Origin of the sequence: Streptomyces sp. NPDC088812 (assembly GCF_044750285.1) — a bacterium.
Classification (GTDB): Bacteria; Actinomycetota; Actinomycetes; order Streptomycetales; family Streptomycetaceae; genus Streptomyces.
On record NZ_JBIVJP010000024.1, the window covers coordinates 1 to 56,802 of the forward strand.

Sequence of the window (56,802 nt, forward strand, 5' to 3'; positions counted from 1 at the left end):
GGAGACGGGGCAGCCCGCCGGGAGACGGGGGCAGCCCGCCGGGAGACGGGTCAGCCCGGCGGGAGACGGGTCAGCCCGGCGGGAGACGGGTCAGCCCGGCGGGAGACGGGTCAGCCCGGCGGGAGACGGGTCAGCCCGGCGGGAGACGGGTCAGCCGGGGGTGCCGGCCGCTCCCGGTGTCACCAGCCCCGACTCGTAGGCGATGATGACCAGTTGGGCCCGGTCCCGGGCGCCCAGCTTGCCCATGATGCGGCTGACGTGGGTCTTGGCGGTGAGCGGGCTGAGCCCGAGGGTCTCGGCGATCTCGGTGTTGGTGAGGCCGCGCGCGACCAGGGCGAGGACCTCGCGCTCCCGTGCCGACAGGCGCTCCGGTCCGCCGTGGGCGGCCGGTACGGCGGGGCTGCGCAGGAAGCGGGCGATCAGCCGGGCCGTCGGCCCCGGTGACAGCAGCGCCTCGCCGGCCGCGACGGTACGGATCGCGTCGAGGAGGTCGGCGGGCCGGGTGTCCTTCACCAGGAACCCGGAGGCGCCCGCGTGCAGCGCCTCGACGAGGTCCTCGTCGGTGTCGTAGGTGGTCAGCACCAGCACCTTCACCCCGGCGAGGTCCTCGTCGGCGGCGATCAGCCGGGTCGCCCCGATGCCGTCGAGGTCGGGCATGCGCAGGTCCATCACGACCAGGTCGGCGCGCTCGCGGCGGGCCAGCTCGACGGCCTCCCGCCCGGTGCCGGCCTGTCCGACGACCTCCATGTCCGGCGCCGACTCCACCAGCATCGCGAACGCGGCCCGCACCAGCGTCTGGTCGTCGGCGAGCAGTACCCGGATCGCACTCATCGGTTCTCCCCCATGGGCAGTACGGCACTCACCTCGAAGCCCTCCCCCGGTCGTGGTCCCGCCTTAAGGGTGCCGCCCACGCTGCGGGCCCGCTCCCGCATCCCGACCAGCCCGAAGCCGGGCGCCCCGGATCCGGCGCCGGCGCCGTCGTCGGTGACGGTCACCCGCAGGGCGCCCCCGTCGCCGTGGACGCTCACCCGTACGTCCAGACCGTCCCGGCCGCCGTGGCGGACGGCGTTGGTGAGGGCCTCCTGCACGATCCGGTAGGCGGCCGCGCCGATCGCGGGCGGTACCTCGCCGTGCCGTACCGTCAGCGCGACGCTCGCGCCGGCCGCCCGGGCGGTGTCGGCGAGGCCGGGCAGGCCGTGCAGTCCGGGGAGCGGGCCCCGGGTCTCGGGCGCGCCGGGGTCGCGCAGCACCTCCAGCGTCGTGCGGAGTTCGCCGCGGGCGCTGCGGCAGGTGCCGGCGATGTCGTCGAGGGCCTTGGCGACGGCCGCGCGGTCGAGCCGGCCGGGGTCGGCGGCGAGGACGTGGGCGGCGACGGAGGTCTGGACCCCGATGAGGGTGATGCTGTGCGCGAGCAGGTCGTGCAGGTCACGGGCGATGCGCAGGCGCTCCTCGGCGACACGGCGGCGGGCCTCCTCCTCGCGGGTGCGCTCGGCGCGTTCGGCGCGGTCCAGGGCCGCGGCGGCGTTCTCGCGGTGGACCCGGGTGTAGCCGCCGAACAGCAGCACCGAGACGATCCATCCGGAGATGCGCAGGATCTCGGCGAACTGGTGCGGACTGACGAGGGCGTTGACGACGAGCGTGATCCCGACGACGGAGGTGCCGGTGAGCAGGGTGCGGCGGGCGCCGCCGGTCACGGCGACGGTGTACAGGGCGATCATGCCGACCGGCACGGCCGCGCTGTGCGTGTAGTCGAGCGCGTGGTACGGGGCGACGCACGCCACCACCGCGAGCAGCACGGCCATCGGACGCCGGCGCCGCCACACGAGGGGGACCTGCGCGGACAGCAGCAGCGCCCAGCCGGCCGCGTCCGGGGGCCGCCCGTCCTCGACGAACAGCCCCAGCACGGCGGCCACGGCGGCGGATCCGGCGGCGAGCCACACATCGGCGCGCCCTTCCGTCACCCAGCGTCTCACCGCTCCCCCTCTCCCCGGGGCCATCCTGCCCGAGCGGGCGCCCCTCCGGCGGAGAAGGGCGCCCTCCGGATCAGCCGGCGACCGCTTCACGCTCACGCGTCCGGTCCGGTTCCGGTGCCCGCGAGAGCCGCCCCGGCCACCACACCCTGCGCCCCAGCGCCACGCTCGCGCTGGTCACCAGGTAGGTGCGGACGACGAAGGTGTCCAGCAGCACCCCGACGGCGATGACGAAGCCCAGTTCGACGAGTTGGACGAGCCCCATGTTCGTCAGCACGGCGAAGGTCGCGGCGAGGACCAGTCCGGCGGAGGCGATGACCCCGCCGGTGGTGCGCAGCGCGGTGAGCGCGGCGGCGGACGGTTCGGCGCCCCGCAGCGACTCCTCCCGCATGCGGTGCATGAGGAAGATGCCGTAGTCCACGCCGAGGGCGACGAGGAACACGAAGGAGAGCAGTCCCAGGCCCGGGTCGGTGCCCTCGAAGCCGAACACGGGGCCGAACAGCAGTCCGCCGAGGCCGAGCGCGGCACCCCACACCGCGACCACGGCGGCGGTGAGGAGGAGCGGCGCGACGAGGGAGCGCAGCAGCGCGGCCAGGATCAGCAGCACCGCCACCAGGACGAGCGGGACGACGACGAGCCGGTCGCGGGCGTTGGTGTCCTTCAGGTCGAGCTGCTGGGCGCTGGTCCCGCCGACGTAGGAGCCGTCGAGGCGGTCCCGCAGCCGTTCGATGGTCGCGGTCTCGGCGGCCGACTGGGGTGGCGCGGACGCGGTCACGGTGAGCTCGGTCCAGCCTCCCCCGGTCCGTCCCCGGCGCACGTCGTCGACCCCTTCGACGCCCCGGACCGCGGCGAGCGTGGCGTCGGCGCGGCCGGTCGGGGTGAGCACGTCGATGGGCTGGGCGGAGCCCTCCGGGTAGGCCCGCGCGAGGGTCCGCATCGCGGCGACCGACTCGGGCCGGTCGACGAAGGCGTCCTCCTGCTTGGCCGTGCCGGGCAGGTTCAGGGCGCCCAGGGCGAGCGCGCCGAGCAGGACCGCTCCCCCGGCGAGCACGGTGAGCGGGCGCCGGCCCGCGGAGGTGCCCATCGCGGCGAACAGCGACCGGCGGGCCCGGGGCGTGCTGCCGTAGGCGGGGACCAGCGGCCAGAACACCCGGCGGCCCAGCAGGACGAGGACGGCGGGCAGCAGGGTCAGCATCGCCGCCAGCGCGCACAGGACGCCGACGGTGCCGAGCGGGCCCATCCCCCGGTGGGAGTTGAGGTCGGCGGCGAGCAGGCACAGCAGTCCGGCGGCCACGGTGCCCGACGAGGCGAGCACGGCGGGCCCGCAGCCGCGCAGGGCGGCCCGCATGGCGTCGTACGGCCGCTCGGTCCGGCGCAGTTCCTCGCGGTAGCGGGAGACGAGCAGCAGGGCGTAGTCGGTGCCGGCGCCGAAGACGAGGATGGTCATGATGCCGGAGCTCTGGCCGGACACCGAGGTGCCGAAGGCCTGGTTCAGGCCGTAGGCGACGCCCATGGACAGGTAGTCGGCGACACCGGCGACGGCGAGCGGCACCAGCCACAGCACGGGGCTGCGGTAGATCAGGATCAGCAGGACGGCGACGACGCCGACGGTGGTGTAGAGCAGGGGCCCGCCGAGCGAGTCGTAGACCTTGCTCGCGTCGGTGGAGAGCGCGCCCGCGCCGCCCACCTCGACCGTCATCCCGGCCTCGGGGCGGGCGACGTCGCGGACGGCGTCGACGAAGGCGTCCCGCTTCTTCTCGTCGGTGCCGGGCTCGTTGCTGGCGAGGGGGTACATGAGGGTCGTGCCGTCCTCGGACGGGATCCCCTCGGGCGTCCCGGTCAGCGCGTGCTCCCCCGCGACCCGCGCGACCTGTTCCGCGGCGGTGCTCCGGTCGGCGGCGGTGAGTCCGCCGTCGCGGTGGTAGACGAGCACCAGCTCGGTGGTCTCGCCGCCCGGCAGCCGCTGCTGGAGCTCGGCCGCCTCGGTGGAGTCGGCGCTCGCGGGCAGGTAGTCGGTGATCCGGTCGTGCTGGACGTCGGCGAGTCGCGCGGCGAACGGGGCGGCGATCGCCAGCACGCCCACCCACAGTGCGAGCACCACCCAGGGGATGGCGCGTGTGCCCTTCGTTGTCCCGGCCCCCATGAGTCGGGCCCTCCCTTCGGCGCGGATGTCCGGTTGCGGTTTCCAGACTTCCGGTCCCGGCGGGGCGGATCGTCGCGCGTGAAGGCGAGTTCGGGGGTACTGCGGCGGGCGGCCTGCCCGGTGGACTACTCCCCGGGGAGTATCAGGACGGGGTCCGTGCCGTGGCCAGCAGACGGGCCACGTCGTCCGGGCGGAGTGTCAGCGCGGCGCCCACGGTGCCCAGGACCTCGCGCTCGGCGACGGTGTACGGACCGTCGGCGAGCGCGATCCGGGCGCCCTGGAGCAGGATCGATGCGCGGCCGGCCGGGGCGAGGTGCGGGGCGAGCGGGTCGAGGGCCTCGTGGAGCTCTATGGCCAGGCCGGGGGCGCAGGGCGGGCCGTAGGAGCGGCCGGTGTCGGCGGCGAGGGCGTCGACGAGGGCGGCGAGCTGTTCGCGCGTGCACTCCGGGAAGCCGGCCGCGCGCACCGCCACGGCCGCCGTCTCCAGGGACGTACGGGTGCAGGTGCCGCCCGCGGAGAGAACCGCGAGGGCGACGGTGTGGACGGCGTCGCGGAGCATGGCGGAGAAGCGGACGGTGGTGGGGTGGTCGAGGACGTCGGTGCCGAAGTGGCGCAGACAGGAGACGCATTCGACGATCGGGCCGCTGGCGCCGCGCGGCAGCACGGGCAGGCCCAGCAGGGTGAGGCGGCGCCGGCCGGTCAGCCGCTGGTAGTTGCGGTCGCCGCCGCAGCCGGGGCAGAAGAACTCGCCGTCCCCGACGGGCGTCCACGCGGTGCGGGTGCCCAGGATGCGGGCAAGCCCGCCGGCCCGGCCGTCTCGTCCCCGTCCTGGCAGCACGTCGCACCTCCGTCACCGCACGGCAACATCGCCGTGCGTCTGCGTGATGTTAGCCACATCACGCGGGCGGAGTCAGCACCCAGGACGAGACCTTTCCGTGACCTCCACGAAGGGGTGGCCGATATACGACGGGCCCCGGCCGCCGTCTCCGGCGGCCGGGGCCTCAAACTCCCCGTCAGGGTGATCAGCGGCTCGCGCGGTTGACGGCCGAGACGACCGCCTTCAGCGACGCCCGCGTCGTGTTCGCGTCGATGCCGATGCCCCACAGGACCTTGTCGCCGATCGCGCACTCGATGTAGGAGGCGGCCAGCGCCGAGGCGCCCTCGCTCAGCGTGTGCTCCTGGTAGTCCAGCAGGCGTACGTCGACGCCGACGGACTCCAGGGCGCTGAAGAAGGCCGAGATCGGACCGTTGCCCGAGCCGGTCAGGAGGGTGTCCTCGCCGTCGACGGTGGCCTCGACGGTGAGGGTGTCCACGCCGTCCGAGCCGGTGGTCGACTGGCCGGTCCTGACCTGGATGCGGCCCCACGGGTTCTCGGGGTTGGGCAGGTACTCGTCCTGGAAGACCGCCCAGATGTCCTTCGGCGTGACCTCGCCGCCCTCGGCGTCCGTCTTCGCCTGGATGAGCCGGGAGAACTCGATCTGCATCCGGCGGGGCAGGTCCAGCTTGTGGTCGTTCTTCAGGACGTACGCGATACCGCCCTTGCCGGACTGCGAGTTGACGCGGATGACGGCCTCGTAGGAGCGGCCGACGTCCTTGGGGTCGATCGGCAGGTACGGCACCGCCCACTCGATGTCGTCGACGGTGACACCCTTGGCCTCGGCCTCGGCCTCCATGGCGTCGAAGCCCTTCTTGATGGCGTCCTGGTGGGAGCCGGAGAAGGACGTGTAGACCAGGTCGCCCACGTACGGGTGGCGCGGGTGGACCTCCATCTGGTTGCAGTACTCCCACGTACGACGGATCTCGTCGATGTCGGAGAAGTCGATCTGCGGGTCGACGCCCTGGGAGAACAGGTTCATGCCCAGGGTGACCAGGTCGACATTGCCGGTGCGCTCGCCCTGCCCGAACAGACAGCCCTCGACACGGTCGGCGCCGGCCATCAGCGCCAGCTCGGCGGCGGCGACGGCGGTGCCGCGGTCGTTGTGGGGGTGGACGGAGAGGCAGACGTACTCGCGGCGGGAGAGGTTGCGGCCCATCCACTCGAAGCGGTCGGCGTGCGTCGACGGGGTCGAACGCTCCACGGTGGCGGGCAGGTTGAGGATGATCTCGCGGCCCGGGCCGGGCTGGTAGACGTCCATCACCGCCTCGCAGACCTCCAGCGCGAAGTCCAGCTCGGTGTCGGTGAAGATCTCGGGGCTGTACTGGTAGCCGAACTCGGTCTCGGGGCCCAGCAGCTTCTCGGCGTACTCCATGACCAGCCGCGTGCCGTCGACGGCGATCTGCTTGATGTCGTCCTTGGAGCCGCGGAAGACGACCCGGCGGAAGACCGGCGCGGTGGCGTTGTACAGGTGGACGGTGGCCCGCCTGGCGCCCTTCAGGGACTCCACGGTCCGCTCGATCAGGTCCTCGCGGGCCTGGGTCAGCACCGAGATGGTGACGTCGTCCGGGATCGCGCCCTCTTCCTCGATGATGGAGCGCACGAAGTCGAAGTCGGTCTGGCCGGAGGCCGGGAAGCCGACCTCGATCTCCTTGTAGCCCATCGCGACCAGCTGGTCGAACATCCGGCGCTTGCGCTCGGGCGACATGGGGTCGATCAGGGCCTGGTTGCCGTCGCGCAGGTCGGTGGAGAGCCAGCGGGGAGCGGCGGTGATCCGGTTGTTCGGCCAGGTGCGATCGGGGATGTCGACCTGCTCGTACTGTCCGTACTTGTGGATCGGCATCTGGCTGGGCTGCTGGCGGTTCGCCATGGTGCGGTGGCTCCTCAGGATGTCCGGAAGGACGGCCGACAACGCAACGCCAAGCTCCGCGGGGAGGGAGTCGGCCTCGACTACAGGCCCTCGCCGCGGCAGCTAAGGAGAAGCAGCCCGAAACGCATAGTGCTCCGCACTCTAGCCGAGCCGCATCAGGCACGCGGGCCTGGTCCAGTATGCGGGACCGGGGGGACGAACAGGGCAAAACGTGCGCCATACCACTCGTCGACGTCGTCCGGGGCCCCATGTCGCCGTTTTTCACCAATCATGGTTGCCACCGGTGACAGGACGGTCACACAGTGCAAGGGTGCCCGGCATGACGACCCACGGGGGCTTCGAGCCCGTCTTCTGCACCGTCGTACCGCCCCACGTCCTCGACCGGCTGGCCCACCATGACGACCCCGCGCTCTCCGGTCCCGCCCGGCGCACCCTGGTGCGCGACAGCGAGCTGCGCTCCCGCCGCCGGGTGACCACCGAGTTCCGGCTGGCCGCCGCCCCGGCCGTGAAGGCGCCGTCGGACCAGCCGCTGCGCACGGTCTACGACGCCGAGCACGGCACCGACCTGCCCGGCACCGAGGTCCGCGGCGAGGGCGAGGACCCCGGCCGGGACGCCACGGTCAACCGCGCCTACTCCGGGCTCGGCGCCACCTTCGAGCTCTTCCTCAAGGCCTACGGCCGCCACTCCATCGACGGCGACGGCCTGCCCCTGGACGCGACCGTCCACTACGACGAGGACTACAACAACGCCTTCTGGAACGGCGAGCAGATGGTGTTCGGCGACGGCGACGGCGAGATCTTCGTCGACTTCACCAACGCCGTCGACGTGATCGGCCACGAGCTGGCCCACGGCGTCACCCAGTACACGGCGAACCTGACCTACTACGGGCAGCCCGGCGCCCTCAACGAGTCGATGTCCGACGTGTTCGGCTCGCTCATCAAGCAGTACACGCTCGGCCAGACCGCCGGGGAGGCCGACTGGCTGATCGGCGCCGGACTCCTCGCCCCGAACGTCACCGGCCAGGCCCTGCGCTCCATGAAGGCCCCGGGCACCGCCTACGACGACGACGTCCTCGGCAAGGACCCGCAGCCCGCCACCATGGACGACTACGTCCGCACCGGCCGCGACAACGGCGGCGTCCACATCAACTCCGGAATCCCCAACCACGCCTTCTACCTGGCCGCCACCGCCCTCGGCGGCTTCGCCTGGGAGAAGGCGGGCCAGGTCTGGTACGACGTGCTGACCGGCGGCGAGCTGCGGGAGCGGGCCCTGTTCACCGACTTCGCCAAGCTGACCGACAAGGCCGCCCGGGAGCGCTTCGGCGACGGGAGCGGGGAGCTGCGGGCCGTGCAGAAGGCCTGGGAACAGGTCGGGGTGCGGATCCTGTGACCGGTGTTCCGGTGGGCGGCGGGGCCGTTCCGTACTAGACAGGACCCATGCGTATTCAGGTGAGGCGTACGGGCGGGTTCGCGGGCGTCGAGCGCCGGGCCGAGGTGGACACCGCGGGCCGGCCCGACGCCGCCGAGTGGCACGCCCTGGCGGAACAGGCGGTCGCCGGCGGCCGGAGCGTGCCCCCCGCCGGCGTCCCGGACGGCTTCAGCTACCAGATCACCGTGGACGGCAGAACGGTGTACACCGCCGACCCCCGGCTCACCCAGGAACAGCGGAGACTGATCTCCCGGGTACTGAAGGAGGGGGCGTGAGCGGCGGCCGGCCGGGACGGGTGGGCGACAACCGCGCTCAGAAGCCCAGCTTGCGCAACTGCTTGGGGTCCCGCTGCCAGTCCTTCGCGACCTTCACGTGCAGGTCCAGGAAGACGGGCGTGCCCAGCAGCGCCTCGATCTGCTTGCGGGACTTGATGCCCACGTCCTTCAGCCGGCGCCCCTTCGGGCCGATGATGATGCCCTTCTGACTGGGGCGCTCGATGTAGATGTTCGCGTGGATGTCGAGCAGCGGCTTGTCCGCCGGACGGTCCTCGCGCGGCAGCATCTCCTCCACGACCACCGCGATGGAGTGCGGCAGCTCGTCGCGCACGCCCTCCAGTGCCGCCTCGCGGATCAGCTCGGCCACCATCACCTGTTCGGGCTCGTCGGTGAGATCGCCCTCGGGGTACAGCGGCGGGCTCTTCGGCAGCATCGGGATCAGCAGGTCCGCCAGCAGCTCGACCTGCCGGTCACCGACCGCCGAGACGGGCACGATCTCCGCCCACTCGATGCCCAGCTCCTTGCCGAGCTGGTCGATCGCGATGAGCTGCTCGGCCAGCGCCTTGCCGTCCACCAGGTCGGTCTTGGTGACGACCGCGACCTTCGGCGTCCGCTTGATCCCGGCCAGCTCCTTGGCGATGAAGCGGTCGCCGGGGCCGAGCTTCTGGTCGGCGGGCAGACAGAAGCCGATCACGTCGACCTCGGCCCAGGTGGTGCGGACGACGTCGTTCAGCCGCTCGCCCAGCAGCGTGCGCGGCTTGTGCAGGCCCGGGGTGTCCACCAGGATCAGCTGGGCGTCGGGCCGGTGCACGATGCCCCGCACGGTGTGCCGGGTCGTCTGCGGGCGGTTGGAGGTGATCGCCACCTTCTTTCCGACCAGAGCGTTCGTGAGGGTGGACTTGCCCGCGTTGGGACGGCCCACGAAACAGGCGAAACCGGCCCGGTGGGCGGCCTCGGCCGGCTGTTCGGATGACTGGGTACGAACGCTCATGCCGCCCATTCTCCCTGATCCCCGAAGCCCCGCGGCACCACCGCCCGAGCCCGTCACCGGGCGTGAGGTGACGGAAACCCGTACGCAACGAAACATCACGGAAACACACCCGTACACATCCGGAAACGCGGTGCCGTGACTCTCGGACGAGCCCCCACACCGTTGGAGACGACCGTGACCCTCGCCGCACCGATCGACACCGGCGACACCGCCTGGCTGCTCGCCGCCACCGCCCTCGTCCTGCTGATGACACCGGGCCTCGCCCTGTTCTACGGCGGCATGGTGCGCACGAAGAGCGTCCTCAACATGCTGATGATGAGCTTCGTGTCGATCGCGCTGGTGACGGTGGTGTGGCTGGCGGCCGGCTACTCCCTCGCCTTCGGCGACGACGCGGGCGGCGGCCTCGTCGGCACCCTGGAACACGCCGGAATGACCGGGATCGGCCCGGACAGCGTCCAGGGGACCGTGCCCACCCTGCTCTTCGCCACCTTCCAGCTCACCTTCGCGATCCTCACGGCCGCCCTGGTCAGCGGCGCGATCGCGGACCGGGCGAAGTTCGGGGCCTGGCTGGTCTTCGTCCCCGTCTGGGCGCTCCTCGTATACGTTCCCGTGACCCACTGGGTGTGGGGCCCGGGCGGCTGGATCGCGAGCCGGCTCGGCGCCCTCGACTTCGCCGGCGGCCTCCCCGTGGAGATCACCTCGGGTGCCTCCGGTCTGGCGCTGTGCCTGGTCCTCGGCCCGCGCCTGGGGTTCAAGAAGGACGCGATGCGCCCGCACAACCTCCCCATGGTCATGCTGGGCGCGGGCCTGCTCTGGTTCGGCTGGTTCGGCTTCAACGCGGGCTCGGCCCTCGGCGCGAACGGCCTCGCGGCCGCCGCGTTCCTCAACACCCTCGCGGCGGGCTGCACCGGCCTGCTCGGCTGGCTCTTCGTCGAGCAGAAGCGCGACGGGCACCCCACCACCCTGGGCGCGGCCTCCGGCGCCGTCGCCGGCCTGGTGGCGATCACGCCGTCCTGCGGCTCCGTCTCCCTGCTCGGCGCCCTGGTCGTCGGCCTCGCCGCCGGCGCCGTCTGCTCGTACGCGGTGAGCTGGAAGTTCAAGCTGAACTACGACGACTCCCTGGACGTCGTCGGCGTCCACCTGGTCGGCGGGATCATCGGCACCCTCCTCATCGGCGTCTTCGCGGTGGAGTCGATGACCGGCGGCCCGGAGGGCCTGCTGTACGGCGGCGGGCTCGCCCAGCTCGGCAAGCAGCTGGTGGCCGTCGCCGTCGTCGGGGCGTACGCCTTCCTCGTGACGTACGGCATCGGCAAGCTGCTCGACAAGGCGATCGGGTTCCGCGCGGACGAGGAGCAGGAGCACACCGGCCTGGACCTTACGGTGCACGCCGAGACGGCATACGATCACGGCGTCCTGGGCCACGGTGCCCCGGTCGGCGCCCACTCCCTCCCCTCCGCCCAGAAGGCACAGACGCAGGCATGAAGCTCATCACCGCGATCGTCAAGCCGTACCGCCTCGACGAGGTCAAGACCGCCCTCCAGGAGATGGGCGTGCAGGGTCTGACCGTCACCGAGGCCAGCGGCTACGGCCGGCAGCGCGGCCACACCGAGGTGTACCGCGGCGCCGAGTACCAGGTCGACCTGGTGCCGAAGGTCCGCATCGAGGTCGTCGTCGAGGACGCGGACGCCGACGCCGTGATCGACGCGATCGTCCGCGCCGCGCAGACGGGGAAGATCGGCGACGGGAAGGTGTGGGCCCTGCCGGTCGAGACGGTCGTGCGGGTGCGCACCGGCGAGCGCGGGCCCGACGCGCTCTGAGCGGACGCGCTCAGAGCCGACGCGCTCCGGGCGGACGCGCTCCGGGCCGCGGTCGCCTCAGCCCGCGGTCGTCCTCAGCCCGCGGTCACGGTCAGCCGGACGGTGCCGTCGGGCCCGGCCACCAGCACGGGGGTGCCCGGACCGCCCAGGTCCGCGACGGCGGCCCGGTCCGCGTCGGACGCGGTGCCGGAGTCCGTCACGACCGCCGCCGCCTCCAGCGCCTTCGCCCCCGACGCCACCGCCATCGCCACCGCCGTCTGCACCGCGCTCAGCTTCAGCGACGGCAGGTCGACGGTCCCGGCGACATACGTACGGCCGGTCTCGTCCCGTACGGCGGCCCCCTCGGGCACACCGTTGCGGGCCCGTGCCGAGCGGGCCAGGGTGACGATCTTGCGGTCCTCGGGGTCGAGCTCGTGGGTGTCGGTCATGCACCGAGCATACGAAAGCGGCCCGGCCGCCGTCCGGCCACGGGGTGCTCCACGCCCCGCCGCCCGGTCAGGGGCGGTCGAGACGGAGGCGCTCGGCGCGCGGCAGACCGGCGACGACCAGGTCGTAGGAGTCCTCGATCAGCTCGCGGACGAGGCGGTCCGGGAGGCCGCCGTCCACGGTCACGGTGTTCCAGTGCCGCTTGTTCATGTGATAGCCGGGGACGATGAGACCGGGGTGCTCGGCGCGCAGCCGGACCGCGTCCTCGGGGTCGCACTTGAGGTTGACGGTCAGGGGCCGCGCGTCGAGGCTCGTCAGGGCGAAGAGCCTGCCCCGCACCTTGAAGACCGAGATCTCCGGCCGGAAGGGGAAGTCCTCCTCGGCCGCGGTGAAGGCCAGGCAGCAGGCGCGCAGCTCCCCGGGGGTCACTCCGGTTTCTCCCCGTCGCCGGCCGCCACCGGGGCCACCGGCTCCACCAGCACCGTCACGATCTTGTTGCGGCGGCCGGCCGCGGCCTCCGCCGTCAGCCGCAGCTCGCGTCCGTCGGGCAGTTCGACGACGCTCGACGCCCCGGCGATCGGCACCCGGCCCAGCGCCTTGGCGAGCAGGCCGCCGACGGTCTCCACGTCCTCGTCGTCGTACTCCTCCAGGCCGTACAGCTCGCCGAGGTCGGTGATGTCGAGGCGGGCGGTGACCCGGTGGCGGTCCTCGCCGAGCTTCTCGACGGGCGGGAGTTCACGGTCGTACTCGTCGGTGATCTCGCCGACGATCTCCTCGAGGATGTCCTCGATGGTGACGATGCCGGCGGTGCCGCCGTACTCGTCGATGACGACGGCGACGTGGTTGCGGTCCCGCTGCATCTCGCGCAGCAGATCGCCGGCGTTCTTGGTGTCGGGCACGAACGCGGCGGGCCGCATCGCCGTCGAGACCAGCTCGCTCTCCGCGTGGCGGCTGATGTGCGTCTTGCGGACGAGGTCCTTCAGGTAGACGATCCCGACGATGTCGTCCTCGCTCTCCCCGGTGACGGGTATGCGGGAGAAGCCGGAGCGCAGGGCGAGGGTGAGGGCCTGGCGGATGGTCTTGTAGCGCTCGATGACGATCAGGTCGGTGCGCGGGACCATCACCTCGCGGACGAGGGTGTCGCCCAGCTCGAACACGGAGTGGACCATGCGCCGCTCGTCGTCCTCGATCAGCGACTCCTTCTCGGCGAGGTCGACCAGCGCGCGCAGCTCCGCCTCGGAGGCGAAGGGGCCGCGCCGGAAGCCCTTGCCGGGCGTGAGCGCGTTGCCGATGAGGATGAGCAGGGACGGGATCGGGCCCATGATCCGCGCGAGCGGCAGCAGGACGTACGCGGCGGCCGTCGCCGTGTTCAGCGGGTGCTGGCGGCCGATGGTGCGCGGGGAGACGCCGACCGCGACGTAGCTGACGAGGACCATCACGCCGATCGCGGCCAGCAGGGCGCCGGCGGTGCCGTCGATCTCCCGCAGGCAGGCGTAGGTGACCAGCGCGGCCGCCGCCATCTCGCAGGCCACGCGGACCAGCAGCGCCATGTTGAGGTAGCGGGTGGGGTCGGCGGCGACCTGGGCGAGCCTGGCGCTGCCGCGGCGGCCGGAGCGGACGGCCTCCTCGGCGCGGAAGCTGGAGACGCGCGCGAGGCCCGCCTCCGCACAGGCGGCGAGCCACGCGACGACGACCAGGGCGATCGCCCCGGCCACGAGGGTCGCGCTCATGACACGGTCGGGGCCGGGGACGGGCCGGTCAGGCCCTTCTCCTCGCGCCAGCCGTCCACGATGGCCGCCTGGAGACCGAACATCTCGGCCTTCTCGTCGGGCTCCTCGTGGTCGTAGCCCAGCAGGTGCAGCACGCCGTGGACGGTGAGCAGCTGGAGCTCCTCGTCCATGGAGTGCTTGGTCGGGGCCTCGGCTCCCTGCCGGGCGGCGACCTCCGGGCACAGCACGATGTCGCCCAGCAGGCCCTGCGGGGGCTCGTCGTCGTCCTTCGACGGCGGACGCAGTTCGTCCATCGGGAAGGACATGACGTCCGTCGGCCCCGGCAGGTCCATCCACTGGATGTGCAGCTGCTCCATGGCGTCGGCGTCCACGACGATCACCGAGAGCTCGGAGAGCGGGTGGATGCGCATCCGTGTCAGCGCGTAGCGGGCGACGTCGAGGATCGCCTGCTCGTCGACCTCGGTTCCGGACTCGTTGTTGACGTCGATCGACATGGTCGTGCTCGGTCTACTTCCCCTTGTGCCCGGACTGCCTGCCCCGGCCGCCCTTGTGGGTGCCGTTCTCGGTGCCGTGCGTGCTGTCGTACATCTCGTACGCGTCGACGATACGGCCCACCAGCTTGTGCCGGACGACGTCCTGGGACGACAGGCGCGAGAAATGCACGTCCTCCAGGCCCTCCAGGATGTCCTGGACCTGACGCAGACCGGATTTGGTGCCGCCTGGCAGGTCGACCTGGGTCACGTCACCCGTGATCACGATCTTGGAGTCGAAGCCGAGGCGGGTGAGGAACATCTTCATCTGCTCGGGGCTCGTGTTCTGAGCCTCGTCCAGGATGATGAAAGCATCATTAAGGGTTCTTCCCCGCATGTAGGCGAGGGGCGCGACCTCGATGGTGCCCGCCGCCATCAGGCGCGGGATCGAGTCCGGGTCCAGCATGTCGTGCAGCGCGTCGTACAGCGGGCGCAGATAGGGGTCGATCTTCTCGTAGAGGGTGCCGGGCAGGAAGCCCAGCCGCTCCCCCGCCTCGACCGCCGGACGAGTCAGGATGATGCGGTTGACCTGCTTGGACTGGAGGGCCTGGACCGCCTTGGCCATGGCCAGGTAGGTCTTGCCCGTGCCCGCGGGGCCGATGCCGAAGACGATCGTGTGCTTGTCGATCGCGTCGACGTACCGCTTCTGGTTCAGGGTCTTGGGGCGGATGGTGCGGCCACGCGAGGACAGGATGTTCTGCGTCAGTACCTCGGCCGGGGTCTCCTGGCCGTCGCTCGTCCCGTTCTCGCTCGCCCGCAGCATGGCGATCGAGCGTTCCACTGCGTCCTCCGTCATCGGCTGCCCGGTGCGGAGCACCAGCATCATCTCGTCGAACAGGCGCTGGATCATGGCGACTTCCCGTGGGTCGCCGACCGCGCTGACCTCATTGCCCCGGACGTGGATGTCGGCCGCCGGGAAAGCCGTCTCGATCACGCGCAGGAGGGAGTCGCCGGACCCCAGCACGGTCACCATGGGGTGCTGGGCGGGAACGGTGAACTGTGCTCTCGCCTTGCCCTGCGCGGGCGTGTGAGCTGTGGGTGTCTGAGTCATAGGCCAGCCCGAAGGCCTCTACGTCCTCCCGGATGCGTCTCGCCTGCCACGAGGGCGGCCTGGCGAGTTCAAGGGTACGCCAGGGGGCTGACAACGCCGTAGGGCTTTTCGTACGGACAGCTTCTATGCCGAGTTCTCCGCCGAGTTCTCCGCCGAGTGCTGTGCCGCGTTCTGTGTCGAGCGGCGGAAGCCGATCGCGAGTGCTACGCCGAGCGGCGGAAGCCGATCGTCGGGACCGCCCGGCGCAGCGGCCAGGGTGCCGTCTCCTCGTGCGGGAGCAGGGCCTCCAGGAACGCGTACCGGCGCAGCGCTCCGGGGTCCTGGCCCTCGACCGACTGCACCCTGCGCCACCAGGCGGCGATCTCGGACCAGCCGGGGGCCGAAAGGGAGCCGCCGAACTCCTGGACGGAGAGGGCGGCGGTGAGTCCGGCGAAGGCGAGGCGGTCGGCGAGCGGCCATCCCGCGAGGGTGCCGGTGACGAAGCCGGCCACGAAGACGTCGCCCGCGCCGGTGGGGTCCAGGGCCTCCACGGCGATCGCCGGGACCTCGGCGGTCTCGCCCGTCCGTCGGTCCACCGCGTAGGCGCCGTCCGCGCCGAGCGTGACGACCGCGAGCGGTACGTGCTCGGTGAGCGCGTGGGCCGCGGCGCGCGGGCAGCTCGCGCCGGTGTAGCGCATGGCCTCCTCGGCGTTCGGCAGGAAGGCCTCGCAGTGTTCCAGGTCGGCGAGGCCCGCGAGGTCCCAGGCGCCGGTGTCGTCCCAGCCGACGTCGGCGAAGACCCGGGTGCCGCGGCTCGCGGCCTGGGCGATCCAGGGAGCGCGCTCGCCGGGGGTGAGGGAGGCGACGGCGGCCCGGGCGAACGGCGGGTGCGCGGGAGCGGGTTCCTCGGGGGGCGGCTCGTGGCCGTGGGAGACCATCGTGCGCTCCCCCTCGTAGGCCATGGAGACGGTGACCGGGGAGTGCCAGCCGGGGACGGTGCGCGAGGCCGCCAGGTCGATGCCCTCGCCCTGTTCCAGGGCGTCCCAGCAGTACTCGCCGTAGTGGTCGTCGCCGAACGCGGCCGCGAGGGAGGTGCGCAGGCCCAGGCGGGCCAGGGCGGTGGCCATGTTGGCGACGCCGCCGGGGCTCGACCCCATGCCGCGGGCCCAGGACTCGGTCCCGCGCACCGGGGCGGAGTCGAGCCCGGTGAAGACGATGTCGAGGAAGACGGTGCCGGTCAGGTAGACGTCCCGGGGCGGGTCGCCGGGGGCGCGCAGGGCGGCCAGGGGGTCGACCCGGGCGGCCCGGCGGGTCCGGTGGTGGTGGTGGTGGTGTCCCTCTCCGGTGGACGTGGTGGACGCGGTCACGGTGCGCTCCCTGGCGTGGTGGGGATCTGGCCAGTGTGCACCACGCCGGTGACGACACGCCGTGCGTCACACGGACGGGGAGCCGCATGGGGGACGTTTCCGGGGGTGTGCCGGGAAGCGCCGGTGCCGAAGCCCGCGGCGGCCGGGCGGAGGGCGCCGAGGCCGGGCCACGGCGGCACGGGAGCGGTCCGACGACGGCGGTCGCCGTGCCCGAGCCGATCAGCAAGAGGGAGTGGCGCGGCCGCGGTGGGAGCCGGGGAGCGTGACGGAGGGTCACCAGCGGGGGACGGCGGGGGTGACCCAGGCGGGGTCGGCGACGCGCATCGCGGCCGTGTCGTCGCGCTCGCGCAGCGAGCCGTCGTCGTCGAGCCAGCGCTGGTGCAGGACCCGCAGCTTCTCGCGGTCCAGTTCGACGCCGAGACCGGGTGTGTCCGTGACGGCGACCTTGCCGCCGGTGAAGGTGAGGCGCTCGGTCAGGACGTCCTCCGACTGCCAGGGGTAGTGGGAGTCGCAGGCGTGGTGGAGGCCGGGCACGGTGGCGGCGACGTGGGTCATCGCGGCCAGGCTGATCCCCAGGTGGGTGTTGGAGTGCATGGAGACGCCGACGCCGAAGGTGCGGCAGACCGCGGCGAGCTGCTGCGTGTTGCGCAGTCCGCCCCAGTAGTGGTGGTCGGAGAGGACGACCTGCACGGCGCCCCGGGTGAACGCCTCCTGGATCTCGGCGAAGGTCGTCACGCACATGTTGGTGGCGAGCGGCACGCCGGTCGCCGCGGCGACCTCGGCCATGGCGGGGATGCCGAGTGCGGGGTCCTCCAGGTACTCCAGGACGTCGCCCAGCTCCCGCGCCACCTTCAGCGAGGTCTCCACGGACCAGGCGCCGTTGGGGTCGAGGCGCAGCGGGTGCCCGGGGAAGGCCTCGGCGAGGGCGCGGACGGCGGCGATCTCCTCCTCGGGCGGGAAGACGCCGCCCTTGAGCTTGAAGGAGGTGAAGCCGTGGCGCTCGGTGAAGCGGCGGGCCTGCTCGACGACACCGGCCGGGTCGAGTGCGGGGCCCCAGTCGTCCTGCTCGCAGGCCACGCCCTCTGGGTGGCCTGCCCACTTGTAGAAGAGGTACGCGCTGTACTCGACGGCGTCGCGGACCTTGCCGCCGAGCAGCGCGTGCACGGGCAGGCCGAGGGCCTTGCCGAGGGCGTCGAGGCAGGCGACCTCGAAGCCGGAGACGACGGAGAGCCGCAGCTTGTCGGCCGTCTGGACGCCGCGCAGACCGCCCACGTCCACCTGGCCGAGGACCCGGGCCCGGTCGACGGCCAGCTCGTCCGCGACGGTGAACAGGCCGTTGAGGTCGCTGACCTGGCGCCCCTTCAGTCGCTCGGCGAACGGCCGGGCCAGCTCCAGGTACTTGGTGTCGCCGTACGTCTCGCCGACGCCGGTGACGCCGTCGGCCGTCTCCACCTCCACGATCAGTCGGGGGGTGTACGGCTGGTGCACGCCCTGGGTGTTCAGCAGCGGCGGGTCGGCGACGAGGATCGGCGTGAGGCGGACGGCGGTGACGGTGAGGTTCACAGGGCGGCTCCTACGAGGGCGGGTCCGGCGGTGAGCGGGTTCTTCAGGTACGACGAGCGGGACTGTCTCCCCACGTAGACACCATCCACATACGAAGATGGAGGTTAGGCAGGCGCACCGCACCCGTCAATGGGCTCGAGGCGGCGGATTACGATCGGCGCATGTCGGAGACGGTAGGCGGGGGCGGCGTCCGCGAGGTGAAGTCGGCCGCGCGCACGGTCGAGCTGCTGGAACTGCTCGCGGCGCGGGGCGACCGCCCGGCACGGTTGCAGGAACTGGCCGACGCGCTGGGCGTGCCGCGCAGCTCGATGTACGCGCTGCTGAAGACCCTGATCGGCCGGGGCTGGGTACGGACGGACGCCACCGGCTCGCTCTACGGCATCGGCATCCACGCCCTGCTGACCGGCACCGGCTACCTCGACTCCGACCCGCGGGTCCGGCTGGTGCGACCGTACCTCGACGAGGCGTCCGAGGAGCTGGGCGAGACGCTCCACCTGGGGCGGCTGGACGGGCGGGACGTGGCGTACCTGGCGACGCGCGAGTCCCACGCGTACCTGCGCACCATCAGCCGCGTCGGCCGGCGGCTGCCCGCCCACGTGGGCGCCCTCGGCAAGGCGCTGCTGGCCGAACGCCCCGACGGGGAGCTGCCCGAGGGGCCGTACGAGGCGCTCACCCCACGCTCGCACACCGACCGCGCCGCACTGGCGGCGGACCTCGCGGAGATCCGGGCGCGCGGCTACGCGGTCGACCGCGAGGAGGGCGTCACCGGCATCGTCGGCTTCGGGTTCGCACTGCGCTACGAGGTGCCCGCGCAGGACGCGGTCAGCTGCTCGGTGCCGGTGGCCCGGCTGACGCCGGAGCACGAGGAGCGGATCGTCGCGGTGATGCGGGAGATCAGAGCGAAGATCGAGGCCGTGGCGCCGGGGGCGGGCGGGGCCGTCAACTGGCGTTAGCCGCCGCGCGTTTACCCGCCCTTCCGCGCCGCAAACCATGAAGTGATCCAGATCACGGGACCCGCGCTTCTGCTCGCACTACGTGCTTGATACAAATTGCCCGCGCGTTCCTGTCCGTCGACGGTCGGCGCCCTCCCCCTTTTTTCTTTTCTCGAGCCGCTCCTTTCGCACGCCCTGGAACGCCCGTGTTCTCCCCCCGCACCACCCCCTGGCCCCTCGTCGCCCTCTTCACGGCCGGGTACCTCGCTCCCTATCTGCTGCCCACGGTCGTCGGCCGGCTGAACGCCGGACTGCCGCTGTCCGCCACGCAGGCCGGTGCCGTCGGCAGTGCGCTGCTGCTCGGTTCGGCCTCCGCCGGCTTCGCCCTGGCCTCCCGCGTCGAACGGATCGGGGCGCGGACGCTTGCCCGGGCCGGACTGACGCTCGCCGTCCTCGGGTACGGCGGGGCCGCGCTCGCCGGGAGCGTCCCGGCCGTCGTCGCGGGCGCCGTCCTCGGCGGCTTCGGCTCCGGTACGGCCACCACGGTCGCCGCCACCCGCATCGCCGCCCAGCCCGACCCGCACCGCGCCTCCTCGCTCGGCCTGCTGTCCGTCTCCGCGCTCGCGGGCGTCGTCTATCTGACGGTCCCGCACCTCGGCGGAGGCCACGGGCAGCCGCTGGCCGCGATCGCGCTCACCGCGCTCGCGGTGTGGCCGCTGACCGGACGGCTCCCGCGGGCCACGGCAGCCGTCCCGGCCCGGACCGGCACCGCCGGCGCCCGCCGCCTGCCCCACCTGCGCTCCGGGCTGGTCCTGGTCGCGGCGATGCCCTGCTGGTCCCTGGTGCAGAACGCCCTGTGGGGCGTCAGCGGGCGGATCGGCCTGACGCAGGCCCACCTCGGCGAGGCCACCGTGGGCGCCGTGTTCGCCGTGGCGCTCGGCGCCGGACTGCTGGGCGTCCTCGGCGCGGGCGCGCTGGGGCCCCGGCTGGGGCGGGCCGTGCCCATCGGCGGCGGGACCGCGCTGATCGCCGGGTGCGTCGCGGTGAGCGCGTCGGCGACGGGACCGGCGAGCTTCGCCGCCGGCGAGATCGCCTGGAACGCGCTGTACCCCGTCGTCCTGTCGTACCTCATCGGCCTGGCCGCCTCGCTCGACCCCCGGGGGCGCTGGGCGGTGCTGGTCGGCTCGGCCGCCTCACTGGGGACGGCGGCGGGCCCGCTCACCGGCAGCCTGCTGTCGGCCCGGGCCGGGTTCCCGGTGATGGGGCTCGTGCTGGGCGCCGGGCTGCTGGTCGTGGCCGTGCCGCTGACCGCGGTGGCCCTGCACACCGCGGGCCGCCCCCTCCTGCCGGGCACGGTCCGCCGCCGGGGCGGCACCCCGGCCGCGGTGGTCGCCGCGTCCACCGGCACCCCCCACGGCGCGGTCCCCCAGATCGGCGCCCCCGAACAGCAGGTCGTCGACATCGCGGTACCGGCCCCCGCCCGGCCCGCCCGCGACGCCTACGACACGGCCGGTCCGCGCCGGGCCGGGGGCGGCCCGGGGCACGGGGTCTGAGCGGCGTTCGCCCGGTACCGGACCAGTGGCCGGCCCCGGACGGCGGTGCCGTGCCGGGGCCGGGCCTGAGCGGTCGGGGTCAGTGGCTCCGGCGGGGTGCCCGGGCGCGGCGGCGGAGGTACCAGCCCGCCGCCGTGAGCAGGGCCGCCGCGGCGGCCGCCGTACCGGTCGTGGCGCCGGTCGAGGCGAGGCTGCCGCCGGTGGCGGCCGTGGCGGAGGTGCCGCCCGTCGTGCCGGTGCCACCGGAGGCGGCCGTGCCCCCGTTATGTGGCGGACCCAGCCGGCCCATGGCGCCACACCACCGCCGCCATACACGCGGCACGCGCCGTCCCTCGACTCCGGTGACGATGCCGCCGCCCAGGGCCACCTGGCCGCCTTCGGTGATGCCCTGTACAACATCGCCAACGCCACGACCGGCCCCCACCAGGCGGAACTACGAGCAGCGGCAATGGCCTGCAACCGCGCCCACCGCTCCTCCACCCGCGCCGACCACCAGGCCGCCACCGCCCTGCGCAAGGCCGCCAAGGAACTCGTCTACGCCTCCAGCGAGCCGGGCGGACTCGCCATCACCCTGCTCTTCGCCACCGTGCGGCTGGCCCGCGCCGCCGCCAAGTGGCACGAGCAGCGCGGCCACGAACAGCAGGCCGCCGCGGCCGAAGAAGCCTTCCGTCACCTCCAGGCGGGCTACCAGCAGGCCGCCACACCCGTCTTGGCTGACGTGACCCGCCGCGCACCACGAGCCGCAACCGCCCGCCGCTTCGAGCAAGACGTGCGCGCGGCCCTCCCCCACCACTCCGACCGGATCCTCGCCGACCCCACTTGGACCGCCCTGACCACAACCCTCGTCCACGCCGAGACCGCCGGCCACAACCCCCGACGCCTCCTGGCCGAAGTGGGCACCCAACGGGAACTCGACAGCGCCGAGCACCCCGCTCGAGGCCCTCAACTGGCGCATCACGGCTCAGCCGAACCGACGGACGCAAGCGGCTCACATGCGAAGCGCCACCAGCGGCACCTCGGCCATGTCCGCCACGCCACACCCTCCGGCCACACCAGTGGCCATGAGGCCCGAAGAACGCAGTCGACACCGCTGCCCCCGGCCAGCGCAGAGCTGCTCACGTTGATTCCCCACTCGGCCGGTGGTCTACATCCCTGCTATCGCTCGCCGACCGGCGAACAACGCTTCACGAGCAGTTCCACTCCTCGCTGGGCAATGCATGCCACAGGTCGAGCCAGTCGTGGAGCAGGAAGAGGGGGCGGGTCAGGACGATGTCGCCGGCCCGCTGGGAGCGGATCGCCAGGCCGAGGTCGGCGAAGACCGGATCGCCGGCGACGCTGTACGCCAGGCTGCCGGGCCGTGTTGTGCGGTGGACGAGCCAGTCCTCCACGTGGGAAGGCGCGCAGCCGGTCAGCGGGGCCGCATCCAGTCTCACCTGGGGGCCGGTGAGGGCGTCTGCGGCGACGCACCCCAGGCGGTCGTCATGGAAGAGGGCCCTGATCCCGATCTCAGTGAAGTCGGCGTAGTTGAGCTGCTGGTTTTCGCCGTGGTGGGAGTAGGACGAGACGGCCGGTCCTTCGCCGAGGACGCGGGTGATCTCCTCCAAGGTCATCCCGAAGTGCAGGGGGCCGACTCCTACGTACGGCGTGAACGTCCACTCGGCGCGCTCCTCCCCCCGGGCGATCCGCCACGGGCCGCAGTACCCCGCCTCGCTCCCCGGGGCGGCCACGGGCGGCTCGGGTGCCGGCTCGTGCGGGGCGGCCGGAATGGGCGCGGTCCGGTCCTCACGCCGGCGGCCGAGTCGTTTCGAAGCCGCGGTGTCCTCGGGTTGCTCTTCCAGCCAGCGGATCGCCTGCTCCTGCTCCTGGCCGCCGAATGGGTCCTCCGCCAGCTCGCCTGCCCGGTCCAGGGCCGCGCGTTGCTCCTTCTCCGCAGTGACGAGACCAGTGACATCCTCCCCCCAGGCAGCCAGCCGTTCCCGGGCGATCCACCGGTAGTAAGAGTCCGCGCTCACGGCCAGGACCTCGCGAACGGCGGGCGCGTACCGGGGTACGGACGAGGCGAGGGCGGGGTCGGCCAAGAGCAGGGCGGTGGCCGCGAGCGCGGCCTCCTTCACCAGTGGATCGTCGGCGTCGCAGAAGTCCGCGATGCGGTCGTGGAGTGTTGGCCTTGCCGTTCGGGCGGCGGCCAGATTCTGCGCCGTGCCGACGCCGTCCTCGATGTCCAGGCGGGCGATGTCGGCGAACGAAGCCAGCCAGTTCAGCAGTTCGGCGCGAAGCGACCGCCGACCGGCCCTGCGCTCCCACCGGTCTTCGGCGAGGGTGCGCGGATCGTCGAGAAGACCGGCCAGGACCAAGGCCGCCGGAGCGGTCGCCGGAAACACCTGCTCCTGATGGAGGAGCAGCCGATACAGATCGCCTACCGCCCGTACCCGGCGGGCCGGGTCGGCGGCGAGCACAGCGCCGAGGATGTCCGGTGTGTCAGGCACACCGTGCCGGCCCGTACAGACGTGCGGCAGCTCTTCCCAGGCGGTGCCGGCGAGCTCTGCCTGTGCTCTGGGTGGCAGGGAGCCGGCGGGAGCACCAGAAAGGTCTGGGGTCATCTCGTTGATCACGGCCGCAGTGTTCCAGCCGACTCCGACATCAGCGCCGCCGATACGTGCCACAGACCGCAGATGGCTCACGCTCGAGCAACACTCTGATGCCCTCGCTGCTCGTGGCAGCAAGGGCATCAGGGCGTCAGGCGGCGCGAGCTGTGGGTAACTGCGAGACCCACGTCGTGAGCCCGGTCAGGTGCTCGGGCTGCAGCCCGTGGTGTGGGTCGGGCTGAATGAGGAGGGTCGCCGTTCCCTTCGCACTGCGCTCCGCCGCCCATTCATGGTCGAGGCCGGTGAAGTCGTCGTCGATCCAGACGGCGGGGGCGTCGCCGAGCCAGGCGTCGACGTGGTCGCGCTTCCACAGGTAGCCGTTGGGGTGGCTGGTGGTGATCTGCGGACGCGGGAGATCGACGTACGACAGGGTCGGAAGGCCGAGAAGCGGGCCGATGAGGGTGGTGGCGTCCTGCCGCCAGCTGGTGCACCAGACGGGGGTGACCAAGCCGGTGCGGATCACGTCCATGAGAAGGCGGCCGTGGTTGGGGTGGAGCCAGACGGTGACCGGGTTGTCGGCGCTCCGGCCGGTGGGGACGACGTCGTGGCGGGCGTGGGTGGCCGGGGTCGAGCCGTCCGCGTTGGGGAAGGGTATGAGGACGCCGTCGATGTCGAGGAGCAGGTAGGGCGGGCGCATCGGTTCCTCCGGGGGAAGCCGGGACGAATGGCTGGTCAGAGCTTGCGGGCGCGGATGAGCAGGGTGGTGGGCCAGTGGCCCATGCGGGGGTCGTTGAACTCCTGGGCCGAAGTGAGACAGAAGCCCGCCCGGCTGAGGTGCCTCTCCCAACGGTCGGTATCGAACTCCCATCGGGCGATGGGGAGCCGAGTGCGGTCGGGCAGGGTGACGAAGTCGCGGCGGGGCCGGTCGTCGCCGGCGGGGCTGCGGCCGCCGCGCTGCGGGTGGGGGACGGAGAAGGCCAGCACTCGCCCGGGCGTGAGGCGATGGGCGACGGCCGGGAGCAGGAGCTCGGGGGCGACGAGGCCGACAGCGCCGAAGACGGAGTAGATCGCGTCGAACTGCTCGTCGGCGGCTTGCAGGTAGTGCAGGGCGTGGCCGGCGACGAAGGTGAGGTTGTTCAGCCGTCCGTAGTGGGAGCGGGCGCGGCGGACCTGGAGGCCGACCAGGTCGACGCCGGTGACGTGGGCGCCGTGGCGGGTGGCGAGGTGGGCGGCGTTGTGGCCGGGGCCGCAGCCGAGTTCCAGAAGTCGCTTGCCGCGCAGGTCAGGCCCGAGGACGTCAGCTCCGGGCCCTTGGCCGGGTCTCGCGGTCCACTCCATCCGGGCGGGTACGGACAGGGGTTCGGCGAGTCCGGCGGCGGTGCGCTGGGCGGCGTGGGCGTGCCATGGGGATGCCTGGGCGAGCACGTCAGATCTCCAGGAGGTGGAGGACGTCGGTGAGGTGGCGGCGGACGGCCTTGATGTAGGCGGGGTCGGTGGCCGGGTCGTCGATCCAGCGGACGGCCTGCTCCATGAACCACTCGACGGCCCACATGCGGTGCCAGCCCAGGGCCCAGTTCTCGGCGGTGAGCCCGCCGCGCGGGGCAAGGGCGTCGGGGGTGCCGCCGGCGGTGACGTACTGCTCCAGGAAGACGCGCAGGCGCACGGGATGCGGGGGTTCGATGGTGCCGTGCCAGCTGGCGAGGTCGAGCAGGCCGGGGCCGGTGAAGGCGCGGGCGAAGTCGAGCAGCCGCCAGCCGCGCTCGCCGATGTGGAGGCTGGTGGGGTGGAACTCGGAGTGCACCCAGCCGAACGGTTCCAGCGTCGCTCCGGCCGAGCGGGCCTCGGCGGCCTTGGCGATACGGTCGAGCGCGTCCTCGACGTCGTCGGCGTCCTGCCACCGGTCGGCCTTGCGCAGCCGTTCGAGGTGCTCCAGCGCCCGGGCCGGAAGTGCGCGCAGGCGCTCCTGGCCGAGGACGGGCAAGGGCGGAGCCGTACGGGTGCCGTGCAGGACCACGGCCGCAGCGACGCCGTCGAGGCCGTCGGCCTCGCGGACGGACGGTCCGAGGTCCTCCATGAGCATGCCGAGCCAGCCGTCCAGGACGGCGGATGCGTGGACCTGGGGGACGGGGACGCCGAGGGTGTGGGCCAGGCGGAGGGCCCGGTCCTCGCCGTCGAAGGGCTTCTTGGCGTACTTGAAGATGGCCGTGGAGCCGTCGGGGAAGGTCACGCGCTCCACGCCGGACATGGACCACACGCGCACCTCCTCCCGTACGGAGGTGGTCTGGCCGGCCACGGTGAGCAGGTTGTCGAGGAGTTCGGCGCTGGGGTTCGTGGTCACGTGGGGCTCCGGGGAGGGGTGGTGACGTCCGGGGCGGGCGAGGGATGCCGGCCCGCCCCGGAGCCTGATCGGGTGGTGGGTTACGCGGCGGGGTTCACGCGGTGGGCGTAGACCTGCTCGATCCAGCCCGCCTTGAACGCGGCGAGGTCGTCGCGGAAGTTCGCCATCGAGGCACCGTAGGGCGCGACCACGCCGCCGGACTGGTCCGGCACGGACTGGCACCCATGCACGAGCCGGCCGCCGAGCGCCGCGTGGGCCTTGATGGACTCGATCCGGCGGTGCTCGTTGAACCAGCCGCCGTGGTAGACCTCGTCGAGCATCCCGCCCATCTCGTCGTCCAGGTCGAAGACGACGGACGTGGCAGCGGGGAAGAACCAGCACGGACCGACGTTGGAGATGCGCCCGTCCAGCTCGACCTTGTTGAGCGCCATGAGCGTGGCCGCCTCGCGGAGCATCCGCAGGTGCTCGGCGGTGATCTGCGGCAGACCGAGGCCGGCCAGATGCTCCTGGCGGAAGAGGTACGCGTACACCTCGTACGCGGTGGCCACGACGCGGGCCGCGTCGGACGTGGACTCGCTCTGCTGCTTGATGAAGTCGAGCGCGAGCTGCTCGACCGCGCTCTCGGTCGTCTCGTCCACGTTCAGGAGCTGGGACTTGACCAGCTCCCAATCGGCGACGAGCCAGGTGTTCGACTCGAAGCGGAAGAAGTACTCGGCCGGGTCGATGGTGATGCGCCGGCCGTCGACCTGGATGCCGGGCAGGCGGCTCCAGCGCGGGTCGAACGCCTCGGGCAGCTCGACCGTGATGGCCGTGGTGTCGATGGTGGTCACCGGTGTCTCCGTCTCTGATCGGCCGGGTCCGGGCACAGGAATGCCCGAGCCCGGTGTGGGCGTACGGCTTCGGGGTGCCGCCCGGACCAAGGGGGAGCCTGGATTACGGTCACGCCGTTCCGGGCGGCTACTTATAAGTGAACCGGTGGTCACGCTCAGTGGGTACGGTGGAACGCAGTTAAAGCGGTATACGCGGTTTACAGCTCCAGGGCGGAGGCGATCGTGATGGCGCAGCGAGAACCCAACTCCCGTCTGCGCGACGCCATCGCGGCGGTCGACTGCACCTACGAGGCCCTCGCCAGAGACGTGCGGCGCATCGCCGCCGAGAACGGCGAGATCCTCCAGACCAACAAGTCGGCCATCTCGCACTGGGTGAACAGCACCCGTGCCCCGTCCGGCCGGGTAGGCCAGTACCTGGCCGAGGCGCTGTCCCGCCGAGCGGGGCGCGTGATCACCCCGAACGAGGTCGGCCTCCACGTTGGTGATGCCGATGCGCCGGCGGAGTCCGACCCCGTCCTCGCGGTCACCGACCTGGGCCGGGCCGACGTCGAGCGCCGCCGCTTCCTCGCCATCGCGGCCTTCACCACCGCCGGCGTCGCCATGCCGCTCGGATACGACCACGAAGCCACCGCCCGCATGCTCCGCGCCCGCACCGGCACGTCACTGGTCGGCGCGGAGGACGTGGACGTCGTACGCCAGATCACCGCGGCCTTCAGCGCCGCCGACGAACGACTCGGCGGCGGGCACGGCCTGACCACCGTCACCGCGTACCTCGCCGACACAGCCGCCCCCATGCTGCGAGGACGCTTCTCCAGCGAAGCCTTACGCCGGGCCGCCTTCGGCGCCGTCGCAGAACTCGCCTACCTCGCAGGGTGGAAGCACCACGACCTCGGCCAGGAAGGCGCCGCCCAGCGCTACTACCAGGTCGGCTACCAGCTCGCCTGCGAAGCCGACCCCCACGGCCACGCCGCCTGGATGATGCGCGCCCTCGCCCACCAAGCCCTCAGCCTCAAGCAGCCCCACCACTGCGTCGACCTCGTCGAAGGCGCCCTACGCACGGGTCTCGGCCACGTCGACGGCCAGACCGAGGCCCTCCTCCACATCACCCACGCCCGCGCCTACGCCGCAGTCAACGAGAACTCCCTGGCCGCGCGCGCCCTGCTCGCCGCCGAGGACGCCCTCCTCCGCGACGACGGCCCCCAGCCCAGCTACTCCCGCGTCAGTGGCCCCGCCGCCGGCACGGTGGCCAGCCACACCGCCCGCACCCTGACCGACCTCGCAGACCACATTGGCACCGAGCGGCAGCACCGGGACGCCCTCACCCGCTGGGACCCTGTGAAGTACAAGCGCGTCCACGCCCTCACCCACGCCGACCTCGGCGACAGCCTCGCCGCCCAGGCCCGCGCCGACGAAGCCGTCGCGGCTTGGTCTCAGGCCCTGGTCCTCATGGAGGGCATGACCTCCGACCGCACCCGCAAGGCGCTCACCTCGCTCCGCTCCACCCTCGCGGTCTACCAACGGCGCAAGGTACCCGGCGCCGCCGATCTCGCCCGCCGCGCTCGCGAGGCCCTCGCCTAACATGCCCAACAACCCGCCCGACGAAGGGAACACCGTGGCCCAGCAGACCGACGACCGCTCCCAAGCCCTCAAGCCGGCGCTCGAATCGATGACCCTGCTGGTCGCGGCCGTCATCGTCCACGACAAGGCCGCAAACCGCGTGGTCCTTCTCCAACGCAGCGAGAACGCGAAGTTCGCCCAGGGCATGTGGGACCTCCCTGTCGGCAAGAGCGAACAGGGCGAGCCCATCACCGAGACCGCCGTCCGCGAGCTCTACGAGGAGACCGGCCTCACGGTGAAACCCGAGTCCCTCAAGGTCGCCCACATCATCCACGGCGCCTGGGGCGTGGAGGCCCCCAACGGCTTCCTCACGGTCGTCTTCGCCGCTGAGGAATGGACCGGCGAACCCGAGAACCGCGAACCGCGCAAGCACTCCCAGGTCCGCTGGGTCGACGCCGACTCCATCCCCGAGAACTTTGTGGACACGACTTCGAGCGCCCTCCAGCGGTATCTCGATGGCGGGCCAGAGGTTTCACTTGACGGCTGGGGGTAGGAGCGCGCGCCACCTCTGCCAGGTTCGAGCGTCTACAAGCACGGCCCAACTTCCCTGCTGACCAATGAGATCCGACACGGATGTCAGTGCACTGCGCCAGTATCTCGGCATGAACTTTGACTGGGAGCGCGCAGCCGAGATTCAGCGGCTGGTAGTTGGCGGTGCACTCCTGGCCGCGATCGTGGTGTCGATCTACCGCGTCCTCGCGTGGGTCGCCCGCCGGATCCAGCCGCTGCAGGTGCGCTGGACGGCCTGGAACGCCAGAGTCGCGGAAAGGGACCTGACGCCAACAGTCGAGGCGCTCCAGCGTCTTGGCCTCGCGGACCTGCCAATTCAATCATTCCGGGAGGCAGGTCAGAAGACGGCCGGAAGCGTCAAGCTGCGCTACTGGCTACTGACCTTCCCGATTGGTCTCGGTGCAGGGGACCTCCTGATGGCAGTGATCAAAACGATCGAGACACGGCAGGTTCAGCCGAGCCTTCGACCATCCGCGCTCGTTCTCGCTGCTGTCACCCTGCCTCTTCTGATGTGGGCGGCTCGGCGCAACAAAGCCATAGCGGGCTACAGATTGATGCTCTCGATCATGGCTGCCATCGAGGCATGTGATGCCGTGGCACGCTCAGACACGGGCGACAGGCCCCAGGCCCTCCGGCATCTTGACGACACGTGCTCCACAGTTCGGCGCTCACTTCTGCGCGTACACCGGATCACGAACAGCGTCGGCCGCGGGTCTCCACGGCAGCGGAACGCAAAGAACCACGCCGCGCTCGTCGTGGCCAAGCTTCAACTGGCCGAGGCACAGGTCGACGCCAAGGGCGATGGAGCGCTCCGCACCCTGGCCGCACTTCTGGCGAAGATCGGGAACACCTTCGCTGCAGGAAGGGTCACCACGCTCCTCCCCGAGCAGAGCCTGCGCGGCACCACCCCAGTGACCAATCGGGAAGGGCTTCGGCTGGTGGCTGTAGTCGTCACCGCCGCCGGCGCACTGTGTCTTGGGGTGCTGTTGGGGCTTCCAGCGGGTGTCGATGTCGTGCTTGCTGGTACTGCTGCCGTGCTGGCCTCAGTGGTGGCATACGGGCCCCGAGCCGCAGTGGCCAAGACAAGCGAAATCATGAGCATCCTGCGGCAGTAGTGACGCCACCCCAGTCCTGGGTATCCGCCCCACCAGAGCCGGCTCGCCCCACCCTGCTTACAGCCGAGCAGTCCGCACCCAGTCCGCAGGACACCCGATCACGACCGTCGTACCCCATCGCCAGCCGTCAGTAAAAGGCCAGGCCAGCGAGCCACAGGGAAGATCCCCGCAGGTCACCGACCTGGCCGATTACTAGGGGGCAAGAAGCTCCCCCAGGTCACCAAGGCGCACGACGTGAGCGCGGAGAGCGTGCTGTCGCTGCGGCCCACGGTCGTGCTCGCCGACACCGACACCAGGCCGAAGGAGGCCGTGCAGCAGATCCGGGACGCCGGGGTCCCGGTCGTCGTCCTCGACCCGGCGACGAAGCTGTCCGACGTCACCACCCGCACCACCCGGATCGCCGAGGCACTCGGCGTGCCGGAGGCGGGCCGGGCGCTCAACCGGCGGATGAGCGACGACCTGGCGGCGGCCCGCGCGGCCGTGCCGCAGGGCAGCCGGCCCAAGGTCGCGTTCCTGTACATGCGCGGCAGCGCGGCCGTCTACCTCATCGGCGGCAAGGGCTCCGGCGCCGACTCCCTGCTCGCGGCGGCCGGCGCGGTGGACGCGGGCACGGCGGCCGGCCTGGACAAGCCGTTCACCCCGATCACCACCGAGGCGCTGGCCCAGGCGCAGCCCGACGTCATCCTGATGATGACCAAGGGCCTGGAGTCGGTCGGCGGCATCGACGGCCTCCTCCGGATCCCCGGCATCGCCCAGACCCCGGCCGGCCTGAACCGCCGGGTCGTCGACCTGGAGGACGGCGTGCTCCTCGGCTACGGCCCGCGCACACCGCTCGTCATCGACCTGCTGGTGGACCGGATCCATCAGGGGGTCGGCTAGAGAAGGCGGTCGGCCTGCGGAGGGGTCGGCCAGAAGACGTAGGCGTCCACCTCGGCCAGGTAGCGGGCCCGCAGCTCCTCGTCGTCCTCCAGGAAGGAGGCGGTGAAGGAGTTGCGGGCGAGTTCGCGCAACCGGTCCTCGCCCAGGCCCAGGGTGCGCCGCACGGCGTCGAAGTTGTCGCCGGCGTAGCCGCCGAAGTAGGCCGGGTCGTCGGAGTTCACCGTGCACAGCAGCCCGGCGTCGAGCATGGCCGGCAGCGGGTGGTCGGCGAGGGTGTCGACGGTGCGCAGCCGGACGTTGGACAGCGGGCACAGCGTCAGCGGGATCCGCTCCCGCACCAGCCGCTCCACCAGCGCCGGGTCCTCCATGCACCGCAGCCCGTGGTCGACGCGCTCCACACCGAGCACGTCGAGGGCCTCGGTGATGTACTCCGGCGGCCCCTCCTCCCCCGCGTGCGCCACCCGCCGCAGGCCCAGCGCCGCGGCGGCCTCGTACACCTCGCGGAACTTCACCGGCGGGTGCCCGACCTCGGCGGAGTCCAGGCCGACGCCGGTGATCCGGTCCAGGTACGGCCGGGCCGCCTCCAGCGTCTCCAGCGCCGACTCGGCGGACTCGTCGCGCAGGAAGCACAGGATCAGCCGGGTGGAGACGCCGTGCCGCTCCTCGCTGCTGCCGAGCGCCCGCCACAGCCCCTCGACGACGGTGCCCATCCCCACGCCCCGGGAGAGGTGGGCCTGCGGGTCGAAGAAGATCTCGGCGTGCCGCACGCCCTGCGCGGCGGCCCGGGCGAGGTAGGCGTCGGCCAGGTCCTCGAAGTCCCGCTCGGTGCGCAGCACCGCCATCAGCTCGTAGTACAGGTTCAGGAAGGACTGGAGGTCCTCGAACCGGTACGCCTCGCGGAGCTCGTCCGTGTCGGCGTACGGCAGGGCGACGCCGTTGCGGGCCGCGAGCGCGAACGCCAGCTCCGGCTCCAGGGTGCCTTCGATGTGCAGGTGCAGTTCAGCTTTGGGGAGGGGCATCAAAGCATGGTACGGGGGTTTTACCGCCGTTTCGGAACCGGCACCCGGAGGAGGTCGTGCGCCACCGTCAGCTGGCCCTCGAAGCCGGCCGCCCGCGCCTGCCGCTCGAACGCCTCGGGGTCGGAGTAGCGCTGACTGAAGTGGGTGAGCACCAGATGCCGTACGCCGGCGTCCCGCGCGACCCCCGCCGCCTGGCCGGCCGTCAGGTGGCCGTGCTCGATGGCGAGTTCCCGGTCCTCGTCCAGGAAGGTCGACTCGATGACGAGCATGTCGCAGCCGTCGGCGAGCGTGTGCACCCCGTCACACATGCGCGTGTCCATGACGAACGCGAAGCGCTGTCCGCGCCGCACCTCGCTGACGTCCTCCAGCGACACCCCGCCGATCGCGCCCTCCCGCTGGATCCGGCCGACGTCCGGGCCCTTGATGCCGTGCGCGGCGAGCAGGTGGGGCAGCATACGGCGGCCGTCGGGCTCGACGAGCCGGTAGCCGTACGACTCGACGGGGTGGGAGAGCCTGCGGGCCTCCAGGGTGTAGGCGCCCGTGACGGCGAGGGGCCCGTCCGTGTCGACGGGCGCCTCGGTGACGCCGACCGTCTCACGGTAGGCGGTCGCGTACCGCAGCCGGTCGAAGAAGCGCTGGCCGGAGCGCGGGTAGTGCGCGGTGACCGGGTGCGGCACCTTGTCGAGGTTGACGCGCTGGATGACCCCGGCGAGGCCGAGGCAGTGGTCGCCGTGGAAGTGCGTGACGCAGATCCGGTTCAGGTCGTGGGCGGCCACCCCGGCGCGCAGCATCTGGCGCTGGGTGCCCTCGCCGGGGTCGAAGAGGAGGCCCTCGCCGTCCCAGCGCAGCAGGTAGCCGTTGTGGTTGCGGTGCCGGGTCGGAACCTGGCTGGCGGTCCCCAGGACCACCAGTTCACGGACGGACATCGCGGCCTATCCGGGAGGCCAGTGCAGGCCCCGGCCGCCGAGGACGTGCGCGTGGGCGTGCCAGACGGTCTGCCCGGCGCCGCTGCCGGTGTTGAAGACGACGCGGTAGCTCTCCAGGTTCTCCTGGTCGGCGACCGCCTGCGTCTCGCGCAGGACGTCCGCGGCGAGCTGCGGCGCCTCGGCGGCGAGGGCGGCGGCGTCCTTGTGGTGCGCCTTGGGGATCACCAGGACGTGCGTGGGCGCCTGCGGGTTGATGTCCCGGAAGGCGAGGGTGGTCTCGGTCTCGCGCACGATCGTCGCCGGGACGTGCTTCTCGACGATCTTGCAGAACAGGCAGTCGTCCTGCGGCTCACCTGACATGCGGCCTCCTCCGGGTGATGATCGCGTACGGGGGCATGCTATCGCCGTCGCCCGGGGGGCAGGGGGCGTGCACGCGGTGTGGGCGACCGGTCGACGCATGCCCCTGTCGCCCCGGGCGGGCGGGTGTTGTGCACTGCCGGCCGTGCGGGGCCGGGCGCGCAGTTCCCCGCACCCCCTCACGGGGTGCACCCGGCCTCGGGCACCGGTCGACGCATGCCCCTGTCGCCCCGGGCGGGCGGGTGTTGTGCACTGCGGGCCGTGCGGGGCCGGGCGCGCAGTTCCCCGCACCCCCTCACGGGGTGCACCCGGCCTCGGGCACCGGTCGACGCATGCCTCCTGGGCCCCGGGCGGGCGGGTGTTGTGCGCTGCGGGCCGTGCGGGGGGCGGGCGCGCAGTTCCCCGCGCCCCTTCGCGGGGTGCACCCGGCCTCGGGCACCGGTCGACGCATGCCTCCTGGGCCCCGGGCGGGCGGGTGTTGTGCGCTGCGGGCCGTGCGGGGCCGGGCGCGCAGTTCCCCGCGCCCCTTCGCGGGGTGCACCCGGCCTCGGGCACCGGTCGACGCATGCCCCTGTCGCCCCGGGCGGGCGGCCGTTGTGCACTGCCGGCCGTGCGGGGCCGGGCGCGCAGTTCCCCGCGCCCCTTCGCGGGGTGCACCCGGCCTCGGGCACCGGTCGACGCGTGCCTCCTGGGCCCCGGGCGGGCGGGTGTTGTGCGCTGCGGGCCGTGGGGGGCGGGCGCGCAGTTCCCCGCGCCCCTTTGCGGGGGGCACTCGGCCTGGGGCACCGGTGGGTCTTGGAGCGGGGGCGGGCTCAGGGCAGTGTGGGGGGTGTTTTGGCCGGGGTCTGTTCCAGGGCGGCCAGGGCGAGGCGGATCGCCTCGTCGAGTTGGGGGTCGCGGCCCGCCGCGTGGTCCTGCGGGCGGATCACCACCTCCACGTCGGGGTCGACGCCGTGGTTCTCCACGCCCCACCCCTGGCCCTCCAGCCAGATCGCGTACTTGGGCTGGGTGACCAGGGTGCCGTCCACCAGGCGGTAGCGGCTGTCGATGCCGATGGTGCCGCCCCAGGTCCGGGTGCCGACCACCGGCCCGATACCGAGCGCCTTGACCGCCGCGTTGACGATGTCCCCGTCCGAGCCGGAGAACTCGTCGGCGACGGCGACGACGGGCCCCCGGGGCGCGTCCTCGGGATAGCTGGACGGCCGCATCCCGCGCGGCACGTCCCAGCCGACGATGCGCCGCGCCAGCTTCTCCACCACCAGCTGGGAGGTATGCCCGCCCCGGTTCTCCCGCACATCCACGACGAGCCCCTCGCGGGCCACCTCGACGCGCAGGTCGCGGTGGATCTGCGCCCAGCCGGGCGCCTGCATGTCGGGCACGTGGAGATAGCCGAGCCGCCCGCCGGACTTCTCGTGCACGTACGCCCGGCGGTCCGCGACCCAGGCGTGGTAGCGCAGCGGCTCCTCGTCGTCGACCGGGACGACGACGGCGTGCCGCGGCTCGCCCCCGCCGGACGGCGAGATCGTCAGCTCGACGGCCCGGCCCGCCGTACCCACGAGCAGCGGTCCGGGCCCGGTGACCGGGTCCACCGGATGCCCGGCGACGGCGACGATCGCGTCACCGGCGCGCACGGCGACCCCGGGCGCCGCCAGCGGCGAGCGGGCGTCGGGGTCGGAGGTCTCCGCGGGCAGGACGCGGTCGATGCGCCAGCCGCCGTCCTCGTGGCGGGAGACGTCGGCGCCGAGCAGACCCTGGCCGGCACCGTGGCCGCGGCCGCCGGCCGGGACGACGTAGGCGTGCGAGGTGCCGAGTTCGCCGTGCACCTCCCACAACAGGTCGACCAGGTCGTCGTGGGTGGCGATCCGGTCCAGGACGGGCCGGTAGCGGTCCAGGACGCCGTCCCAGTCGACGCCGCCGAGGTCGGGCCGCCAGAAGTTGTCCCGCATGATGCGGCCGGTCTCGTCGTACATCTGGCGCCACTCGGCGGCCGGGTCGACCGTCTGGCGGACACGGCCGAGGTCGACGGTGACGTTGGTGTCGCTGTCCTCGTCCCCGGAGGAGCGCCGGTCGGCGGGAACGACCCTGAGCTTGCCGTCGGACCGCAGCAGCAGCCGCTTGCCGTCGCCGCTGACCTCGAAGCCGTCGACGTCGGTGGCGAGGTGTTCCAGGCGGTGCTGGGCGAGGTCGTAGCGCTCCAGCTCGGTGTGCGGGTCGGGGGCGTCCGGCGTGGCGCGGGAGGCGCCGAGGACCCCGCGCACCGGATGGCGCAGCCACAGCACGCCGTCCTTCGCGGCGCGCAGCCCGGAGCAGCGGCCCGCCTCCACCGGGAACGGGATGATCCGGTCGGCGAGCCCCTCGAGGTCGACACGGGTCGCCGGGGTGCCCTCGCTGTCGGGGGTCTCCTCCTTGTCGGGCGTCTCGAAGGGCCGGCCGTGCCGCTGCGGGCCGAACGGCGAGGGCGTGGTGGCGGCCAGGGTGATCAGGTGCGGCCGGGCGCCCGCGACGAAGGAGAGGTCGAAGGCGTGCTGGTCGTAGACGGGGTCGAAGGCGCGCGTGGACAGGAACGCCAGGTGCTTGCCGTCGAGGGTGAAGGCGGGCGCGTAGTCGCGGAAGCGCAGCGGGGTCGCCTCGGTGACCGACAGGTCGGTGGTGTGGGCGAGCTTGATCTGGCTGAGCGGGCGCGGGCCCGGGTGCGACCAGGCCAGCCAGCCGGAGTCGGGGGAGAAGACCAGGTCGCCGACGTCACCGTCCTCGCTGCGGTCGACCTCGCGGACCTCGCCGCTCTCCCGCTCGACGAGCAGCAGCCGCCCGTCGTGCGCGGCGACGGCGGCACGGCTGCCGTCCGGGGCCATGGCGAGCTCCAGGACCCGGCCGAGCCGTCCGGCGGCCAGCCGGCGCGGCGCCGCCCCCGGGGCCGGCCCGGTGGCGGGGGCGAACTCCAGGGCGTCCTCGCCCTCGGCGTCCGTCACCCACACCACCCACTCCTCGCCGTCCGCGCGGAAGGCCCGCGGCAGCCGGGCCCGCACCCCGGGTTCCGCGGCGAGCGCGCGGGCGGGCCCGGAGCGGTGGGTGACCCAGTGGACGGCGCCGCGCACCTCGACGGCGCTGCCGCGCGCCGTGTGGTCGGGTGCGGCGGAACCCAGCCAGCGGGCGGCGCTCACCGGGTACGGCCGCCGGTCGGTGCGCTGCCCGCCGAGCCGCACGTCGAGCCGGCGTGGCTCGGCGCCGTCGAGGTCGTCGAGGACCCACAGCTCACCGGCGCGGACGTAGACGACGCGCCGGCCGTCACCGGCGGCGTGCCGGGCGTAGAAGCCGTCGAGAGGGGTGTGCCGCCGCAGGTCCGATCCGTCGGCGAGGGAGGAGTACAGCGCCCCGGTGCCCTCGTGGTCGGAGAGGAACGCGATCCTCCCCCGCTCCCGGCTCCCGTCGAGCGGGGGGACCCCCGTCCCCACCCACACCGGGTCCTCGATGTTCCCGTCGAGGTCGTCGTGCAGCCGTACGAACTCGCCGGCGCCCTCCCCGTCGCGGGCGCCCTCCCCGTCGCGGGCGTCCCGTTCGATCCACAACCTGCCCGCCGTACCGCCCCGGTAGCGCTTCCAGTGGGCGGCCTCGCGGCCCATGGACACGGTCAGCAGCACGGTGCGCGGGCCGTGGGCGACGGCGCCGACGGGCCCGTACGGCAGGGTGGCCGCCGGTCCGCCGTCGAGCGGGACGGCGCGCGCCCAGGTGCGGCGCGAGCTCGCCTGGTCGTGCGAACTGAGCACCAGGACCCGGCCGTCGGGGGTCCAGCCGCGCACCTGGGTGCGCCAACTCCCCCAGTACGTCAGCCGGGTGGCGGGTCCGCCGTCCACCGGCGCGACGTGCACCTCGGGGGCGCCGTCGCGGGTGGAGGTCCAGGCGACGGTGGTGCCGTCGGGCGAGATGCGGGGCAGGGAGACCGGCACGTTGTCGGCGCTGACGCGCCAGGCGCGGCCGCCGTCGAGGGGCGCGAGCCACACGTCGTCCTCGGCGGTGAAGGCCACCGACTCGCCGTGCAGGTGCGGGAAACGGAAGTACGCAGCAGGCGTCGCGGACTGTGTCACCCGATCACTCTAGGCAAGGGCGGGTGCCGCCGACAGGGGTACGGATCGTTCCCGCGCCGCTCACGCCACCGCGTGGCCTGTCGTCGCGTCACTTCTCCGTGTCGGGGCCGCAGTCGCCGCCGCCGTCCTGGCACCAGAGGGTGCGCGTGACGGTCACGGTGACCGTGGGCCGCCCCGGCTGCGCGGGCTGCGCGGGCTGCGCCGAGGCCGGCGGGTCGACGGGCGAGGGCGTCGCGGAGGCGCAGTCGCCCAGCCCGGCGACCCGGAACAGCTGCTTGTCCCCCACGACCGCCCGCAGGTCCCCGCGCACGCAGGAGCCGTCGACCGCGCGCGTGACCTGCCCGTCGACCGTGATGTCCCGCCCGTCGCCGGTCTCGCCCTCACAGTCGACGGAGGCGACCGTCTCCGCACCCGAGCCGCCCGTCCCGCCGTCGCCGTACTCGGCGGTGCACGTCAGCCACCGCACGTCCACGTCCCGCCGTTCGATCTCGGCCGTCGCCGTCTCGTCGGTCGTGTACGCCACGCTCGTGGCGCTCAGTCCGCCCGGCTCGCACGCCACGACCCCGCCCACGGCCACGACCGCGAGCCCCGCGACGGCCACCGCGCGCAGCCGGTACGGCCTGCCGTGCCACCGCGTGTACGGCAGGCCGTGCGGCCGGAGCCGGATCCGTCCGGAAACCCCCATGCGGGGCAGCCTGCCACCGTCACGGCGGCCGCGGTAGGGCACATACCGCCACTCGTCACCCGCCCCTACCGTGCTCCCATGCCGGTACAGGTGGCAACCCGACCGGTGCAGCGGACAACCCGACGGGTGCAGCGGACATCCCGGCTTGTACGACGGACACACCGGCCGATACGACGGACGCCTCGGAGCCGGCGGGCGTGTAGCCCGGGGGTCCCCCGGGTGCCCCCGTGCGGTGCCCCTGGGGGTGGGAGCTGCGTGTTGCCCGTCGGCCGCGGGCCGTCGGTGGCTGGTCGCGCAGTTCCCCGCGCCCCTAGGGGGTTTGGCGCCCGCGGCGTGCCGGTGCGGCGGACAACCCGGCCGGTGCGGCGGATGGTTCACCGCGTCTTTGAAGCAGCCCCGTCCACCAGAGCGGGCGCCGCCCGCCGGATGGGCGGCGCCCGCCGGATGGGCGGCGCCCGCCGGATGGGCGGCGCCCGTCAGGACCAGCGGCCGGTCCGGCCCAGGACCAGGGCGGCGGCGGCCGTACCGGCGGTCGACGTCCGCAGCACGCTCCGCCCCAGCCGGTACGCCTTCGCGCCGGCCTCCTCGAAGAGGGCCAGCTCGTCCGGGGAGACGCCCCCTTCGGGGCCCACGACGAGGACGATCTCGCCCTCGGCGGGGAGCGGGACGGTGGCGAGGGGCTCGCTGCGGTAGTCGCGGTCCTCGTGGAGCACGGCGGCGAAGTCGGCCCGCGCCAGAAGGGCCGCGACCTGCCGGGTGGTCGCCGCGTCGGCGACCTCGGGGAAGCGGACCCGGCGGGACTGCTTGCCGGCCTCGCGCGCCGTCGCCCGCCACTTGGCGAGCGCCTTCAGCCCGCGTTCGCCCTTCCACTGCGTGATGCAGCGGGAGGCCGCCCACGGCACGATCGCGTCGACGCCGGTCTCGGTCATCGTCTCGACGGCCAGTTCGCCCCGGTCGCCCTTGGGCAGTGCCTGCACGACGGTGATCCGCGGCGACTGGGGCGGCTCCTCCACCACCTCGGTCAGAGCGACCGTCAGCCGGTCCTTGCCCTCGGCGGCGAGGACCTCGCCGCGCGCCCAGCGGCCGGCCCCGTCGGTGAGGACGACCTCCTCGCCGGGCCGCAGCCGCTTCACCGACACGGCGTGCCGGCCCTCGGGCCCGTCCAGCACGAACTCGGCCGGTGCGGACGGCAGTTCCTCGACGACGAAGACGGGCGCGGTCATCGTCCGCCGCTCCCGTCGGCCGCGCCGGCCGCCATCGCCGCCCGTGCCGCGTCCAGTTCGGCCGCCAGCACCTCCACCAGCTGCCCGGCGGGCAGCTCGCGGGCCATGCGGTGGCCCTGCCCCGCCCACAGCGCCATGCCCTGCGCGTCGCCCGCCTTGGCGGCCGCCTTGCGCAGCGGCGACGTGAGGTGGTGGACCTCCGGGTAGGCGGCGGGCGCGTAGGGGCCGTGCTCGCGCAGGAAGCGGTTGACCAGACCGCGGGCCGGGCGGCCGGAGAAGGCGCGGGTCAGCGCGGTGCGGACGAACAGGGGGTTCGTCAGCGCCTGCTTGTGCACGGCGGCGGCGCCGGACTCGGGGGTGGCGAGGAAGGCCGTGCCCAGCTGGGCGGCGCTCGCGCCGGCCGCGAGGACCGCGGCGATCTGGCTGCCCCGCATGATGCCGCCGGCCGCGACCAGCGGCAGCCGCACGGCCTCGCGGACCTGGGCGGTCAGCGACAGCAGGCCGACGCCGGAGCCGTCGTTCTCCGGGGCGTCGCGGTGGGTGCCCTGATGGCCGCCCGCCTCCACGCCCTGCACGATCACCGCGTCCGCGCCCGCCCGTTCCACGGCCACGGCCTCCTCGGCGGTGGTCGCGGTGACCAGCGTGAACGTTCCGGCGCGGCGCAGTGAGGCCAGCACCTCCGGGGTGGGTACGCCGAAGTGGAACGACACCACCGGCACCGGGTTGTCCAGCAGCACCGCGATCTTCGCGTCGTAGCCGTCGTCCCGGCCGCTGTCCGGGTCGCCCAGTTCCGTCGCGTACCAGGAGGACTCGCCGGCCAGCTGGTGGGCGTAGACCTCGACGGCGCCGGTCTCCGCGTAGGGGGGCTGCGGCATGAAGACGTTCATGCCGAAGGGGCGGGCGGTCAGCCCCCGCATCTGCTTGATCTCCTGGTACATGCCGTCGGCGGTCTTGTACCCGGCGGCCAGGAACCCGAGCCCGCCGGCCTCGGACACGGCGGCGGCGAGCTGCGGAACGGAGACGCCGCCCGCCATGGGCGCCTGCACGATCGGGTAGGGAAAGAGATCGGTCAGTGCGGAGGACATGACGGCATGTTGTCACGTCCCCCGGACAAGTCCGAATCGGCCTTCCCCACGGCACCTCTTCGGCAGGGGCCGACCGTTCCAGCCCGTCTGTCTGGGGGTCCCCCCGCTCGAGCGAAGCCGAGAGTGGGGGAGGGAAGGGGCGGCGGGGGCGGAACACCCCCGCCGCCCACCCCCGTCACCGCCCGTTGAACGCGTCCTTCAGCCGCGAGAACAGCCCCTGCTGCCCCGGCTGGAACTGCCCCTGCGGCCGCTCCTCACCCCGCAGCTTGGACAGCTCGCGCAGCAGCCGCTCCTGCTCCGGGTCCAGCTTCGTCGGCGTCTGCACCTCGACGTGCACGATGAGGTCCCCGCGGCCGCCGCCGCGCAGATGCGTGACGCCGCGCCCGTGCAACGGGATCGACTGGCCGGACTGGGTACCGGGCCGGATGTCGACCTCCTCCAGGCCGTCCAGCGTCTCCAGCGGCACCTTCGTGCCGAGGGCCGCCGCGGTCATCGGGATCGTCACCGTGCAGTGCAGGTCGTCGCCGCGCCGCTGGAAGGTGTGGTGCGGCAGCTCGTGGATCTCGACGTACAGGTCACCGGCGGGACCGCCGCCCGGGCCGACCTCGCCCTCGCCCGCGAGCTGGATGCGGGTGCCGTTGTCGACACCGGCCGGGATCTTGACCGTGAGGGTGCGCCGCGACCGGACGCGGCCGTCGCCGGCGCACTCCGGGCAGGGGGTGGGGACCACGGTGCCGAAGCCCTGGCACTGCGGGCAGGGACGCGAGGTCATGACCTGGCCCAGGAAGGACCGCGTCACCTGCGACACCTCACCGCGCCCGCGGCACATGTCGCACGTCTGGGCGGTGGTGCCCGGCGCGGCGCCCTCGCCGTTGCAGGTGGAGCAGACGATCGCCGTGTCGACCTGGATGTCCTTGGTCGTGCCGAAGGCCGCCTCGTCGAGCTCGACCTCCAGCCGGATCATCGCGTCCTGGCCCCGGCGGGTGCGCGAGCGCGGGCCGCGCTGGGACGCCGTGCCGAAGAACGCGTCCATGATGTCGGAGAAGTTGCCGAAGCCACCGGCGCCGAAGCCGCCCGCGCCCCCGCCCGCCTGCGAGAGGGGGTCGCCGCCGAGGTCGTAGACCTGCTTCTTCTGCGGGTCCGACAGCACCTCGTAGGCGGCGTTGATCTCCTTGAACCGCTCCTGGGTCTTCGGATCGGGGTTGACGTCCGGGTGCAGCTCGCGTGCGAGCCGCCGGAAGGCCTTCTTGATCTCTTCCTGCGACGCGTCGCGGCGCACGCCGAGAACGGCGTAGTAGTCCGTGGCCACTTACGACTCCGCCAGGATCTGTCCGACGTACCGTGCCACTGCGCGTACCGCTCCCATCGTTCCCGGGTAATCCATGCGGGTCGGTCCGACCACGCCGAGCTTGGCGACTGCCTCGCCGCCCGAACCGTAGCCGACCGACACCACGGAAGTGGAGTTGAGTCCCTCGTAGGCGTTCTCGTGGCCGATGCGCACGGTCATGCCCGAATCACCCGCCTCGCCCAGGAGTTTGAGGAGCACGACCTGCTCCTCCAGGGCCTCCAGGACGGGCCGGATGGTGAGGGGAAAGTCATGTCCGAAGCGGGTGAGATTGGCGGTGCCGCCGATCATCAGCCGCTCCTCGTTCTCCTCGACGAGGGTCTCCAGCAGGGTGGAGAGCACCGTCGAGACCGTGCCGCGGTCCTCCGCCTCGAAGGCGTCGGGCAGGTCCTCCACCAGCCGCGGCACGTCCGCGAAGCGGCGGCCCGCGACCCGGCTGTTCAGCCGCGCCCGCAGGTCCGCCAGCGAGGACTCGCCGAACGGTGCCGGGCAGTCCACCATCCGCTGCTCGACCCGGCCGGTGTCCGTGATGAGCACGAGCATCAGCCGGGCGGGCGCGAGCGACAGCAGTTCCACGTGCCGCACGGTGGACCGGGTCAGGGAGGGGTACTGCACGACGGCGACCTGTCGGGTGAGCTGCGCGAGCAGCCGTACCGTGCGGGCCACGACGTCGTCGAGGTCGACGGCGCCGTCGAGGAAGTTCTGGATGGCCCGCCGCTCGGGGGCCGTCATCGGCTTGACGCCGGCCAGCTTGTCGACGAACAGCCGGTAGCCCTTGTCGGTGGGGATGCGCCCGGCACTGGTGTGCGGCTGGGCGATGAACCCCTCGTCCTCCAGGGCCGCCATGTCGTTGCGGACCGTCGCCGGGGAGACGCCGAGGTTGTGCCGCTCGGTGAGCGCCTTGGAACCGACCGGCTCCTCGGTGCCCACGTAGTCCTGGACGATGGCCCGCAGTACCTGGAGCCTTCGTTCACTCAGCATCGCGCGCGCACCTCCAGTCGATCGTCCCCTGGCGCTCTGCCTGGCACTCTTCACTTCCGAGTGCCAGCGTTCCCCGGCCCAGTGTACGGCGGTGGGGTACACCCGCGGCAAGGTCGGTTCCGTGGCGGCTCTCACGGGCGGGCCGTCACCGCTAGCGTCGCGGTATGACGGTGACTTGGGAAGAGCTGGGGTGGGAGCGGGTCGCGGCCGGGGTCGGGCGGTGCCGGCTGCCGGGCTGGGACTGCACGGCGGGGCTGGTCGTCGGGGCCGGGGCGGCCCTGGTGGTCGACGCGGGGTCGAGCCTCGCGGAGGGGGCGCGGCTGCGGATGCGGGCGGAGGAACTGGCCGGCCGGCGTGTGACCCATCTCGCGCTCACCCATCCCCACTTCGACCACGTCTTCGGGGCGGCGGCGTTCGCGGGCGCGGAGGTGTACGCGGCGGTGGGCGCGGAGACGGTGCTGACCCGGCGGGGGCGCGGGGCCGAGGAACTCCGGGCGGACGCGGTGCGCCACGGGCTCGACGAGACGGCGGCGACGGAGGCCGTGGACACGCTCGTGCGCCCCCGCCACCTGGTCTCCGGGGAGTGGACGCTCGACCTCGGCGGTGGGCGGCAGGTGCTGCTGGCGAACCTGTCTCCCGGGCACACGGCCCACGATCTGGCGGTCCTGGTGCCGGGCTCGCCGGAGGTGGTGTTCTGCGGCGACCTGGTCGAGGAGTCCGGCGATCCGCAGGCCGGACCCGACGCCGTGCCGGCCCACTGGCCGGCCGCCCTGGACCGGCTGCTGGACCTCGGCGGGGAGGACGCCCTGTACGTGCCCGGTCACGGGGCGGTGGTGGACGCGGGGTTCGTGCGGCGGCAGCGGGACGAGCTGGCGGCGCGTTTCGGCGTGTCGTGAGCCGTCGGGGCACTTCGGGGCGCGGCTTCTCCTATCGTCATCCGAATGCGCCAGTACTCCGCCGATCTGACCCCTCCCTGGAAGAAGCAGCGGCCGGTCCCCGAGGTCGCGGCGGAGCCCGGCCTGGTGGTGGAGGAGCCCGGCACCGGTTTCTGCGGCGCGGTGATCCGCTGCGAGGCGGGCACGGTGACCCTGGAGGACCGCTTCGGCAAGCACCGGGTGTTCCCGCTGGAGCCGCGGGGCTTCCTGCTGGAGGGCAGGGTGGTGACCCTCGTGCGGCCCGTCTCCGGGCCCGTACGCCCCACCCGTACCGCGTCCGGTTCGGTCGCCGTGCCCGGCGCCCGCGCCCGGGTGGCCCGCGCCGGCCGCATCTACGTCGAGGGCCGGCACGACGCCGAGCTGGTCGAGAAGGTGTGGGGCGACGACCTGCGGATCGAGGGCGTGGTCGTGGAGTACCTGGAGGGCGTGGACGACCTGCCGTCGATCGTGGCGGAGTTCGCGCCGGGGCCGGACGCCCGGCTGGGCGTGCTGGTGGACCACTTGGTGCCGGGTACGAAGGAGTGGCGGATCGCGCAGTCGGTGACGAGCGAGCACGCGCTCGTGGTCGGCCACCCGTACATCGACGTCTGGGAGGCGGTGAAGCCGTCGTCGCTGGGCATCGAGGCCTGGCCGCGCGTGCCGCACGGGCAGGACTGGAAGACGGGGGTGTGCCGGGCGCTGGGGTGGCCGTCGGAGAACACCGGGGCGGTGTGGCAGGCGATCCTGAAGCGGGTGGGGTCCTACCGGGACCTGGAGCCGGAGCTGCTGGGGCGGGTGGAGGAACTGATCGACTTCGTCACGGGTAGCGGTGGGGCCTGACCTTCTCGTAGGCGGCGAATTCGCTGGTGTCCAGTTCGATGCCCAGAGGCTCCAACGGCGTGATGTCGCCGAACTTGGTGATCCGCTGGCACCGGTAGTCCGCGTGCTCACCGCGGCCCGTCGGCTCCGTCAGCAGTACGCACTGGGCCATGACCGGATCGATGATCAAGTAGGCCGGCACCTGTGCCGCTGCGTAGATGGAGCGCTTGACTCCGAAGTCACGCTCTACGCTCGTCTTGGACACGACCTCCACCAGCAGGGTGATGACCTCGGAAGGCATCAGCCTTCCATGCCCTGGCCCACTGCCTCGTTCGAGCACCACGAGATCCGGTTGCGGCTCGCTCGTCTCTTCGAGGATGGCGATGTCCTGAGTCTGGAGCCTCCGCCAGTGCTGACGGGGGATCTGATCGACGACCGACTCAACGATGTCGTTATGAGCCACGTCAGGGCCCGCCATCATCACGATTTCCCCCCGGAGGAGCTCGACCTTGAATTCCTCGGGGAACTCGAAGTTCTCGAAGAACGTCACGATGTCGGTGGTCATCGGTCGGTCGTCCACAGCGGTCATCTCCGCAGCCCTCCGGTTTCCGCCACCGTGCAACATCGGCAGCAGCCTACGAACCAGGTTAGGGACCGAACCCCCGTTCCGCAGGGATTCACCCTCCAGGGTGATCAGTCCACCAGGTCCCGCACCACCGCGTCCGCCAGCAGTCGCCCGCGCAGCGTCAGCGCCGCGCGCCCCTCCCCGAACGGGCCCTCCTGGAGCAGCCCGTCCGCCAGCGCCCTGCCGGCCGCCGCGCGCCCCGCCTCCCGCAGCAGCGACAGCGGCACGCCCTCCCGGAGCCGCAGCTCCAGCAGGATCCGCTCCACCCTGCGGTCCTCGTCCGACAGCAGCTCCCGCCCGGCGCCCGGCGACCGTCCGTCCGCCAGCGCCGCCGCGTACGCGCCCGGATGCTTCACGTTCCACCAGCGCACGCCGCCGACGTGGCTGTGCGCGCCGGGGCCCGCGCCCCACCAGTCGGCGCCCCGCCAGTACAGCTCGTTGTGCAGGCAGCGGCCCGCGTCCGAGGTGGCCCAGTTCGACACCTCGTACCAGTCGTAGCCCGCGGCCGACAGGGTCTCCTCGGCGATCAGGTAGCGGTCGGCGTGGACGTCGTCGTCGGTCATCGGGACCTCGCCGCGGCGGATGCGGCGGGCGAGCTGCGTGCCCTCCTCGACGATCAGGGCGTACGCGGAGACATGGTCGGGACCGGCGCCGAGGGCCGCCTCCAGGGAGGCCCGCCAGTCGTCGTCGGACTCCCCCGGTGTGCCGTAGATCAGGTCCAGGTTGACGTGCTCGAAGCCGGCCGCGCGGGCCTCCGCGACACAGGCCTCCGGCCGTCCGGGCGTGTGGGTGCGGTCCAGCACCTTCAGCACGTGCTGCCTGGCGCTCTGCATGCCGAAGGAGATCCGGTTGAAGCCTCCCCGGCGGAGGGTGGCCAGGTAGGCCGGGTCGACCGACTCCGGGTTCGCCTCCGTCGTGACCTCCGCGTCGGCCGCGAGCCCGAACTCGTCCCGGATCGCGCCCAGCATCCGCACCAGGTCACCGGCGGCCAGCAGGGTCGGCGTACCGCCGCCGACGAACACCGTGCGGACCTCGCGCGGGTCGTCGCCGAGGACCTTGCGGGCGAGGCGGATCTCGTCGATCAGGGTGTCGGCGTAGTTGTCGCGGGAGGCGAGGACACCGCCGGTGCCGCGCAGCTCGGTGGCGGTGTAGGTGTTGAAGTCGCAGTACCCGCAGCGGGTCGCGCAGTACGGGACGTGCAGGTAGAACCCGAGGGGGCGGTCGGCGGCCCCGGCGAGCGCGGACGCGGGCAGCGCGCCGTCGGCGGGGACGGGCTCGCCGTCGGGGAGAGCGGAAGGCATGTCCTCCATTGTCCCGTACGGCCGGGGCGGGCGGCGTCGGCCGCGGACGCCCCAGTCCGCTGATGCCGTCGGCCGGTGCGCGCCGGGAGGACCACCAGCGCCGCTCCGGGGCGGGCGGAGCGGGGCCGGGGCAGGTGAAGGGCAGGGCCGGGGGCGGGTCGGGTCGGCCGGGCCCGGGGCGGGTCGGCCGGGGCCGGGGCGGCCGGGGCCGGGGCGGGTCGGCCGGCGCCGGGGCGGGTCGGCCGGCGCCGGGGCGGGTCGGCCGGCGCCGGGGCGGGTCGGCCGGGGCCGGGGCAGGGCCGGGGGCCGCGCCGGCGGTCCGGCCCCCCTCCCCCCGCCCGGGTCACTCCGCCTGGAGCACCAGCAGGGCCAGGTCGTCCTCGGGCGGCTCGCCGCCGAAGTCGTGGACGAGGCAGCGGATGCGGTCGGCGATCAGGTCGGCGTCGAGGCCGGCGCAGCCGGAGAGCGCGGCGGCGAGGCCGTCGCCGTCGTCGAACTGGCGGGAGCCGGAGCGTCGTTCCGTGACGCCGTCGGTGACGCACAGCAGGCTGTCGCCGGGGCGCAGGTCGAGGGTCTCGCTGGTGTAGGTGGCGTCCTCGATCACCCCGAGGAGGGTCTGCGGCTGCGCGGCCGTGGTGACGCCGCCGTCGGGGCCGAGCAGCAGCGGCAGCGGATGGCCGGCGGAGGCGAGGGTGCAGCGGACGCCGCCCTCGAAGGGGGCCAGCTCGCCGTAGAGGAGGGAGAGGAAGCGGGTCTGCGGGCCGTCGGCGGGTCCCGCGGGGCCGACGAAGGCGCGGGCGGCGGCGTCGGCGGCCTCGGTGGCGTCGTCGAGGAGGAGCTGGTTGAGGCGGTCGAGGACGTCGGCGACGCCGTAGCCCTCGCGGGCCAGCAGCCGCAGCCACGGGCGGGCCAGGCCGATGACGACGGCCGCCTCGGGGCCCTTGCCCTGCACGTCGCCCACCGCGAAGCACCAGCGGCCGTCGCCCGCCGGGAACAGGTCGTAGAAGTCGCCGCTCGGCCCGCCCTTCTCGCGCGGCTCGTAGACGAGGGCGCTGCGCAGCCCGGGGATCTCCGCGACCGCGCCGGGCAGCAGTCCGCGCTGGAGGACGGCGCTGATGGTGGCCTGCCGGGCGTACTGGCGGGCCGCGCCGATGGCGAGCGCCACCCGGCGGCCGAGGTCCTCGACCAGTCCGGTGACCTCGTCGGGGAAGCGCAGCAGCCCGACGCGCCCGATGACGAGCGTGCCGAGCGGGCGGCCGCCCGCGACCAGCCGGTAGGCGAGGGCGGCGCCCTGCGGACCGGGTTCGGTGTCCGGCCAGGGGTGGGCGGCGGGCCCGGAGCGCAGGCCGTCGGAAGGGAGCGGCGGGTCCTTCTCCAGGGCTCGGCGGAGTTCCTCGACGTGGTTCTCGCTGACGTGCCAGACACCGGACAGCCACGGACCGGGACCGCCCGCGCCACCACCACCAAAGGTGCCGGCGCCACCACCGGGAGCACCGGCACCTGCGCCGCCCCAGCCGCCTCCGCCGCCCGGGTGGCCGGACGTCCAGCGCCCGCTGACCTCGTCCTCCAGCCACACCGCGCACCAGTCCGCGAGGCGCGGCACGAGCAGCTGGCCGGTGAGCGAGGCGACCAGGTCCTCGTCGAGCTGCCCGGCGAGCAGGTCGGAGGCCTCGGCGAGGAAGGACAGGGCGCCCCGGCCCAGCCAGTCGTGGTCGCGGGCGGAGGGCCGGGGATCGGGGGCGAGGGCCCCGGCGAAGGCGAGCGAGGCGGCGGGCGCGCCGGGGGCGGCGGCCGTGGAGGGCTGGGCAGGGCCCCCTTCGTCGAGCACCACTCCGGGCAGCAGCCGCGCCCACACGGTCTTCGTGCCCCTGCGGTACGTCACCCCCCAGGTGTCGGCCAGCGCGGCGACCAGGCGCAGCCCCCGGCCGTACTCGGGGGTCCCGGGCGCGGACTCGGCGGTGCCGTCGCGCGGGGCGCGGGAGGGGTGGTGGTCGGTGACCTCCACGACGACCGCGCAGCTCTCGGGCTCCTCCTCGAACCGGCAGACCAGGTCGACGTCGGTGCCGGCGTGCACGACGGCGTTGGTGACCAGTTCGCTGACGACGAGTACGGCCGCCTCACCCAGGTCCTGGGCGAGGGGGCCGGTGAGGCCGAGGTCGGTCCACTCCGCCAGCGCGGCCCGTACGAGGTCGCGGGCGGCGCCGGGCGCGAGGGAGCCACCGGACAGGGTCGCGTGCTTCGCCGGTTGTCCACCCCCGTGCGCGGGCGCACCGCCGGGCCGGGACGCGGTCTCCCGCTGCGTCGGAATGGCCCCCATGGGCAGCTCCCCGGACGGTCGGACGATGGGGCTCGGTATGCAGACAGTTCACGCCTGAACCAATGCCGACAGAGTGACAGACCGACCCCGCCCATAAGCAACGAGTTACCGAAGTGGGCCGTGATGAGGGAGAACAGTGCTTCGTAAGTGGTCGAAGACTGGCCGTTCCCGACCGGATATCCGATCACTGCGCCCACTTCCGCACAGAGGCCCGACGCGGGACACCGTGGCCGTACGCGGGACACCGTGGCCCTGGGCTGGACACCGCAAGCCCGACGCGGACACCGCAAAGCCCGACGCGGGACACCGCAGCCGTACACGGACACCGCAGCCCGACGCGGACACCGCAAAGCCCGACGCGGGACACCGCGCGGGCGGCCACCGCGCCCCGGTGACCGCCCGCCCTCTTCTTCCGTCGTCGCCGTGGCCGGCTACGCCTCGCGCGCGCCCGCGTACATCTCGTCGATCAGCTGCTGGTACTCCCGCTCCACGACCGGCCGCTTCAGCTTCAGGCTCGGCGTGATCTCACCGTGCTCCACGTCCAGGTCTCGGGGCAGCAGCCGGAACTTCTTGATGGTCTGCCACCTCTGGAGCCCCGCGTTGAGCTGCTGGACGTACCCGTCGACGAGGGCGACCGTCTCGGGCGCGGCCACCACCTGCGCGTAGGTTCTCCCGCCGAGCCCGTTCTCCTCGGCCCAGGCCAGGATGGACGCCTCGTCGAGGGCGATCAGCGCCGTGCAGAAGTTCCGGTCGGCGCCGTGGACGAGGATGTTCGAGACGTACGGGCACACCGCCTTGAACTGTCCCTCGACCTCGGCCGGCGCGATGTACTTGCCGCCGGACGTCTTGATGAGGTCCTTCTTGCGGTCGGTGATGCGCAGGTAGCCGTCGGGCGAGAGCTCGCCGATGTCACCGGTGTGGAACCAGCCGTCCGCCTCCAGCACCTCGGTGGTCTTCTCGGGCAGCCCGTGGTAGCCCTCCATGACACCGGGGCCGCGCAGCAGGATCTCGCCGTCGTCGGCGATGCGCACTTCCGTGCCGGGCAGCGGCTTGCCGACCGTGCCGGTGCGGTACGCCTCGCCGGGGTTCACGAAGGAGGCCGCCGACGACTCGGTCAGGCCGTAGCCCTCCAGGATGTGGATCCCGGCGCCGGAGAAGAAGAAGCCGATCTCCGGCGCGAGCGCCGCGCTGCCGGACACGCACGCCCGCAGGTTCCCGCCGAACGCCTCGCGGATCTTCGCGTACACGAGCGCGTCGGCCACCTTGTGCTTGGCGCCGAGCCCGAACGGCACGGAGGCCGTCCCGGTGCGCCGGAAGTTGTCCTGCGCGACCTTGGCGTACTCGCGGGCGACCTCCGCCGCCCACTGGAAGATCCTGTACTTGGCGGCGCCGCCCGCGCGGGCCTTGGCGGCGACCCCGTTGTAGACCTTCTCGAAGATGCGCGGCACGGCCGCCATGTACGTGGGCTGCACGACCGGCAGATTCTCGATGATCTTGTCGATGCGGCCGTCGACGGCCGTGACGTGACCGGCCTCGATCTGGCCGGAGGTGAGGACCTTGCCGAAGACGTGCGCCAGCGGCAGCCACAGGTACTGCACGTCGTCGGCGGTGACCAGCCCGGTCGCGGCGATCGCCTTCGCCATGTACGACCAGTTGTCGTGCGGCAGGCGCACGCCCTTGGGGCGGCCGGTGGTGCCGGAGGTGTAGATGAGGGTGGCCAGCTGGTCCCGGGTGATCGCGCCGACCCGCTCCTCGATCAGCTGCGGGTCCTGCTCCAGACGGGCCGCGCCGCGCTTCTCCAGCTCGTCGAGAGTGAGGATCCAGTCGGCGGTCTCCACGTTCTCCAGCCCCGCCGGGTCGACGACGACGACGTGGGTCAGGTCCGGCAGCTCGGCGCGCTTCTCCACCGCCTTGGCGAGCTGGGCCGCGTCCTCGGCGATCAGCACCCGGCTCTCGGAGTCGGAGAGGATGTACGCCGATTCGTCGGCGTTGGTCTGCGGATAGACGGTGGTGGTGGCGGCCCCCGCACACATGATGCCGAGGTCGGCGAGGATCCACTCGATCCGGGTGGAGGAGGCGAGCGCCACCCGCTGCTCGGGCCGTACGCCCAGCTCGATCAGACCGGCCGCGATGGCGTACACCCGCTCGGCCGACTGCGCCCAGCTCAGCGACTTCCAGTCGTCCGGCCCCTGGCCGGCCGGGCCCGGTACGGGATAGCGGTACGCCTCCGCGTCCGGCGTGGCCGCCACGCGCTCCAGGAAGAGGCCCGCGACGGACGGCGGACGGTTCTCGATCAGTGTCTGTGTGTCGCTCACGACATCCTCCGGGGCCCGCGACGGTGCGGCTGGCTCAGTGCGACGGTCGTCTGACTCTGTTGTCTGGCTCTGTCGTCTGGCTCTGTTGTCTGGCTCTGTCGTCTTGCTCGGTGTTCTTGCTCGGTGCTCTTGCTCTGCTCGGTGCTCTTGCTCTGCTCTGTGCTCTTGTTCGGTCGTCCTGCTCTGTGGTCCGGCTCTGTGGTCCGGCTCTGTGGTCCGGCTCTGTGGTCCGGCTCTGTGGTCCGGCTCTGTTGTTGCTCTGCTGTCCGACTCCGTTGTTTAACTCGCGAGTAACTAGCGAGCAGGGTTCAGGGTAAGGGGCGACCGCCCGGCACGTAAGGGGCCACGTACTGTCACTTTCTACAAGTCAACGGAACGGGGCCCGCCGCGCAACCGCGCGACGGGCCCCGGAACCGGACGGGAGGGACGGGCTACTTCTTGCCCTTGCCCGATCCCGCGCTGTCGTCACTGGACAGGACCGCGATGAAGGCCTCCTGCGGAACCTCCACGGAACCCACCATCTTCATCCGCTTCTTGCCCTCCTTCTGCTTCTCCAGCAGCTTCCGCTTACGGGAGATGTCACCGCCGTAGCACTTGGCGAGGACGTCCTTGCGGATGGCGCGGATGGTCTCGCGGGCGATGACCCGCGAACCGATGGCGGCCTGGATCGGCACCTCGAACGCCTGCCGCGGGATCAGCTCGCGCAGCTTGGCGACGAGCCGCACACCGTAGGCGTAGGCGGCGTCCTTGTGGGTGATCGCCGAGAAGGCGTCCACCTTGTCGCCGTGCAGCAGGATGTCGACCTTGACCAGGCTGGAGGTCTGCTCGCCGGTGGGCTCGTAGTCCAGGGACGCGTAACCACGCGTCTTCGACTTCAGCTGGTCGAAGAAGTCGAAGACGATCTCGGCCAGCGGCAGGGTGTAGCGGATCTCGACCCGGTCCTCGGAGAGGTAGTCCATGCCGAGCAGGGTGCCGCGCCGCGTCTGGCACAGCTCCATGATCGAGCCGATGAACTCGGTCGGCGCCAGGATCGTGGCGCGCACGACCGGCTCGTACACCTCGCCGATCTTGCCCTCGGGGAACTCGCTCGGGTTGGTGACGATGTGCTCGCTGTGGTCCTCCATGACCACGCGGTAGACCACGTTGGGCGCGGTGGCGATCAGGTCGAGCCCGAACTCGCGCTCCAGGCGCTCACGGACCACGTCCAGGTGGAGCAGGCCGAGGAAACCGACGCGGAAACCGAAGCCGAGGGCCGCGGAGGTCTCCGGCTCGTAGACGAGCGCGGCATCGTTGAGCTGGAGCTTGTCCAGGGCCTCGCGCAGCTCGGGGTAGTCGGAGCCGTCCAGCGGATACAGGCCCGAGAAGACCATGGGCTTGGGGTCCTTGTAACCGCCCAGCGCCTCCGTGGCCCCCTTGTGCTGGCTGGTGACGGTGTCACCGACCTTGGACTGGCGGACGTCCTTCACACCGGTGATCAGGTAGCCCACTTCGCCGACACCCAGACCGTCGGCGCCGAGCATCTCCGGCGAGTTCGTCCCGATCTCCAGCAGCTCGTGCGTGGCGCCCGTCGACATCATCCGGATGCGCTCGCGCTTGTTGAGCTGCCCGTCGATGACACGGACGTACGTCACCACGCCCCGGTACGAGTCGTACACGGAGTCGAAGATCATCGCGCGCGCGGGGGCGTCCTTCACCCCGACCGGGGCGGGGATCTCGGCGACCACCTTGTCGAGCAGGGCCTCGACCCCGAGACCGGTCTTCGCGGAGACCTTCAGCACGTCGGCGGGATCGCACCCGACGAGGTTGGCGAGCTCCTCGGCGAACTTCTCGGGCTGCGCGGCCGGCAGGTCGATCTTGTTGAGCACCGGGATGATCGTGAGGTCGTTCTCCATCGCCAGGTACAGGTTGGCGAGGGTCTGGGCCTCGATGCCCTGGGCGGCGTCCACGAGGAGGATGGTCCCCTCACAAGCGGCGAGCGACCGCGAGACCTCGTAGGTGAAGTCGACGTGCCCCGGGGTGTCGATCATGTTGAGGATGTGCGTGTTGCCCTTGTCCTGGGTGGGCGCCCAGGGCAGGCGCACGGCCTGGGACTTGATCGTGATACCGCGCTCGCGCTCGATGTCCATGCGGTCGAGGTACTGGGCACGCATCTGCCGCTGCTCGACCACACCGGTCAGCTGGAGCATCCGGTCGGCGAGCGTGGACTTGCCGTGGTCGATGTGCGCGATGATGCAGAAATTGCGGATCAGCGCCGGGTCGGTACGGCTCGGCTCGGGCACATTGTTAGGGGTCGCGGGCACGCAGGGTCCTGTCTCTTGAGGCGCCTTATGCCTCGGGTCGGATCTATACGTAGGCTCCATGGTCCCACGCGTGGCGACCGGAAGCCGGTTTGGGCCGTTCTCCGGGCCACTGGTAGCCTGGGTGGCTGTGTCTCATGCCCTCTCAGCCTGAGGCACGTCCAAGAAATCACCTGGTACGGGACCCGCGCGGCCCCGTGCCTGAACCTGTAAAGGCTCATTCGTGGCGAACATCAAGTCCCAGATCAAGCGGATCAAGACCAACGAGAAGGCCCGGCTGCGCAACAAGGCCGTCAAGTCCTCCCTGAAGACCGCGATCCGCAAGGCCCGTGAGGCCGCTGCCGCGGGTGACGTCGAGAAGGCCACCGAGTACCAGCGCGCCGCCGCGCGTCAGCTCGACAAGGCCGTCTCCAAGGGCGTCATCCACAAGAACCAGGCCGCCAACAAGAAGTCGGCGCTTGCTTCCAAGGTCGCGTCCCTCAAGGGCTGAACCTGCTTCTTGATCTGACCGGTCCCCGGGGCACCAGGGACCGAACCGCCGGAAGGACCCAGAGCGGGCCCTCTCTCATCCGCTCCCGACCGGAACCCACGGATCCGCGCGCGGCCTGCGTTCGCCACGCGGGCGCGGATCCAGCAGCGTGAACCGAAGGCCCCGGCTCCTCCACCCTTCCCCAGGGCGGGAGCCGGGGCCTTCGGCGTGTCCGCCGGGGAGCGTAAGGGTTCGGCCGGGAGCGGACGGGGGCGGTGGAGGGGTTCGGCCGGGGGACGGAGGAGGGGTTCGGCCGGGGGACGGAGGAGGGGTTCGGCCGGGGGACGGAGGAGGGGTTCGGCCGGGGGACGGAGGAGGGTGGGTCGGAGGAAGTACGACGCGGTCACGACCAGAACGCGTCGCTCTTGTCCATGTCCTCGACGCACTCGTCAAGGTCGGTGATCTTCTCCCCGACGATCCGGAAGACGATCCCTCCGTTCCCGTCGATGTGCCCGGCGCCCCGGTCCGCCGTGACCCGGTGGACGGAGACGGCGTGCCCACGGCCGTCGACGAACACATTGAGCAGGGCGACCCGGAACGACCCGTCCGTGTCCGAGAAGAGCCGGCGGTAGTACCCGTCGATGATCGAGTCGATCCCCTTGTGATCACCCGACAGCGGATGGGAACCGGGCACATGGTGCGTGCAGTCCCCGGTCATCATGGCGCGAAGGCTGTCCATGTCTCCCCGCATGAAAGCGTCGTAGCCCTTGCGGACGAGCAGCGCGTGCGGGTGTTCAGCCATGACGACCGCCACCTTCCCACTCCGGCGATGAACGGCTGACACGCACGATTCTCCTCCGCAGGGAGCGAAGGGCCACTGGAGACCGGCGCGGCACGGGCCTTCTAGGCGCGACCTCGGGAGCGAGCCGCCCGTGCGATCGTCACCACGGCCTTCTCCAAGGCGTACTCGGGATCGTCCCCGCCGCCCTTGACGCCCGCGTCGGCCTCGGCCACGGCCCGCAGCGCGGCCGCGACCCCGTCCGGTGTCCAGCCCCGCATCTGCTGGCGCACCCGGTCGATCTTCCACGGCGGCATGCCCAGCTCCCGCGCGAGGTCCGCCGGCCGGCCGCCGCGCGCGGAGGACAGCTTGCCGATCGCCCGCACGCCCTGCGCGAGCGCACTGGTGATCATCACGGGTGCGACGCCGGTGGCCAGCGACCAGCGCAGCGCCTCCAGCGCCTCGGCGGCCCGCCCCTCCACGGCCCGGTCGGCGACGGTGAAGCTCGACGCCTCGGCCCGCCCGGTGTAGTACCGCCCGACGACCGCCTCGTCGATGGTCCCCTCGACGTCCGCGACCAGCTGCGAAACGGCGGACGCCAGCTCCCTCAGATCGCTGCCGATCGCGTCGACGAGCGTCTGGCACGCCTCGGGCGTGGCGGACCGCCCGGTCGCCCGGAACTCCTGGCGCACGAACGCCAGCCGGTCCGCCGGCTTGGTCATCTTCGGACAGGCCACCTCGCGCGCCCCCGCCTTGCGCGCGGCGTCCAGCAGTCCCTTCCCCTTGGCCCCGCCCGCGTGCAGCAGCACGAGCGTGATCTCCTCGGCGGGCGCCCCGAGATACGCCTTCACGTCCTTGACCGTGTCGGCGGACAGGTCCTGCGCATTGCGGACGACCACGACCTTGCGCTCCGCGAACAGCGAAGGGCTGGTCAACTCGGCGAGCGTGCCCGGCTGCAACTGGTCCGAGGCCAGATCACGCACGTCCGTGTCGGCATCGGCCGCCCGCGCGGCGGCCACCACCTCCTGCACGGCACGGTCGAGCAGAAGGTCCTCCTGCCCCACAGCCAGCGTCACGGGAGCAAGAGGGTCGTCATTCGCAGTCTTCCTGGGCATCGGGTCAAGCATGGCACGCGGCACTGACAGCCCCGGCCTACCAGGGGGGCTCCCCCTCCCCCCGCCCGCCCTCCCTCCCTCCCCGGAGCCTCCTACGGCTCCTCCCGCCACCCCTCCCACTCCCCCGCGAACGCGTCCAACTCCTGCGGGTCGAGGCGCTCCTCCTCGTCCCGCAGTACGACCAGCCACTGCGCGTCCTCCGCGTCGTCCTCGCCGGCCAGCGCGTCCCGGACGACCTGTGGCTCCTCCCGCAGCCCGAACCGCTCCGCGAGCGCCTCGACCGCCTCCTCGGCGGCATCACGATCGGGCAGCACCAGCACATGTCTCACATCGCTCACGCAGCCATTTTCGGCTACGCCCCACACCACCGGCCCCGAGCCCCGGCCCCTTGGCACCGGCATGGATTCTGGCACCGGCACCGGCTAGACAGCCGTCCCCGCCGCCCGCACCACCGGCACCCGGTCCAGGGAGATCCCGAACCGCTCCCGGTACACGGCCAGTACCTCCTCGTCCCCCGCCACCTCCCGTTCCGCACTGCTCCCGTCGGCGGACGTCGTCTTCAGCCGGCGCCCGCTGAGCGTGATCCTGCCTCCCTCCTGTGTGACCCGCGAGCACACCAGCGATCTCGTGAAGTGCGAGTCCGGCGAGGTCCGGTGCCACCAGGCTCCGGCAAGGAAGTCGCCCAGCAGCCGGGGCCGCACCTCCAGCCGGTAGGCACGCGTGCCGTTGCGATGGACGTCCACGTCGGCGCCCGGGGCCCCGTTCCCGGATCCGGCGAGCCGTCCGGCCCCGCCCTTCACCCCGGCCCCGTCCGGTCCGGCCTCCGCGATACGGAACAGACCTCCGGGGTCCTGCTGTTCACCCCGGTGCTCCCACCGGAGCGGGTAGTGGCTGTGCGCCCCGAATCCGACGTCGGCCAGCCACTCCCCGGCGTCCACCGTCCGCACCAGCAGCGCGAGGTGGTCGTAGGGGATACCGAGCCGCCCCTCCTCTCCGTACACCCGGCCCGCGAGCAGTGTCACGTCGAAGCCCACCGCCCGCAGCAGCGCTGAGAACGCCCCGTTCAGCTCGTAACAGAACCCGCCCCGCCCCGCCATCACCACCTTCTCGACCAGCCGCTTCTCCTCCAGCACGATCTCCTCGCCGAGATGGACCGAGAGGTTCTCGAACGGGACGGTCTGCAGGTGCCGCAGTTGCAGCTCCCGCAGCACGTCGGCGGTGGGCCATGCCGGATACGCGACCCCGAGACGGCGCAGATAGGCGTCCAGCAGGGGGGCGTCGAGGGTCGAGGTGTCGATCTGGGCGGAGTGCATGTCCTCAGTCTCCCGCCACCCGCAGCTCCGCGCCCGTACCGGCGACCGCGAGTGCCCCGTCCAGGTCGGTCCGCAGCACCGTCGCCCCTGTGGCCCGCAGCGCCGCCACCGTGCCGGGAGCGGGATGCCCGTAGGGGTTGTCCTCGCCGCACGAGATCAACGCCAGCCGCGGCGCCACGGTCCGTATCAGGTCCGGGTCCTGGTAGGCCGAGCCGTGGTGGGCCACCTTCAGCACGTCCACCCCGTCGAGCAGCCCGGCCGCCGGAGACCGTGCCAGCGCCCGCTGTGCCGGGGGTTCCAGGTCCCCGAGCAGCAGCATCCGCAGCCCGCCCGACCGCACCAGCAGCGTCACGCTCGCGTCGTTCGGCCCCTCCGGCTCGGGCACCGCGCGTCCTGGGGGTGTCGCCCCGCCCGGACGCCGCCCGGTGCCGGCGGGAGGCCACAGCACCTCCCAGTCGAGGC

General features: G+C 72.7%; 49 protein-coding genes and 3 pseudogenes (1 of these 52 only partly in view). 14 read left to right on the top strand and 38 right to left on the bottom strand.

The genetic code is table 11. The features are described 5' to 3' along the window. Positions 1 to 150: 150 nt before the first annotated feature. The 5 genes from ACIP67_RS33765 to leuA form a co-directional block, all read right to left on the bottom strand. Entirely contained in the window at positions 151 to 831 is a 681-nt protein-coding gene (locus tag ACIP67_RS33765; RefSeq protein ID WP_401696953.1) for a response regulator, read from the bottom strand. Next, positions 828 to 1,997, bottom strand: coding sequence for a sensor histidine kinase (locus tag ACIP67_RS33770; protein ID WP_401696955.1), 1,170 nt, complete (start codon positions 1,995 to 1,997; stop codon positions 828 to 830). Before ACIP67_RS33770 ends, ACIP67_RS33765 begins: the two co-directional genes overlap by 4 nt. 46 nt (positions 1,998 to 2,043) lie before the next feature. After that, on the bottom strand, positions 2,044 to 4,113 hold the full coding sequence (locus ACIP67_RS33775; protein WP_401696957.1) for an MMPL family transporter: 2,070 nt from the start codon (positions 4,111 to 4,113) through the stop codon (positions 2,044 to 2,046). A 142-nt stretch (positions 4,114 to 4,255) separates the two neighbouring features. After that, positions 4,256 to 4,951 (bottom strand): TerB family tellurite resistance protein, encoded by a 696-nt coding sequence (locus ACIP67_RS33780; protein WP_401696958.1) that lies wholly within the window; start codon positions 4,949 to 4,951, stop codon positions 4,256 to 4,258. Between the two features lie 184 nt (positions 4,952 to 5,135). Further along, a complete protein-coding gene (leuA, locus tag ACIP67_RS33785; protein WP_401696960.1) occupies positions 5,136 to 6,857 on the bottom strand; it encodes a 2-isopropylmalate synthase in 1,722 nt (573 codons plus the stop codon). 319 nt (positions 6,858 to 7,176) lie between these two features. Between leuA and ACIP67_RS33790 the strand changes: the two genes are divergently transcribed. Further along, complete coding sequence (locus tag ACIP67_RS33790) at positions 7,177 to 8,247, top strand: M4 family metallopeptidase (protein WP_401696962.1); 1,071 nt, start codon at positions 7,177 to 7,179, stop codon at positions 8,245 to 8,247. Positions 8,248 to 8,294: 47 nt separating this feature from the next. Further along, positions 8,295 to 8,561 carry a protealysin inhibitor emfourin gene (locus tag ACIP67_RS33795; RefSeq protein WP_401696964.1) on the top strand — a complete coding sequence of 89 codons (267 nt, stop codon included), beginning with the start codon at positions 8,295 to 8,297 and terminating at the stop codon, positions 8,559 to 8,561. Positions 8,562 to 8,598: 37 nt separating this feature from the next. Here ACIP67_RS33795 and era read toward each other — a convergent pair whose 3' ends face one another. Beyond that, on the bottom strand, positions 8,599 to 9,552 hold the full coding sequence (gene era / locus ACIP67_RS33800; RefSeq protein ID WP_401696966.1) for a GTPase Era: 954 nt from the start codon (positions 9,550 to 9,552) through the stop codon (positions 8,599 to 8,601). Between the two features lie 162 nt (positions 9,553 to 9,714). Here era and ACIP67_RS33805 point away from each other — a divergent pair, with 162 nt between their 5' ends. Beyond that, positions 9,715 to 11,034, top strand: a complete 1,320-nt coding sequence (locus ACIP67_RS33805) for an ammonium transporter (protein ID WP_401697202.1) — start codon at positions 9,715 to 9,717, stop codon at positions 11,032 to 11,034. Beyond that, the gene (locus ACIP67_RS33810) at positions 11,031 to 11,369 is read left to right on the top strand and encodes a P-II family nitrogen regulator (RefSeq protein WP_389512202.1); all 339 of its coding nucleotides are present in this window, start codon (positions 11,031 to 11,033) and stop codon (positions 11,367 to 11,369) included. The genes ACIP67_RS33805 and ACIP67_RS33810 overlap by 4 nt, the downstream gene beginning before the upstream one ends. 74 nt (positions 11,370 to 11,443) lie before the next feature. Here the strand turns inward: ACIP67_RS33810 and ACIP67_RS33815 are convergent, their stop codons facing one another. The 7 genes from ACIP67_RS33815 to ACIP67_RS33845 all read right to left on the bottom strand — a co-directional run bounded on the left by ACIP67_RS33815 (position 11,444) and on the right by ACIP67_RS33845 (position 18,015). Beyond that, a complete protein-coding gene (locus ACIP67_RS33815; protein WP_401696968.1) occupies positions 11,444 to 11,797 on the bottom strand; it encodes a cytidine deaminase in 354 nt (117 codons plus the stop codon). Positions 11,798 to 11,864: 67 nt separating this feature from the next. Further along, the gene (locus ACIP67_RS33820) at positions 11,865 to 12,224 is read right to left on the bottom strand and encodes an MmcQ/YjbR family DNA-binding protein (protein WP_401696971.1); all 360 of its coding nucleotides are present in this window, start codon (positions 12,222 to 12,224) and stop codon (positions 11,865 to 11,867) included. Then, positions 12,221 to 13,525, bottom strand: a complete 1,305-nt coding sequence (locus ACIP67_RS33825) for a hemolysin family protein (protein ID WP_401696972.1) — start codon at positions 13,523 to 13,525, stop codon at positions 12,221 to 12,223. The genes ACIP67_RS33820 and ACIP67_RS33825 overlap by 4 nt, the downstream gene beginning before the upstream one ends. Beyond that, complete coding sequence (gene ybeY, locus ACIP67_RS33830; protein ID WP_401696975.1) at positions 13,522 to 14,019, bottom strand: rRNA maturation RNase YbeY; 498 nt, start codon at positions 14,017 to 14,019, stop codon at positions 13,522 to 13,524. The genes ACIP67_RS33825 and ybeY overlap by 4 nt, the downstream gene beginning before the upstream one ends. A 13-nt stretch (positions 14,020 to 14,032) precedes the next feature. Next, positions 14,033 to 15,106 carry a PhoH family protein gene (locus ACIP67_RS33835; RefSeq protein WP_401696976.1) on the bottom strand — a complete coding sequence of 358 codons (1,074 nt, stop codon included), beginning with the start codon at positions 15,104 to 15,106 and terminating at the stop codon, positions 14,033 to 14,035. Positions 15,107 to 15,309: 203 nt separating this feature from the next. After that, a complete protein-coding gene (locus tag ACIP67_RS33840) occupies positions 15,310 to 16,452 on the bottom strand; it encodes a carbohydrate kinase family protein (RefSeq protein ID WP_401696977.1) in 1,143 nt (380 codons plus the stop codon). Positions 16,453 to 16,725: 273 nt separating this feature from the next. Continuing rightward, positions 16,726 to 18,015, bottom strand: coding sequence for a glucarate dehydratase family protein (locus tag ACIP67_RS33845; protein ID WP_401696978.1), 1,290 nt, complete (start codon positions 18,013 to 18,015; stop codon positions 16,726 to 16,728). Positions 18,016 to 18,176: 161 nt separating this feature from the next. Between ACIP67_RS33845 and ACIP67_RS33850 the strand changes: the two genes are divergently transcribed. Continuing rightward, entirely contained in the window at positions 18,177 to 18,968 is a 792-nt protein-coding gene (locus ACIP67_RS33850; protein WP_401696980.1) for an IclR family transcriptional regulator, read from the top strand. 185 nt (positions 18,969 to 19,153) lie between these two features. Continuing rightward, a complete protein-coding gene (locus tag ACIP67_RS33855) occupies positions 19,154 to 20,500 on the top strand; it encodes an MFS transporter (protein WP_401696982.1) in 1,347 nt (448 codons plus the stop codon). 79 nt (positions 20,501 to 20,579) lie between these two features. Here ACIP67_RS33855 and ACIP67_RS33860 read toward each other — a convergent pair whose 3' ends face one another. After that, positions 20,580 to 20,789 carry an LPXTG cell wall anchor domain-containing protein gene (locus tag ACIP67_RS33860; protein ID WP_401696983.1) on the bottom strand — a complete coding sequence of 70 codons (210 nt, stop codon included), beginning with the start codon at positions 20,787 to 20,789 and terminating at the stop codon, positions 20,580 to 20,582. Here ACIP67_RS33860 and ACIP67_RS33865 point away from each other — a divergent pair. Then, positions 20,759 to 21,624 (top strand): annotated as a pseudogene (locus ACIP67_RS33865) (mobilization protein); the annotation flags it as partial. The gene ACIP67_RS33860 and the pseudogene ACIP67_RS33865 overlap by 31 nt on opposite strands. A 60-nt stretch (positions 21,625 to 21,684) precedes the next feature. On the opposite strand, the gene ACIP67_RS33870 reads toward ACIP67_RS33865, so the two are convergent. From ACIP67_RS33870 to ACIP67_RS33890, 5 genes are all read right to left on the bottom strand, one after another. Further along, entirely contained in the window at positions 21,685 to 22,986 is a 1,302-nt protein-coding gene (locus tag ACIP67_RS33870) for a hypothetical protein (protein ID WP_401696985.1), read from the bottom strand. A 250-nt stretch (positions 22,987 to 23,236) separates the two neighbouring features. Next, positions 23,237 to 23,782: an HAD domain-containing protein gene (locus ACIP67_RS33875; RefSeq protein WP_401696986.1), complete on the bottom strand. Its 546-nt coding sequence runs from the start codon at positions 23,780 to 23,782 to the stop codon at positions 23,237 to 23,239. A 35-nt stretch (positions 23,783 to 23,817) separates the two neighbouring features. Further along, on the bottom strand, positions 23,818 to 24,510 hold the full coding sequence (locus ACIP67_RS33880) for a class I SAM-dependent methyltransferase (RefSeq protein WP_401696988.1): 693 nt from the start codon (positions 24,508 to 24,510) through the stop codon (positions 23,818 to 23,820). 1 nt (position 24,511) lies between these two features. Further along, the gene (locus tag ACIP67_RS33885) at positions 24,512 to 25,423 is read right to left on the bottom strand and encodes a phosphotransferase family protein (RefSeq protein ID WP_401696989.1); all 912 of its coding nucleotides are present in this window, start codon (positions 25,421 to 25,423) and stop codon (positions 24,512 to 24,514) included. 80 nt (positions 25,424 to 25,503) lie between these two features. After that, entirely contained in the window at positions 25,504 to 26,253 is a 750-nt protein-coding gene (locus ACIP67_RS33890) for a hypothetical protein (RefSeq protein WP_401696990.1), read from the bottom strand. 222 nt (positions 26,254 to 26,475) lie between these two features. Here ACIP67_RS33890 and ACIP67_RS33895 point away from each other — a divergent pair, with 222 nt between their 5' ends. The 4 genes and pseudogenes from ACIP67_RS33895 to ACIP67_RS33910 all read left to right on the top strand — a co-directional run. Next, a complete protein-coding gene (locus ACIP67_RS33895) occupies positions 26,476 to 27,831 on the top strand; it encodes a tetratricopeptide repeat protein (RefSeq protein WP_401696992.1) in 1,356 nt (451 codons plus the stop codon). 1 nt (position 27,832) lies between these two features. Next, positions 27,833 to 28,363 carry an NUDIX domain-containing protein gene (locus ACIP67_RS33900; RefSeq protein ID WP_401696993.1) on the top strand — a complete coding sequence of 177 codons (531 nt, stop codon included), beginning with the start codon at positions 27,833 to 27,835 and terminating at the stop codon, positions 28,361 to 28,363. A gap of 64 nt (positions 28,364 to 28,427) precedes the next feature. Continuing rightward, positions 28,428 to 29,495: a hypothetical protein gene (locus ACIP67_RS33905; protein WP_401696995.1), complete on the top strand. Its 1,068-nt coding sequence runs from the start codon at positions 28,428 to 28,430 to the stop codon at positions 29,493 to 29,495. A 201-nt stretch (positions 29,496 to 29,696) separates the two neighbouring features. Continuing rightward, positions 29,697 to 30,374 (top strand): annotated as a pseudogene (locus ACIP67_RS33910) (hemin ABC transporter substrate-binding protein); the annotation flags it as partial. Here the strand turns inward: ACIP67_RS33910 and ACIP67_RS33915 are convergent. From ACIP67_RS33915 to hrcA, 9 genes are all read right to left on the bottom strand, one after another. Then, positions 30,371 to 31,393, bottom strand: a complete 1,023-nt coding sequence (locus ACIP67_RS33915) for an adenosine deaminase (RefSeq protein WP_401696997.1) — start codon at positions 31,391 to 31,393, stop codon at positions 30,371 to 30,373. The pseudogene ACIP67_RS33910 and the gene ACIP67_RS33915 sit on opposite strands and share 4 nt — an antisense overlap. 20 nt (positions 31,394 to 31,413) lie before the next feature. After that, on the bottom strand, positions 31,414 to 32,319 hold the full coding sequence (locus tag ACIP67_RS33920) for a ribonuclease Z (RefSeq protein WP_401696998.1): 906 nt from the start codon (positions 32,317 to 32,319) through the stop codon (positions 31,414 to 31,416). Positions 32,320 to 32,325: 6 nt separating this feature from the next. Beyond that, on the bottom strand, positions 32,326 to 32,679 hold the full coding sequence (locus ACIP67_RS33925; protein ID WP_385065081.1) for a histidine triad nucleotide-binding protein: 354 nt from the start codon (positions 32,677 to 32,679) through the stop codon (positions 32,326 to 32,328). 809 nt (positions 32,680 to 33,488) lie between these two features. After that, complete coding sequence (locus ACIP67_RS33930) at positions 33,489 to 36,758, bottom strand: S41 family peptidase (protein WP_401697000.1); 3,270 nt, start codon at positions 36,756 to 36,758, stop codon at positions 33,489 to 33,491. A gap of 88 nt (positions 36,759 to 36,846) precedes the next feature. Further along, entirely contained in the window at positions 36,847 to 37,443 is a 597-nt protein-coding gene (locus ACIP67_RS33935) for a hypothetical protein (RefSeq protein WP_401697002.1), read from the bottom strand. 476 nt (positions 37,444 to 37,919) lie between these two features. After that, positions 37,920 to 38,666, bottom strand: coding sequence for a 16S rRNA (uracil(1498)-N(3))-methyltransferase (locus ACIP67_RS33940; protein ID WP_401697003.1), 747 nt, complete (start codon positions 38,664 to 38,666; stop codon positions 37,920 to 37,922). Further along, a complete protein-coding gene (locus tag ACIP67_RS33945; protein ID WP_401697005.1) occupies positions 38,663 to 39,751 on the bottom strand; it encodes a nitronate monooxygenase in 1,089 nt (362 codons plus the stop codon). The genes ACIP67_RS33940 and ACIP67_RS33945 overlap by 4 nt, the downstream gene beginning before the upstream one ends. Before the next feature lie 175 nt (positions 39,752 to 39,926). Next, positions 39,927 to 41,060, bottom strand: coding sequence for a molecular chaperone DnaJ (gene dnaJ / locus ACIP67_RS33950; protein WP_401697007.1), 1,134 nt, complete (start codon positions 41,058 to 41,060; stop codon positions 39,927 to 39,929). Then, on the bottom strand, positions 41,061 to 42,077 hold the full coding sequence (hrcA, locus tag ACIP67_RS33955; RefSeq protein WP_401697008.1) for a heat-inducible transcriptional repressor HrcA: 1,017 nt from the start codon (positions 42,075 to 42,077) through the stop codon (positions 41,061 to 41,063). 164 nt (positions 42,078 to 42,241) lie between these two features. Between hrcA and ACIP67_RS33960 the strand changes: the two genes are divergently transcribed. Together ACIP67_RS33960 and ACIP67_RS33965 are read left to right on the top strand one after the other, a co-directional pair. Further along, positions 42,242 to 42,973 (top strand): MBL fold metallo-hydrolase, encoded by a 732-nt coding sequence (locus ACIP67_RS33960; RefSeq protein ID WP_401697009.1) that lies wholly within the window; start codon positions 42,242 to 42,244, stop codon positions 42,971 to 42,973. A gap of 45 nt (positions 42,974 to 43,018) precedes the next feature. After that, entirely contained in the window at positions 43,019 to 43,831 is an 813-nt protein-coding gene (locus ACIP67_RS33965) for a DUF3097 domain-containing protein (protein ID WP_401697011.1), read from the top strand. Here the strand turns inward: ACIP67_RS33965 and ACIP67_RS33970 are convergent. From ACIP67_RS33970 to lepA, 5 genes are all read right to left on the bottom strand, one after another. Next, positions 43,809 to 44,399 (bottom strand): Uma2 family endonuclease, encoded by a 591-nt coding sequence (locus ACIP67_RS33970; RefSeq protein WP_401697013.1) that lies wholly within the window; start codon positions 44,397 to 44,399, stop codon positions 43,809 to 43,811. The genes ACIP67_RS33965 and ACIP67_RS33970 overlap by 23 nt on opposite strands. Before the next feature lie 104 nt (positions 44,400 to 44,503). Then, positions 44,504 to 45,736 carry a radical SAM family heme chaperone HemW gene (hemW, locus tag ACIP67_RS33975; RefSeq protein WP_401697014.1) on the bottom strand — a complete coding sequence of 411 codons (1,233 nt, stop codon included), beginning with the start codon at positions 45,734 to 45,736 and terminating at the stop codon, positions 44,504 to 44,506. A gap of 343 nt (positions 45,737 to 46,079) precedes the next feature. Continuing rightward, complete coding sequence (locus ACIP67_RS33980; RefSeq protein ID WP_401697015.1) at positions 46,080 to 48,053, bottom strand: SpoIIE family protein phosphatase; 1,974 nt, start codon at positions 48,051 to 48,053, stop codon at positions 46,080 to 46,082. A 431-nt stretch (positions 48,054 to 48,484) separates the two neighbouring features. After that, the gene (locus ACIP67_RS33985) at positions 48,485 to 50,368 is read right to left on the bottom strand and encodes an AMP-dependent synthetase/ligase (RefSeq protein WP_401697017.1); all 1,884 of its coding nucleotides are present in this window, start codon (positions 50,366 to 50,368) and stop codon (positions 48,485 to 48,487) included. Between the two features lie 431 nt (positions 50,369 to 50,799). Then, the gene (lepA, locus tag ACIP67_RS33990) at positions 50,800 to 52,668 is read right to left on the bottom strand and encodes a translation elongation factor 4 (protein ID WP_401697019.1); all 1,869 of its coding nucleotides are present in this window, start codon (positions 52,666 to 52,668) and stop codon (positions 50,800 to 50,802) included. Between the two features lie 220 nt (positions 52,669 to 52,888). Between lepA and rpsT the strand changes: the two genes are divergently transcribed. Beyond that, positions 52,889 to 53,155, top strand: a complete 267-nt coding sequence (gene rpsT / locus ACIP67_RS33995; protein WP_015660447.1) for a 30S ribosomal protein S20 — start codon at positions 52,889 to 52,891, stop codon at positions 53,153 to 53,155. 382 nt (positions 53,156 to 53,537) lie between these two features. On the opposite strand, the gene ACIP67_RS34000 is transcribed toward rpsT, so the two are convergent. From ACIP67_RS34000 to ACIP67_RS34020, 5 genes and pseudogenes are all read right to left on the bottom strand, one after another. Continuing rightward, positions 53,538 to 53,936, bottom strand: a complete 399-nt coding sequence (locus ACIP67_RS34000) for a nuclear transport factor 2 family protein (RefSeq protein ID WP_401697021.1) — start codon at positions 53,934 to 53,936, stop codon at positions 53,538 to 53,540. Positions 53,937 to 54,037: 101 nt separating this feature from the next. After that, the gene (gene holA / locus ACIP67_RS34005; protein WP_401697023.1) at positions 54,038 to 55,027 is read right to left on the bottom strand and encodes a DNA polymerase III subunit delta; all 990 of its coding nucleotides are present in this window, start codon (positions 55,025 to 55,027) and stop codon (positions 54,038 to 54,040) included. 92 nt (positions 55,028 to 55,119) lie between these two features. Next, positions 55,120 to 55,365: a hypothetical protein gene (locus tag ACIP67_RS34010; RefSeq protein WP_389512271.1), complete on the bottom strand. Its 246-nt coding sequence runs from the start codon at positions 55,363 to 55,365 to the stop codon at positions 55,120 to 55,122. A gap of 84 nt (positions 55,366 to 55,449) precedes the next feature. Further along, positions 55,450 to 56,340, bottom strand: coding sequence for an arylamine N-acetyltransferase (locus ACIP67_RS34015; RefSeq protein ID WP_401697025.1), 891 nt, complete (start codon positions 56,338 to 56,340; stop codon positions 55,450 to 55,452). A 4-nt stretch (positions 56,341 to 56,344) separates the two neighbouring features. Then, positions 56,345 to 56,802: pseudogene (locus ACIP67_RS34020) on the bottom strand (ComEC/Rec2 family competence protein) (its annotated part continues 322 nt past the right edge of the window); the annotation flags it as partial.

Excerpts from the sequence above, each read along its gene's own strand:
- ACIP67_RS33765 (WP_401696953.1), bottom strand. The coding sequence starts at position 831 with ATGAGTGCGATCCGGGTACTGCTCGCCGACGACCAGACGCTGGTGCGG.
- ACIP67_RS33770 (WP_401696955.1), bottom strand. The coding sequence starts at position 1,997 with ATGGCCCCGGGGAGAGGGGGAGCGGTGAGACGCTGGGTGACGGAAGGG.
- ACIP67_RS33775 (WP_401696957.1), bottom strand. The coding sequence starts at position 4,113 with ATGGGGGCCGGGACAACGAAGGGCACACGCGCCATCCCCTGGGTGGTG.
- leuA (WP_401696960.1), bottom strand. The coding sequence starts at position 6,857 with ATGGCGAACCGCCAGCAGCCCAGCCAGATGCCGATCCACAAGTACGGA.
- ACIP67_RS33790 (WP_401696962.1), top strand. The coding sequence starts at position 7,177 with ATGACGACCCACGGGGGCTTCGAGCCCGTCTTCTGCACCGTCGTACCG.
- ACIP67_RS33795 (WP_401696964.1), top strand. The coding sequence starts at position 8,295 with ATGCGTATTCAGGTGAGGCGTACGGGCGGGTTCGCGGGCGTCGAGCGC.
- era (WP_401696966.1), bottom strand. The coding sequence starts at position 9,552 with ATGAGCGTTCGTACCCAGTCATCCGAACAGCCGGCCGAGGCCGCCCAC.
- ACIP67_RS33810 (WP_389512202.1), top strand. The coding sequence starts at position 11,031 with ATGAAGCTCATCACCGCGATCGTCAAGCCGTACCGCCTCGACGAGGTC.
- ACIP67_RS33815 (WP_401696968.1), bottom strand. The coding sequence starts at position 11,797 with ATGACCGACACCCACGAGCTCGACCCCGAGGACCGCAAGATCGTCACC.
- ACIP67_RS33825 (WP_401696972.1), bottom strand. The coding sequence starts at position 13,525 with ATGAGCGCGACCCTCGTGGCCGGGGCGATCGCCCTGGTCGTCGTCGCG.
- ybeY (WP_401696975.1), bottom strand. The coding sequence starts at position 14,019 with ATGTCGATCGACGTCAACAACGAGTCCGGAACCGAGGTCGACGAGCAG.
- ACIP67_RS33835 (WP_401696976.1), bottom strand. The coding sequence starts at position 15,106 with ATGACTCAGACACCCACAGCTCACACGCCCGCGCAGGGCAAGGCGAGA.
- ACIP67_RS33850 (WP_401696980.1), top strand. The coding sequence starts at position 18,177 with ATGTCGGAGACGGTAGGCGGGGGCGGCGTCCGCGAGGTGAAGTCGGCC.
- ACIP67_RS33860 (WP_401696983.1), bottom strand. The coding sequence starts at position 20,789 with ATGGGCCGGCTGGGTCCGCCACATAACGGGGGCACGGCCGCCTCCGGT.
- ACIP67_RS33875 (WP_401696986.1), bottom strand. The coding sequence starts at position 23,782 with ATGCGCCCGCCCTACCTGCTCCTCGACATCGACGGCGTCCTCATACCC.
- ACIP67_RS33900 (WP_401696993.1), top strand. The coding sequence starts at position 27,833 with ATGCCCAACAACCCGCCCGACGAAGGGAACACCGTGGCCCAGCAGACC.
- ACIP67_RS33905 (WP_401696995.1), top strand. The coding sequence starts at position 28,428 with ATGAGATCCGACACGGATGTCAGTGCACTGCGCCAGTATCTCGGCATG.
- ACIP67_RS33915 (WP_401696997.1), bottom strand. The coding sequence starts at position 31,393 with ATGCCCCTCCCCAAAGCTGAACTGCACCTGCACATCGAAGGCACCCTG.
- ACIP67_RS33920 (WP_401696998.1), bottom strand. The coding sequence starts at position 32,319 with ATGTCCGTCCGTGAACTGGTGGTCCTGGGGACCGCCAGCCAGGTTCCG.
- ACIP67_RS33925 (WP_385065081.1), bottom strand. The coding sequence starts at position 32,679 with ATGTCAGGTGAGCCGCAGGACGACTGCCTGTTCTGCAAGATCGTCGAG.
- ACIP67_RS33935 (WP_401697002.1), bottom strand. The coding sequence starts at position 37,443 with ATGGGGGTTTCCGGACGGATCCGGCTCCGGCCGCACGGCCTGCCGTAC.
- ACIP67_RS33940 (WP_401697003.1), bottom strand. The coding sequence starts at position 38,666 with ATGACCGCGCCCGTCTTCGTCGTCGAGGAACTGCCGTCCGCACCGGCC.
- ACIP67_RS33945 (WP_401697005.1), bottom strand. The coding sequence starts at position 39,751 with ATGTCCTCCGCACTGACCGATCTCTTTCCCTACCCGATCGTGCAGGCG.
- hrcA (WP_401697008.1), bottom strand. The coding sequence starts at position 42,077 with ATGCTGAGTGAACGAAGGCTCCAGGTACTGCGGGCCATCGTCCAGGAC.
- ACIP67_RS33960 (WP_401697009.1), top strand. The coding sequence starts at position 42,242 with ATGACGGTGACTTGGGAAGAGCTGGGGTGGGAGCGGGTCGCGGCCGGG.
- ACIP67_RS33965 (WP_401697011.1), top strand. The coding sequence starts at position 43,019 with ATGCGCCAGTACTCCGCCGATCTGACCCCTCCCTGGAAGAAGCAGCGG.
- ACIP67_RS33970 (WP_401697013.1), bottom strand. The coding sequence starts at position 44,399 with ATGACCGCTGTGGACGACCGACCGATGACCACCGACATCGTGACGTTC.
- hemW (WP_401697014.1), bottom strand. The coding sequence starts at position 45,736 with ATGCCTTCCGCTCTCCCCGACGGCGAGCCCGTCCCCGCCGACGGCGCG.
- ACIP67_RS33980 (WP_401697015.1), bottom strand. The coding sequence starts at position 48,053 with ATGGGGGCCATTCCGACGCAGCGGGAGACCGCGTCCCGGCCCGGCGGT.
- ACIP67_RS34000 (WP_401697021.1), bottom strand. The coding sequence starts at position 53,936 with ATGGCTGAACACCCGCACGCGCTGCTCGTCCGCAAGGGCTACGACGCT.
- holA (WP_401697023.1), bottom strand. The coding sequence starts at position 55,027 with ATGCCCAGGAAGACTGCGAATGACGACCCTCTTGCTCCCGTGACGCTG.
- ACIP67_RS34015 (WP_401697025.1), bottom strand. The coding sequence starts at position 56,340 with ATGCACTCCGCCCAGATCGACACCTCGACCCTCGACGCCCCCCTGCTG.